Genomic DNA, 57,246 nt, shown 5'->3' with positions numbered 1-57,246 from the left:
CTTCTGCGACCGCAACCGGCTCAACCTCCGCTTCCGCGAGGGCTACAACCTCATCCGGGTCGTCGACACCACGACCGGCGCCGACCGGCTGCACGCGGTGGCGCCGCATGTCTCGGTCTCCGACCGCTACGACTCCGGCCCCGTCTGGTCGCCCGACGGGCGCTGGATGGCGGTGATCGTCGAGTCCGCGCTCTGCCTGCTGCCCGTCGCCCCCGACGGCACCCCGCAGGGCCCGCCCCGCACCCTGACCAGCGAACCGGCCGACCACCCCTCCTGGTCGGGCGACTCGAAGACGCTGCTGTATCTGTCCGGCGACCGGCTGCGGCTCGTCGACGTCGACGGCGGTCCGGCCCGTACCGTCCGCGTACCCCTGGAGCGCCGGCGGCCCGCGCCCGCCGACACCGTGGTGCACGCCGGACGGCTGTGGGACGGCACGGGCGAGAGCGTCCGCGACGACGTGGACATCGTCGTGCGGGACGGGCGCATCGCGTCCGTCGAGCCGCACCGCAGGCGGGCGGCGCAGCGGCGGATCGACGCCTCCGGGCGTACGGTCGTGCCGGGTCTGTGGGACACGCACACGCACCCGTGGCAGAGCACCTACGGCGGGCGGCAGACCGTCGGGCAGCTGACGTACGGCATCACCACCGCCGTCTCGCTGGGCGGGTTCGCCTATGAACAGGCCCGCATCCGCGAGGCGGTGGCGGCCGGAGAGCTCGCCGGGCCCCGGCTGCTCACCACCGGCGAACTGCTCGACGGCTCCCGGGTCGCCTACAGCATGGGGCGGGCCCACCGCACCGAGGAGGGGCTGCGGCGCTCGCTGGAACGCGGGGCCGCGCTCGACTGGGACTTCGTCAAGACCTATGTACGGGCGCCCAGTTGGGTCATGGAGGAGGCCGCCCGGTTCGCGCACGAGCGCCTGGGGGTGCGCTCCGGCAGCCATCTGCTCTCGCCGGGCGTCCAGAGCGGCCAGGATATGACGACCCATCTGCAGGCCACCCAGCGCGCCGAGTTCGGCCACGCCACCACCGCCTCGGGGCACGCCTACGGCGACGTGGTGGAGGTCTACAGCGCCCGGGGCGTCGACTTCTCGCTCATCGCCACGCCGTTCACCTCGGTACCGCTGATCGGCGCCGCGCCCGAGCTCGCCGAGGACCCCCGGGTCACCGTGGTGATGCCGCCGTGGGACGTGGCGGTGGTCAAGCAGTCGGCGTCCGTGGCGCCGACCGCGGCCCAACTGGCCACCCTGCGCACCGAGACCGACGTCTACCGCCGGGTCCTGGCGGCCGGCGGCATCGTCGCGCTCGGCACGGACGCGCCGCTCGTCCCGGTCGGCCTCTCCCTCCACATGGGCCTGCGCGCGCTGCACCGGGGCGGACTGTCCCCGGCGGCGGCCCTGCGCACGGCGACCGTGCTCCCGGCCCGGCTCTTCGGCGTCGACCGGGACCTGGGCACGCTGGAGGAGGGCAAGATCGCGGACCTGGCGGTGGTGGACGGCGACCCGTTCACCGACTTCGACTCGCTCGTACGGACGGTGGCGGTGCTCAGGGGCGGAGTGCCCTATGTGACCGAGGAGTTGGTGGCCGCCTTCGCGCACCCGGGCGTGGCTCCGCGACGCGCGGCCGCCGAGGGCGACTGGCTGGCGGTGGGGCGGCTGATGCGGCGGGACGGGTGCTGCGACATGGAGTCCGCGTTGCCGTAGCGCTGACGGCCGGGGCCCGGGGCGGCACGCGTCCCGGGCCCGCCGCCCGGCGTCAGGTGAGCCGCACCAGTGCCTCGGGCGTGAGGTCGGCGAGCGTGGGGTAGCCGTCGACCGCCATCAGCAGATCGGCCTCGGCGAGAAGCGAGCGCAGGACGTGGACGAGGCCGTCCGTACCGCCGACGGCGAGACCGTAGGCGTACGGGCGGCCGACGCCCACGGCCGTGGCGCCCAGGGCGACGGCCTTGACCACGTCGGTGCCGCTGCGGACGCCGGAGTCGAACAGGACCGGCAGCCCGTCCGCGGCCTCGACGACGCCGGGCAGCGCGTCGAGGGCGGGCAGCCCGCCGTTGGCCTGGCGGCCGCCGTGGTTGGAGCAGTAGATGCCGTCCACGCCGCCGTCCCTGGCGCGGCGCACGTCCTCGGGGTGGCACAGGCCCTTCACGATCAGCGGCAGTGAGGTGAGCGAGCGCAGCCACGGGAGATCGTCCCAGGTCAGCGGGTTGCCGAAGAGCTGCGCCCAGTGCAGGGCGGCGCCTCGGGGGTCCTCCTCCGGGGTGCGCTCCAGGCGTGCGCGGAAGACCGGGTCGGAGGTGTAGTTGGCCAGGCAGTGGCCGCGCAGCTGAGGGAAGTTGCCGATGCTCAGATCGCGGGGGCGCCAGCCGGTCACCCAGGTGTCCAGGGTGACCACGATGGCCTTGAACCCGGCCTTCTCGGCCCGGTGCACCAGGCTCTGGGCCAGGTCCCGGTCGGTGGGGGTGTAGAGCTGGAAGAACCCCGGCGTCGGGCCGAACTCGGCGGCGACCGCCTCCAACGGGTCGACGGTCAGCGTCGAGGCGACCATCGGGACACCGGTGCGCGCCGCCGCCCGGGCCGTGGCCAGATCGCCGTGCCCGTCCTGCGCGCACAGGCCGATGACCCCGATCGGCGCCATGAACAGCGGCGACGGCAGCGTCATGCCGAACAGCTCGACGGACAGATCCCGCCGGTCGGCCCCGACGAACATCCTCGGGTACAGCCCCCAGCGCTCGAAGGCCGTCACATTGACCCGCTGGGTGCGCTCGTCCCCCGCGCCGCCCGCCACGTACGACCAGAGGGCGGGCGCGAGGGCGGCCTTGGCTCTGGACTCCAGCTCGTCGTGGGTGAGCGGGAAGCGCGGCACCACGCCGCCCAGGCCCTCGAAGTAGATCTCGTTCTGGTAGAAGCCGAACGACTGACTCATCAAGCAGCCCTTCCCCTCGCGACCCGCTACGCCACGGGCGCCCCGTACGGTACGCCGATCGGCGTCCGGTGGAGGCTCCTACCCCGTCATCCGGGCGCCGCCACGCTCCTTTACGGGCACCGTAAGTGGCATGGTGGAGAGTGAGAGCAGAGCTCTGGGCCCCTGGGAGACATCATGATCGACACGATTTGTCGTCGGCTGCTCGGCACGCTCGTCCGAGCCCGCACGGCCCTCGCCGTGGACCACGACGCCCCGATCGAGGAATGACGGCCATGCGCAGCCGCTTCCAGCCCGACCGGCAGCTGACCGCCCGCATGCTGGTCACGGTGTTCCTGCTGGGACTGCTGTACGTGGCGTTCGTCGCCGCGCTGCTCGTCCTGCTCAAGTCGACGGTGCTGGTCGTCGTCATCGCCGCGGCCCTGCTCTTCTGCCAGTACTGGTTCTCCGACCGGATCGCCCTGTACGCCATGCGCGGCCGGCTCGTGACCCGCGAGGAGCAGCCCCAACTCCACGGCATCATCGACCGGTTGTGCGCCACCGCCGACATGCCCGTGCCCCGGGTCGCCGTCTCCGACATCGATCTGCCCAACGCCTTCGCCACCGGCCGCAACGCCGACAACTCCGTGGTGTGTGTGACCACCGGACTGCTGCGCCGCCTGGAGCCCGAGGAACTGGAAGGGGTCCTGGCGCACGAGCTGTCCCATGTGGCGCACCGCGATGTCGCGGTGATCACCGTCGCCTCGTTCCTGGGAGTCATCGCCGGGCTCATCGTCCGGTTCGCGTTCTACTCCCAGATGTTCGGCGGCCGCCGCCGGGGCGACCAGAACACCTTCGCCATCCTGATGGCCGTCATGGTGGTCTCGGCGCTGGTGTACGCGCTGAGCTTCCTGCTGATCCGGGCGCTCTCGCGGTACCGGGAGCTGGCCGCCGACCGGGCCGCCGCCCTGCTCACCGGCCGGCCCTCAGCGCTCGCCTCGGCGCTGACCAAGCTGGACGGCGACATCGCCCGCATCCCCAGCAAGGACCTGCGCACGGCCAGCGCGTTCAACGCCTTCTACTTCGCCCCCGCCCTCGGCGCCGGCGCCTCGCTCTCCCGCCTCTTCTCCACCCACCCCACCTTGGAAGTGCGGCTCGACCGGCTGGCCAGGATCTCCGCCGAGCTGGGCCGCCCGGCGTGAACGGCAGGGCGGCCCCGGTACGCACGACCCGACCCGTCCCGGGGCGCACGACCCGACCCGCGTCCCGGGGCGCACCCGGCACAGGACGGAGCCACTGATCCACATGGGCTTTCTGGACATCCTGCTCGGGCGTACCAAACCCGTCGCCCCCGACCTCGACCAGCTCTTCGCGGTGCCGTCGACGGCCCTGACCCTGGAGGCGGCGGCCGGGTTCACACCGACCGGGCGGGGCTCGGTCTGCTTCACCACGGTCGAGGGCGGGGCCTTCACCCAGATCCGCCAGGACGTCGAGGCACTGCTGAACGCGGACACCGAACGGGACGGCACGCCCGTGGAGTTCAGCCGCGACGAGTACGGCTACACCTGGCTGCTGTCCCGCCGGACCCCCGCCGAACTGCCCGAGCTCGTCGGTGATCTGCACGCCGTGAACTCCGCGCTCCAGGACAGCGGCTTCGGCCCGCAGCTGCTGTGCTCCCTGGTCGGCTTCCGGGACGCCGAGGGACAGGCCTTCGCGCTGGTCTACCTCTACAAGCGCGGCACCTTCTATCCGTTCGCCCCGCTCGCCGGCTCCGGCGAGAAGCGTGACAGCGCGCTGGAGCTGCGCATCAAGGCCGTGATCGCGGACGACCTGCGGATCGAGCAGGACCTGGCCCGCTGGTTCCCGGTGTGGGGCGCGCCGGGCCTGGACGTCTGAGCGCGGTCTATGCGTGTACGGCGGCCGGATAGCCGCGCTCGTCCACGACGTCCCGGGTGAGGCGGTCGAAGGCGCGCGCGGCCGCGCTCTGATAGGCGCTCTCGCGCCGCAGCAGGGTGACGGTCCGGGCGGGCAGCGGGGGTTCGAGGGCGACGGGCCGCAGCCGGGGGTGGTCATGGGTGACCGCGTCCGGCAGGACGGTGGCCAGCGGGGTGCGCCGGACGATCTCGGTGAGCGCCTGGATCGAGTTGGCCTCGACCGCGATGTGCGGCCGCACCCCCTGGGCGGCGAGGTAGCCGTCGATGTGCGTACGGGTGGCGAAGTCGCCGCTGAGCAGGGCGAGTCGGCGATCGGCGAGGTCCCGTGCGGGCAGCGGACCGGACGGGCCGCCGTCGGGTTCGTAGTCGGCCGCGACGACCAGGCTCAGCGTCTCGGTGAACAGGGGCGTCGCGGCGATCCCGGACGCGTGGGCGCCATGGAAGGCGATGCCGAGGTCGAGCTCGTCGGCCAGCAGCGCGGATTCGATGCGGTCCTGTGTCATCTCCCGCACGTCCAGGGTGATCCCGGGGTGGCGGCGGTGGAACTCGGCGACGAGCGGACCGGTGAGATACGCGGTGAACGTCGGTGTCACCGCCAGGCGCAGGCCGCCGTGCGAGAGGTCGGCCACGTCCAGGACGGCACGCTCGGCGGCGGCCAGATCCCGCAGGGCGCGGCGGGCGTAGTGGACATAGGTCCCGCCCGCGTCGGTGAGCCGTACGGCCCGGCCCGTGCGGTCGAGGAGCTGCGTCCCCACGGTCTTTTCGAGCTGCTTGACCTGCTGGGAGAGCGTGGGCTGCGAGATGTGCAGCTCCTCGGCGGCGCGGGTGAAGCTGCCGTGCTCGGCGACGGCGAGCAGATAGCGCAGATGACGGAGTTCCAGAGCCATGAGAACAACTATAGATGTCATCGATAGGCGTCATGGATTTTGCGTCTTGGACACTATAGGTCCAGGTCATGCATGGTGGATCTCGTCAGCCCCACGGGGCGGACAGCCACTGAAGGGAGTGACCATGCAGGACCTCACCGAGGGCGTCGCGCGGTTTCGCCGGGACGTCTTCCCGGCCAAGGCGGAGCTCTTCGCCCACCTGGCCGACACCCACCGGCCCACGACGCTGTTCATCAGCTGTTCCGACGCCCGTGTGGTGCCGGAGCTGATCACCCAGGGCGAGCCGGGCGAGCTCTTCGTCGTCCGCGCCGTCGGCAACCTCGTCCCCGCCTACACCCCGGGCCCCGGCCCGCACGGTGTCGCGGCCGGTATCGAGTACGCGGTCGCCGTGCTCGGGGTGTCCGACATCGTGGTGTGCGGGCACTCCGCCTGCGGCGCGATGACCGCCCTGGCCGAGGGGCACGACCTGAGCGGCGCGCCGACGGTCGACGCCTGGCTGCGGCACGCGGACGCCGCACGGGCCCGCGCCACCACGGTCGACGCGGGTGCGCACCCGGTGGACGCGCTGGTGCGCCAGAACGTGCTCGCCCAGCTGGCGAACCTGGCCACCCACCCCTCGGTCGCCCGCGCACTGGCCGCGCGGACGGTCACTCTGCACGGCTGGGTCTACGACATCGGCACCGGAACCGTCGAAGAGCTCGACCCGGCGACGGGCCGAGGCACCGTACTCGCCGCCTGACCCACCCCGAAAACCCCGATCGACCTCGATCAACCCCTCGAAAGGAAGCCCTCTCATGGTGCACGCCCAGTTCGACCCCACCGCCCGTCAGACCCTCGCCGCCACCGCCGTCGAGGCCAAGACGCGCAAGGACCTCACCTGGCAGCAGATAGCCGACGTCACCGGTCTGTCGGTCGCCTTCGTCACCGCCGCCGTGCTCGGCCAGCACGCCCTTCCGGCCGACGCCGCCACCGCCGTCGCCGAGCTCCTGGGCCTGGACGACGACGCCGCGATGCTCCTCGCGACCATCCCGACCCGGGGTTCCATCCCCGGCGGTATCCCCACCGACCCGACGATCTACCGCTTCTACGAGATGCTCCAGGTCTACGGCACCACGCTCAAGGCCCTGGTCCACGAGGAGTTCGGCGACGGCATCATCAGCGCGATCAACTTCAAGCTCGATGTGAAGAAGGTCGCCGACCCCGAGGGCGGCGAGCGCGCGGTGATCACCCTGGACGGCAAGTACCTGCCGACCAAGCCGTTCTGATCCGATACGGCCAGCGGCGGCGGGTCGTCCCCCACGACGACCCGCCGCCCACCCACCACCTCTGACCTACGCCGCGTGCAGGGCCAGCGTCGGGGAGAGCCGGGCCGCCCGTACCGCCGGATACAGACCGGCGATCGTGCCGATCACCAGGGTCGCGCCGAAGCCGCCCACGACCGCCCACGGGGGAACCACCCAGGGCAGCCCGCCCGAGTAGGCGTACACCCCGGTGGCCGCCGCGCCGAGAGCGACGCCCGCGATGCCGCCGAGGCCCGAGAGCATGAGGGACTCGGCGACGAACTGGACGCGGATCTGGCCCCGGGTCGCACCCAGCGAGCGGCGCAGACCGATCTCGTGGCGGCGTTCGAGCACCGAGATGATCATGGTGTTGGCGACGCCGACCCCGCCCACGAGCAGCGCGATGCCGCCGAGTCCGAGCAGCAGAGTGGAGAGCGCGCCCTCGGTCGCCGCCTTGGCCTGCAACGCGGCCGAGGGATCGCTGACCGCCACGTTCTGCGGGTTCTGCGGATCGACCGTCGCGGCGAGCAGCTTGTGCACCGAGCGCACGGAGGCGTCCGTCGACCGCTCGTACACCGCCGTCGGGTGTCCGTCGAAGCCGAGCAGCCGCTGCGCGGCCTCCCAGCCGACCAGCGCCGAGCGTTCGATCTCGGGAGCGAGCGGCATCGGGTCGAGGACGCCGACGACCGTGAAGTACCGGTCGCCGATCCACACTTGCTGCCCGGGCCCGGTGATGCCGAGCCGGTCGGCGGCGACATGGCCGAGGACCACGGACGGGTAGCGCCCGTTGGCGGCGTTCAGCCAGGTGCCGGAGCCCATCGTCCCGCGCAGGACGTCGATCAGCCGCTCACCGGCCGCCTTGACGGCGATGCCGCCGGTCTCGTCCTTGGGGATCTTCTCGGTGCGGCGGACGGACTGCTTGAGGTCACCGCTCGCCCCGACCTCCTGGACCCCGGCGATCCGGCCCACCATGCCCGGCGCGTCCTTGGGCAGTTTGACCTGCTGCCCGCTGAACATGCCCTCGCCCGGCTTCGCCACCAGCATGTTGGTGCCGAGCGCGTCGAGCTGGCGCATCAACTGGGCCTGGCTGGAGGCCGAGATGCCGACCACGGCGATCATCGTGGCGATGCCGATGGCGATCCCGAGCGCCGAGAGCACCACCCGCACCGGACGGCTGCGCAACCCGGCCGAGCCGACGTGCAGAACGTCCCGGGGGCCGAGTCGGGCCGCCTTCAGCCGGGTGCGTGAAGTGCCTGTCGTATGACGGGAGGTGTCGGTTTCCGCAGTGCCGGGAGCCTTCACGCCGCGACCTTTCCCCGGGCCGTGTCCGCGACGATCCGGCCGTCGCGGATGCGCACCTGGCGGGGGAGCCCGGCGGCGATCTCCGTGTCATGGGTGATGACGGCGATGGTCGCGCCCTCCCCGTTCAGATCGTGGAGCAGTTCCATCACCGCTTTCCCGGATGCCGAGTCGAGCGCGCCGGTCGGTTCGTCGGCGAGCAGCAGGGCGGGCTCTCCCACCACCGCCCGGGCGATGGCGACACGCTGTTTCTGGCCGCCGGACAGCTCGTGCGGGCGGTGCCGCATGCGGTCGGCGAGGCCGACGCGGGCGAGCGCGTCGGCGGCCAGCGCGCGGCGCCGGGCGCGGGGCAGCCCCGAGTAGAGCAGCCCCTCGGCCACGTTGTCCCGTGCGCTGACGCCCGGGACCAGGTGGAACGCCTGGAAGACGAAGCCGATGTGCTGGGAGCGCAGTGCGGAGAGCCTGCGGTCGGTGAGCGCGGCCACATCGTGGCCCGCTATCTCCACCGTGCCGGCGGTGGGCCCGTCGAGGGTGCCGACGATGTGCAGCAGTGTGGACTTGCCGGAGCCGGACGGGCCCGCGATGGCCAGCAACTCGCCCTGTGCGATGGTGAGATCGACCCCGTCGAGGGCCCGGACGCCGCCCGCGTACTCCTTGGTGACGCCCTTCAGTCGGACGACCGTGCTCATACGGACGGCACCCCGACCTTCATTCCCTCGCGCAGCCCGGCACCGGTGATCTCCACACGGCCCTGTCCGAACATGCCGAGCTCGACCGCGACCTCGCGGGTGGCGCCGTTCTCCACCACCTGCACCCCGAAGCCGCCGCCCGCCAGGGCGAGCAGTGCGTTGACGGGGACGGACAGGACGTCGCTGCGCGTCTCACCGGTGAGCTCGACCGTGACGGGTGCCTGGTCGAAGCCGGTCACCTTCTCCGGGCTGTCGAAGGACACCGTGATGTCGATCTTCGGTGTCCTGTCCTGCGCGTCGTCGCCTGCCTTCGCGCTCTTGCCGACCCCGGTCACCTTGCCGGACGCCCGGGTGCCGTCCGGCAGCTGGACGGTGACCTTGGTGCCGCTCTTCGCGGACTTCGCGTCCGCCACCGGCACTTTGAACCGTACGACCCGCTCCGAACCGGTCACCGTGAGCACCGGCTTGCCCGGCGCCACCGGGTCGCCCGCCGCCGCGCCCGCCTCCTTGATCCGCACGGCGCTGCCCGCGAACGCGATCTGGTCGGGGCCGATCTCGCCCGTCTGCTGCAGGCCGTGCGACTTCTGCCAGCGCTTGACCGCGGTGGCGGTGGCGGTGCTGTACGCGTCGTCGACGGTGAACCCGGTGTAGCCGAGCGCCGCCAGGTTCTCCTCGACCTGCCGTACGTCCTTGCCCTTGTCGCCGCTCTTCAGGGTGCGGTACATCGGCTCGGCGCCGTACCACAGCCGTACCGGCCTGCCGTCGACCTCGTACAGCCGGTCGTCACGCTTCACGGTGGCACCGGCGCCCGCGATCCAGTTGAGCGTGCCGGTGGCGCCCGCGTTGATCCGGCGCTCGCCGAGATAGCCGAGCGTGCCGTCCTGCTGGGTGCTGTCGCTGAGGTCGCCCCGGGTGATCGGGGCCGTGGCGGGCGGGAGCCCCGAGCGGTCCTCGGACTTCTTGTGGTCGGGGGCGCCGAGGGCGGTGACGGCGACGCCGCCGCCCGCGACCAGGACGATCGTGCCGAGCGCCACGGCGAACCTGCGCCGGGTCATCGGCCGACGCTCTCGCACGCCTTGTTCGCCTTGTCGAACTTCTCCTTCTCGGCGCCCTCGGGGATCCGCTGCGCCGACGTCATCCCGCCGTCGAACTTCGGGTCGGGCATGTTGAAGCCGTTCTTGCGCATGCACTGCGCGTACTTGACCATCTTGTCCTTGTCGGCCTGGGTGGGGCCGCTGCCACCGCCCGAGCCGCCCTTGCCGGCGCATGCCTTGAGCGCCTTCTCCATCTTCTCCTTCGACATGTCGCCGCCGTCGATGCTCAGTGCCCGGTCGTCCTGCCCGGGCTTGGGCTCGGACACCTTCAGCCCCTGCTCGCGCAGGCACTTGCGGTGCTCCAGGGCCTGATCGGCCTTCTTGCCCTCGTCGCTCACGCTGTCGCCGCTGCCGCCCGAGCCCTTGCCGCCCGAGCAGGCGGTGGTCAGGAGCGCCAGGGAGGCCAGGGCCGTGGCGGCCAGGGTCCTGCTGAGGTGTCGCCGGTAAGTCGTCATGGCGGGAGCGTGCCGCGAGGGGGTGTTTCGTTTCCCTCAGCGGAAGTGTTAACAACGGCGAAAGGTCACTTTCGGCTACACAGGGGCCATGCGTGTACTGGTGGTGGAGGACGAGGAATTCCTCGCGGAGATGATCGCCGAGGGGCTGCGCCGCGACGCGCTCGCCGTCGACGTCGCGGCGGACGGCCTGGAGGCGCTGGACAAGCTGCGGTTCGGCGCGTACGACGTGATCGTCCTCGACCGCGATCTGCCGGGCCTGCACGGCGACGACGTGTGCCGGCACGTCGTCGAGCGGCGGCTGCTGACCCGGGTGCTGATGCTGACGGCCGCCACGACGGTACGGGACCGGGTCGACGGGCTCGGGCTCGGCGCCGACGACTATCTCGCCAAGCCCTTCGCGTACGACGAACTCCTCGCGCGCGTGCTCGCGCTCGGCCGCCGGGCCCGGCCCGCCCTGCCGCCCGTCCTGGAGCGCGCCGGGATCGTCCTGGACACCGCGCGCCGCCAGGCCAGCCGCGACGGACGCCATCTGCATCTGTCGCGCAAGGAGTTCGCGGTGCTCGAAGCGCTGCTGCGGGCCGAGGGCGCGGTGGTCAGCGGCGAGGACCTGATCGAGCAGGTGTGGGAGGAGCACACCAGCTACCGCACCAACGCCGTACGGGTCACGCTCAGCAAGCTCCGCGCCAAGCTGGGCGAGCCGCCGGTGGTGGAGACCGTGCCGGGCGCGGGCTACCGGATCGTGGCATGAAGTCCGAACGCGCGCGGCTCACCGCCCTGTACGGCGGACTCCTCGTCCTCGCGGGCGTCCTGCTGACAGCCGTCGTCTACCTCCTGGTCCGCCAGGGTCTGTACGCGTCGATCAGTACGGCGGTGACGACGGCCGTACCGGCCAAGCAGCTCAAGGACCTGCCGACCACCGGCGAGTGGGCGAGCGCCGCACCGGCGACGCCCGTACCGCTGCCACCAGGGGTGGTCCGGGGGATGGCGGTCACCCGCACGCTCAGCGACGCGGCCGAGCACGCCGCGCTGCGGCGCCTGCTCGCGGTCTCGGTCATCGTGCTGTGCGCCTACGCCGTGCTCTCCATCGCGCTCGCCTGGTGGATGGCGGGCCGGGTGCTGCGCCCGGTCGCCGTGATCACCGAGACCGCGCGGCGGCTGTCCGGCCAGAACCTGCACGAGCGGATCACGCTGGAGGGGCCGCCGGGGGAGCTGAAGCAGCTCGCGGACACCTTCGACGGGATGCTCGGGCGGATGGAGCAGCTGGTGTCGGCGCAGCAGAGATTCGCCGCGAACGCCGCCCACGAGCTGCGCACCCCGGTCGCGGTGCAGCGCGCGGCGGCCGAGATCGGGCTCGCGGGGGAGCCGGACGCGGACAAGGTCGCGCGGATCCGGGCCAAGCTCATCGACGTCGCGGACGACAGCGAGCGGATCATCGACGGGCTGCTGTTGCTCGCCGCCTCCGAGCAGGGCCTGGAGCGGCGCGAGCCGGTGGCGGTGCACGAGCTCGCGCGGAAGGCGGCGGGCGCGCTGGCGCGGGAGGCCGAGGAGCGCGGCGTGGCCGTGGTGCTCCGCACCGGGCCGCTGACCGTCCCGGGGGACGCGGTGCTCCTCGATCGGCTGCTCCACAATCTGCTCGCCAACGGCATCCGCCACAACGTGCCGCACGGCCGGGTGGAGCTGCACACCGGCCCCGACGGCATCACGGTGACCAACACCGGCCCGGAGATCCCCAGGGAGACGGTGCACCTGCTCTTCGAACCGTTCCGGCGCCTTGAACAGCGCCATCGCCATGCCCCGGGCGAGGGCGCGGGCCTCGGCATGTCGATCGTGGCGTCGATCGCCCGCGCCCATGACGCCAGGGCGACGGCCTACGCGAACGAGGTGGGCGGTGGCCTCACCGTACGGGTGGTCTTCGCGGCCGGGGACGAGCCGCCGTCGCACGGGTGACGCGGACGCCGGGGCTCAGCCGCTGTCGACCAGCCGCTGTCGACCAGCGGCCGTCGATCAGTCGCCGTCGATCAGCCGCTGGAGCCCGGGGGAGTACAGCTCCACCAGACGCTCGGGCTTCGCGCTGTTGCCCGCGCCCGGCCGGTGCAGGCTCAGGGTCGCACCGAGCCCCAGCAGCTGACCCGCGATCAGCTCGGCGCGCAACTCCCGGTCACGGCCCGGGAGTTGGTCGGCGAGGCGGGCCGTGACCTGCTCGCGGAAGCGCTCGCGCAGCAGCGCGCGCTCGTCGTCGTTGCCGAGCGCGAAGACCACGCGCAGGAGCGGGTCGCCCCGGAACTCGTCGCGCAGCCGCAGCATCGTGACGACCAGATGCCGCCCGAGGTCGGCGGGCGCGGCCGCGAACAGTTCGTCGGCGGCGGGCCGGAAGTCGGCGACCGTGGTGAACAGCTGCTCCTTGCTGCCGAAGCGCTTGACGATCAGGGACGCGCTCACCCCCGCGTCGGCGGCGATGCCCCGCATGGTCACCTCGGCGTACGGACGCAGGGCGAACGCGCGGCGCGCCGCGCGCAGGATGGCGTCGCGGCCGGTGCCGTGCTCGGGGGCCGGGCTCTCACCCCGGTCGGCGGCGGCGTGCTCGGCGGTGGTCATCTGCCCTCCAGGGCCGCGGGCGTCGGGCTCGTCCCGTCGACCGTACCGGGGACGGGCGCCGAGGGGCGTGGTGCCCGCCCGGAGGGCAGGAACAGCGTCGCCACCAGAGCGGCCAGGGCAGCTCCGGCCGCGACGAGGAAGACCAGCAGATAGGCGTGCAGCGTGGGAGCCGTACGCCCCGCCGCGACGAAGGTGACATGCGAGAGGACGGCGGTCACCACCGCGCTGCAGCAGGCCTGGCCGACCGAGCGCATCAGGGTGTTGAGGCCGTTGGCGGCGCCGGTCTCGCTCACCGGGACGGCCCGCATGACGAGCGCCGGGAGCGCCGAGTACGCGATGGCCGTACCGGCCGAGACGACGGTGGCGCCGGCCACGATCAGCCAGAGGCTGTGGCTGGTGAAGAACCGTATGACATAGCCGACCGCCATGACGCAGGCGGCGATGGCGAGCGCGGTCTTCGGGCCGTACGCCGCCGATATCTTCGCGGAGACGGGTGAGAGCGCCACCATCGACAGACCGCCGGGCAGCAGACACAGACCGCTGACGACGATCGAGGCGCCGAGACCGTAGCCGGTCGCCTTGGGTTCCTGGACCATCTGCGCGGTCACCAACGAGTTGGCGTAGAAGGCGAACCCGATCAAAAGGGCTGCGATGTTGGTGAGCAGTACCGCAGGGCGCGCCGAGACGCGCAGGTCGACCATCGGGGACGCGGTGCGCAGTTCGTAGCGGCCCCAGAACAGGGCGATGACCACGGCCCCGGCGAGCAGGCCGAGGGTGCGTGCGGAGGTCCAGCCCCAGTCGGCGCCCTGGGTGATCGCGAGCAGCAGGCCGACCAGCGCGGCGGTCAGCCCCAGGGTGCCGAGCACGTCGAAGCGGCCCGGGGTGCGCACGGGCGACTCCGGGACGATCCACAGCACGAGGACGAGGTCGAGGAGCCCGAGCGCGGCCGACGCCCAGAACATGGTGTGCCAGTCGAAGTTCTCGACCACCATGGCGGCGACCGGAAGTCCGACGGCGGCGCCGATGCCGAGTGTGGAGCTCATGAGGGCGATGGACGGCAGCACGCGCTCGGGCGGCAGCTCGTCGCGGATGATGCTGATGCCGAGCGGGATGACCGCGAGGGCCGCGCCCTGCAGCGCCCGGCCCGCGATCAGCACCCCGATGTCGGAGGTGGCGGCGCACAGCACGGATCCGGCGGTCAGCACCCACAGCGAGGCGAGCAGGACGCGCCGTTTGCCGTACATGTCGCCGACCCGGCCGAGGACCGGCGTGAAGACCGCGCCGGTGAGCAGGGTGATGGTGACCAGCCAGCCCGCCGCTCCCGGGGTGCTTGCGGTGAGGGCCGGGACATGGGGCAGCAGCGGTACGACGAGGGTCTGCATCACGGCGACGACCACGCCGCAGAACGCCAGGACGGGGACGACGAACCGCGCGCGCGAAGGGCGGGCGCCGGTGGGGGTCGGTGCGGCTGTCGCCGGGGTCATGCTGCTCCAGGGTTGGTCCACAAAGGGGTGCACAAGCGTTTACCCCGCCTAGGGTAAACGCTTGTGCACCCCCGTGTCCCGCCCTTCGGCGCGGTGCTACGGCCGCGGCGACGCCAGCCGCTTCAGGGTGTCGATCACCGCCACCGACGCCTTCGAGCCCGGTTCGATCAGGGTGTAGTGGCCGATGCCGGGCAGGGTGACGAGCTCGGCGTCGTGGTGGACGGCGGCGTAGTCGGAGAACTGGCCGAGCGGCACCTCCTCGTCGACCTCCCCGTGCAGCACCACCGTCCGTACGCCCGTGGAGCCCTTCTCGCGCAGGATCGTCAGCGGGTCGACCAGCGGGAGCCTCGCCTCGACCTGGTCGGCGCCGCCGAGCAGTTGCAGGGCCGCGCCGTCGCTGAGGTCGTCGCGGATGGTGGCCCGCAGATCCGTGAGCGGAGCCAGTCCCAGGACCGCCGAGGGCAGTCGGGTGGTGTGCCAGGGCGAGCTCTCGGGCAGCAGGGCGCGGGCGCCCGCCCACAGGGCGAGATGGCCGCCGGAGCAGTGGCCCGCCAGGACGAACGGGCGTCCGTCCGGGATCGTGTCCACGGCGAGCGCGATGTCGTCGAAGGTGGCGGGATAGCCGCCCGCGCCGCCCGAGCGGCGGAATCCCGGCAGGATCGTGGTGAGCCCGTGCTCGGCCAGATGCGCCGCGAAGGGCGTCAGGTGCATCCGGTCGTAGCGCCAGTAGCCGCCGTGCAGCAGCATCACCACCGGGGCCTCGGGGTCCTCGGCCGGCCACAGGTCGTACACCTGGTGGGGATGCGAGCCGTACTTGCGGTGGACGGGGGCCAGCACCGGCCGGATGCTCAGGACCCGGCGCTCCTCCTCGGCCGCGAACGCGGAAGGGGTTCTAGACATAGCCACGCGCCGTCCACAGCTCGGGGAACACGGACCGGTTGGCGCGCTTCTCCAGCCACGCCACGCCCGGCGAGCCGCCGCTGCCCGCCTTGGCGCCCATCGCCCGGCGGGTGGCGAGGAGATGGTCGCTGCGCCAGCGCAGCACCAGCTCGGCCACCTCGGTCAGCGCCTCGCCGAGCCGCACCAGCGGGTCGTTCTGCGGCCCCGCGTAGATCTGCCGCCAGACCTCCTCGACCCAGCCGTCCGGCTGGTACGGCTCGGTCACGTCCCGCTCCAGTACGTGCTCGGGGACGGGCAGCCCGCGCCGGTAGAGATAGCGCAGCACCTCGTCGTAGAGCGACGGCTGGGCCAGCGCCTCCTCCAGGTCCGCGTACACCGCCGGGTGGCCCCGGTGTGCCTGCACCATGGAGCGGGACTTGTCGGCGAGCAGGAACTCCATGTGGCGGTACATCGCCGACTGGAACCCCGACGCCTCGCCGAACGCCGCCCGGAACCCGTTGAACTGAGCGGGCGTCAGCGCGGCGAGCGGCTGCCAGGAGTGGTTGAGCGCCTGGTGGGAGCGTTGGCTGCGGCGTAACGCGTCCAGGGCCAGTTCGAGGTCGTCCTTGAGCAGCGCGTCCCGGGCGGCCCGCCACTCGTACACGATGAGGGTGAACCACAGCTCCATGACCTGGGTGGTGACGATGAACGCCATCTCACCGGGGTCGTTGGAGAGCGGTCGCTGGAGGGAGGACAGCACCGAGGCGTGGATGTAGTCCTCGTACGGTGTCGTGCCCTCGAACCGCAGCTGGGGCGCTCCGTCGGGGGCTGAGGACGTGGCAAGGGCCGTGGTGTGCTCGGTCATGGGTCTCCGTAGGTCGGGAAAGGGCCGGGTGGTCAGGCCGGCATTCCGATGTGCGCGCCCCCGGTCGCGTCCAGGCACTGGCCGGTGACCCAGCGGGCGTCGTCGCTCGCCACGAACGCCACCACGTCGGCGATGTCCGACGGCTGGCCGATCCGGTTGAAGACGGAGGCGGCGGCGTAGGCGTCGAGCACGCTCTGCACCTTGAGCGTCGGGTTGATCTCCGTGAACGTGAACCCGGGGGCCACCGAGTTGACGGTGATGCCGCGCGGGCCCAGGTCCTGGGCCAGGGTGCGGGTCAGGGTGTCGAGGGCGCCCTTGGTCATCGAATACGCGGCGATGTGGGGCACGGCGATCCGGGTGACGGCGGACGAGATGTTGATGATCCGGCCGCCGTCGCGCAGTCGGCCGAGCCCCTGCCGGATCACGAAGAACGGGGCCTTCACGTTGACCGCGAAGAGCCGGTCGTACTCCTCCTCGCCGGTGTCCGCGAGCCGCTTGGGCAGGGTGATCCCGGCGTTGTTGACGAGGACGTCCAGGCCCGGCCGGGCGCCGTACGCGTCGAGCGCCCGGTCGAACGCGGTCCACAGCGCCCCGGCGTCGCCCGGCACACCGAGCTCGGCCCGCAGCGCGAACGCCCGCCCGCCCGCCGCCTCGATCTCGGCGACGGTCTTCTCGGCGGCCTCGGTGCGGGTTCCGTAGTGGACCGCCACCAGCGCGCCCTCGGCGGCGAGGCGGAGCGAGATCGCCCGGCCGATTCCCCGGCTGCCGCCGGTCACCAGCGCCGTCCGGTCGCTCAGCCTGCCCGCGTTCGTCATGGTCACTGCGCTCCTGTGGTGTCTGGACGGGGTGGTGAGGGGGGGTGTTCGTAGGTGTGCGTGACTGCTCAGGCGTCGAAGTCGAGCGCGATCTCGTCGGACTCGGGCCGGGCCCGGCAGGGGAGGGTGTAACCGGCGGCCAACTCGGCTGCCCCGAGCGCGTACTGACGGTCCATCACCGCGCTGCCCCGGGTCACCTTGGCCCGGCAGCTGCCGCACAGGCCGTCGCGACAGGAGTACGGCGTCTCGGGCCGGGCGCGCAGCACCGCGTCCAGCACCACCCGGTCCTCGGGCCGCATCACGGTCTCGGTGGTGCGCCCGGCGAGGCGGGCCGAGATGAGGCCGGTGCGGCCCAGCGGCTCGGGAGGCGGCGCTGGGGGCAGCCCGCCGCCGGTGGAGAAGAGCTCGAAGCGCACCCGGTCCGGGTCGGCGCCCCACCGGGTGAGCGCTTCGCGCACGGTCTCCACCAGGCCCCACGGGCCGCAGAGGTAGAAGTGCGCGCTGTCGTCCGGCTCCGCGCCGAGCAGCGCGAGCAGCCTCGGCAGCCGTGCGCCGTCGATCCGGCCGGAGAGCAGTTCGCTCTCGCGCGTCTCGCGGGACAGTACGTGCAGGACGAAGAACCGCTCGACGTAGGCGTCCTTGAGGTCGGTCAGCTCGTCGGCGAGCAGCACCGACTGCGCGGACCGGTTGGCGTAGATCAGCGAGACCCGGCAGTCGGGGTCGTCGCGCAGCGCCGCCGCCGCCATGCTCAGCAGCGGGGTGATGCCGCTGCCTCCGGCGACCAGGACATGGTGGGCGCCGGGCGTCGGCGCGAGCCGGAAGTCACCGGTGGGCGGCCCGAGTTCGAGGGTGTCGCCCGCGACCAGCTCCGTCGTGGCGTACTCGGCGAAGCCGTCGGCGCCCAGGCGTTTGACCACCAGGCGCAGGCCCGACGGGTCGTGCGGCGGCAGACAGACCGAGTAGCTGCGGCGCAGCTCCCGCCCCTCGGGCCGGTGCCGTACGACCACGTGCTGGCCGGCGCGGTGGGCGAAGACGTCCGCGAGGCGGGCGGGCACGGCGAGGCTGATCGCCACGGACTCGTCGCCGACCGGCTGCACCCCGGTGACCGGCAGCCGGTGCCAGCCGGTGGCGCGCCGCGCCGGGGTGACACTCACGGAGTCGACGTCCGGTGTCGTCGATGTCGTCATGATGGTGCGTCACATCGCCTTCAGATGCGCGAAGGTCTCCTGGCACGCGGTGCAGACCAGGACGGCTTGGCAGCGGGTCGCCCCGAACGGGCTCTGCGGACGGGTCGCCACGGAGCCGCAGTTGGGGCAGGGGACACCCAGACCGACCCGGACCGACAGCGGCGCCTTGGCGGGGCCGGGCGGCACGATGCCGTGGTCGGCCAGCTTGCGGCGGCCCTCGGCGCTGATCCAGTCGGTGGTCCAGGCGGGCGAGAGTACCTGGCGCACCCGTCCGTCGGGGTGACCGCTCTCGGCGAGCACGTCCCGGATCCCGGCCTCGATCGCGGGCATCGCCGGGCAGCCGAGGAACGTCGGCGTGATGACGACTTCCAGGGCGCCGTCGGCGGCCGTCTCCACCGCGCGGATGACGCCGAGGTCGGCCAGCGAGACCATGGGCAGCTCGGGGTCCGGGACGGTGTTCACGCGCTCGCGCACCTCGTCGGCGGGGAGCGGGGCCGTGGCGCTCACCAGGTGCCTCCCGGGTACTGGAGCCGCACGGACCGGAACTCGGCCATCAGCGGGCCGAACGCCTCGGTGTGCAGCCCCGAGCGGCCACCGGTCGCCTGCCACGAGGACGTCGGAACGGTGAGGCGGGCGTCGTCGATCACGGCGCCGACCTCCCGCTCCCACTCCGTACGCAGCCGCGCCGGGGCGACGGCCCTGCCCTCGGCGTCCAGCCGCTGCGCCAGGTCGTCGGGCTCGAACAGCTCGGCCGCGTAGGGCCAGATGTGATCGAGCGCCGCCTGCATCCGGCGGCGGCTCTCCTGGGTGCCGCGGCCCAGTCGTACGGTCCACTGGGAGGCGTGCATCTGGTGGTACTCGCCCTCGCGGGCCGCCCGGGCCGCGAAGGCGGCCAGCGTCTCGTCCGAGGACTTCTCCAGCGCGCCCCAGAGGAGCCGGCTGTAGTGCGCGTACACCAGCTGCCGGGCGATCGTCACCGCGAAGTCCGCGGGCGCCAGCTCCATCAGCAGCGCGTTGCGGAACTCGCGCTCGGTGCGGTGGTAGGCGAGCTCGTCGTCGCTGCGCGCGGTGCCGTCCAACTGGCCGCTGTAGGTGAGCAGAAGCCGGGCGTGGCCGAGCAGGTCGAGGGCGATGTTGGCGAGCGCCAGGTCCTCCTCGATGGTGGGCGCCCGGGTCACCAGGGCGCACAGCCGCTGGCTGAGGACCAGCGCGTCGTCGCCGAGCCGCAGCGCGTACGCGGCGAGATCGGGGTCCGGTGTTCCGGTCTGACTAGCCGTCATGGCCGCTTTCCTCGTTCAACGGGACGTAGTGCTCGGGGTATCGGTACGGCTTGTGGGAGGCGTTGCTGAAGAACGGGTCCTTCTCGCTCGGCGAGGCGGCGTGCACCGCCTCCGAGCGCACCACCCACACCGAGACGGTCTCGCCCCGACGGGTGTACAGATCACGGGCGTTGGCCAGCGCCATGTCGGCGTCGGCCCCGTGGACCGAGCCCACATGCTGGTGCGCCAGGCCCCGGCGCGGCCGGATGAACACCTCCCACGGCGTCTGCACCCGCGCGGACCGCTCGCTCATGACACATGCCTCTCGTCGTCCAGACCCGCCGCGTACGCGTCGACCGCCGCACGCACCCAGGCACCGTCGTCGTGCGCGGCCACCCGGTGGGCGAGCCGCTGGCGGCTGCACTGCGAGCCGTCCCCGAGCGCGCCGCGGAACATCTGCCAGTCGATCGGGCTGAAGTCGTAGTGCCCGCGCTCCTCGTTCCAGCGGATCGCCGGGTCGGGCAGGGTCACCCCCAACCGCTCCGCCTGCGGTACGCAGTTGTCGACGAACCGCTGGCGCAGCTCGTCGTTGGTGTGCCGCTTGATGCCCCACGCCATCGAGCGCTGCGACACCGCCGCGCCCATCGCCGCCGTACGGTCGTCCGCGCCGCCCGCCACCGTGTCGGGCGGGCCGAACATCAGCGCCACCGCCGGCAGCCACCAGCGGTTGACGGCGTCCTGCGCCATCTCCCGCTGCCCGTCCGTGCCCCGGCACAGCGACCACAGCACGTCGTAGCCCTGGCGGACGTGGAACGCCTCCTCCTGGCAGACCCGGCGCATCGCCCGGGCGTACGGCCCGTACGAGGTGTGGCACAGCGGCGCCTGGTTCACCACCGCCGCGCCGTCCGTGAGCCAGGCGATGGCGCCGGTGTCGGCCCAGGTCAGGGCGGGGTGGTTGAAGGTGGCCGCGTAGCGCTGATGGCCGCTGTGCAGGGAGTCGAGGAGGTCGGCGCGGTCCACCCCGAGGGTTTCGGCCGCCGAGTAGAGATACAGCCCGTGACCGGCCTCGTCCTGCACCTTGGCGAGCAGGCTCGCCTTGCGGTGCAGCGAGGGGGCCCGGGTGAGCCAGCCGCCCTCGGGCTGCATACCGATGATCTCGGAGTGCGCGTGCTGGGAGATCTGGCGGATCAGCATCCGCCGGTAGCCGTCGGGCATCCAGTCCCTCGGCTCGATCTGCTCCCCGGCCGCGAGCAGCGCCTCGAAGTGCGCGTTGAGCTGCTCCACGCCGTCGACCACTCTTCACCCCTTCGTCCCGGAACCGCCGTGGTGGTGGTGCCTTCACAGATAAAGAGGTCTGACCTGGGGCGTTCAATCCCTGGGTGCGCCCGGTGCGGCCGTGACGAAGGTCACGCCGGGGCCGGGGAGTGTGCGCGGCCGGGCGTGCCTCTCTCTTCGGTAGTCAGTGAAACGAGAAGGGGAACACTCATGAGCACCATCAGGACGATGCTGGTCGAGCTGACCGGAACGCCCGAGTTCGCCGAGGCCGTCGGTGACGACGAGGACCTCAGCGCCAGCGGGATCGACTCCGGCGACCTGGTGCGGCTCATCCTGCTCATCGAGCAGCGCACCGGCGTCGAGGTCACCGCCGAGGACATGGAGGGCCTGACCACCATCGCCGACTACGAGCGCTTCCTCGCCGAGCGCGGCACCGCCACCGAGCAGCCGGGCGCCGCCTGATGTGGCTGACCCAGCTGGCCGAGCGCAACCGCCAGTGCTTCCCGGACCGGATCGCCCTGGTGGACGAGCAACGCTCGGTCACCTGGGCCGAGTTCCACGACCGGGGCGTCACTCTCGCCCGGGGGCTCGCCGGTCTGGGCATCCGGCGCGGGGACCGCGTCGCGGTGCTCTCGCTCGACCGGATCGAGGTGCTGGAGTCCTACTTCGCGCTGGCCCGCATCGGGGCGCTGTTCGTGCCGCTCAACCACAGCCTGACACCCGCCGAGGTGACCGGCATCGTGGAGCGCACCGGCGCGGTCGCGGTGATCGGCGAGAGCGCCCTGCTCGCCCGCCACCCCGACCTTCCGGTCCACACCCGGATCCCGCTGGACGACGAGGAGTTCGCCAAGCTGGGGGCCGACGGCGGCCCGGCGCTCGCGGACATCCCGGACGACGCTCCCGCCGCGATCCTGCACACCTCGGCGACCACCGGCCAGGCCAAGGGCGTCACCGTCGACCACGCCTCGTTCCGGGCCATCGCGCTCGGCTGGCTGGCCGTGGCGCGGCCCGCCGACGACATGGTGCTGGTCAACTGCTGCCCGCTCTACCACGGCAGCATGGTCGTCTCCCTCACGTACATGGCGGCGGGCGCGACCGTGGTGCTGATGCCCGGTTTCAAGCCGCAGACGGCCCTGGCCGCGATCGAGACGCACCGTGCCACCCACATCTGGCTGGTCCCGCAGATGCTGCGCTTCGTGCTGCGGGCCAAGTCCGCGCAGAGCACCGACCTCTCGACCCTGCGCGAGATCCTGTACGGCGCCGCGCCCATGCCGCTCGACATCTACGCCGAGGCCGTCGAACGGCTCGGCTGCGGATTCCGGCAGGTGTACGGAATGACCGAGGTGGGCGGGCCGTTCGTCACCCTGGGCCCCGACGAGCACCCGGCGCCCGACGCCGTGCCCGAGGTGATTCCGGCCGGGCGGGTCATCCCCGGGATGTCGGCGCGCGCCCTGGACCCGCAGGACAACGAGGTCGAGCCCGGCGCCATCGGGGAGATCGTCGTCCGCGGCCCCGGCCTCATGCGCGGCTACTGGGGCAACGACGCCGCCACCGCCGAGATCACCGTCGACGGCTGGATCCGCACCGGCGACCTCGGTTTCATCGACCGCGACGGACTCATCCGGCTGATCGACCGCAGCAAGGACCTGATCATCCGGGCCGGCCAGAACGTCTACCCCTCGGAGATCGAGCGCGCGCTCCAGGCCCACCCGGCGGTGCGCGACGCGGCCGTGGTCGGCATCCCCGACGAGGACTTCGGTGAGGTCCCGCTGGCGTATGTGGTGGCCGAAGAGGGCACCGGCACCGTCGAGTTGCAGAAGTACCTGGCCCAGCACCTCGCCGCGTACAAGCGCCCCCGGCGCATCGAGTTCATCGACCAGGTGCCGCGCAACCCGGCCGGAAAGATCATCAAGAAGCTGCTGCGTGCCTGAACCCGGAGCGGCGCACCGCTTCGACGCCCGGCCCGAGGACGCCTCGGGCCGGGCGTCGGCGCGACGGGCGCTGTTGATGCTGGAACCTGTCCTGCGCGAACAGGGCCTCCGCCTCGGTCTGGCGTACGCGCAGGACGCCTCGGCGTACCCCGCCGGGCCCGGTGAGTGGGAACTCGCGGCCGCCATGGGGCCGGTCCGCCGCCGCGACTTCCTCGCCGGACGCCAGGCGGCCCGCCGGGCGCTGGCCGAGACGGGCGGGCCCGAGGAGGAGATCCTGCGGGACGGCAGACGGCCGAGGTTCCCCGTCGGCCGCGTCGGCTCGATCAGCCACTCCGGCGGCCTCGCCGTCGCCCTGGCCGCGCCCGCCGCGCGCTTCGACGCCGTGGGATGCGACCTCGAACTGCGCGAACTCCCGCTGAACACCGCGCACATCGTGCTCGGCCCCGACGAGCGGACCTGGCCGGACGGCACCCCGGACGCGTCGGCGGTGCGCCGACTGCTCGCCGCGTTCTCGGCCAAGGAAGCGGCCTTCAAGGCGTTCGGCGCCCTGCTCCCGCAGTCGCAGGCGCCCGCCACCCTGCTCGCCATCGGGACGCGTCCGGTGCCCGGCGGCTTCCTGGCCTGGCCGAAGCGACTGCCCGGGCAGGTCCTCGACGTACAGGTGCGCCCGGCCGGTCCCGGGGTGTTCAGTTGGGCCGCCGCCCCCGTGGTGCGGCGGCCCAACGGTCCTGCTACGCCTGAGCGTTGACCAGTACGGCCATGTTCCCGGCGGGGTGCTCGTTGTCGTGGATCAGCTGGTGCGCCTTGCCGATCTCGTCGAAGCCGAGCGTGAGGGAGAGACACGGGTCGATCAGACCCTGGTCGATGAGCCGGGTCACCTCGCGCGCCTCGCGGGCGTTGGAGACATGGGAGCCCTGAAGGCGCTTCTGGCGCATCCACAGGAACCGCAGGTCCACATCGCCGTTGTAGCCGGTGGTGCCGCCGCAGATGACGACCATGCCCGCGTTGTCGCAGAGATACATCGAGGTCGGGATGGTGTCGGCGCCCGAGTGCTCCAGGACGATCCTGGGTGCCCGGCGCTCGCCCAGCACCTCCCAGAAGCGCCGCCCGAAGGCGCGGGCGCCCTTGAGCCACTTGGCCATGGCCTCGTCGTCCGAGGTGTGCGGCAGCCGCCCCCAGTGGTCGAACTCGCGCCGGTTGATATAGCCCTTGGCGCCCAGGCTCACGCAGTACTCACCGCGCTCGTCGCTGGAGACGACCGCGACGGGGATGCCGCCGTACTGCCGTACCAGCTGGATCGCCATACAGCCCAGACCGCCCGCACCGCCCCAGATCAGGACCGGGTCGCCGGGGCGCACGGTGTGCGGCTCCCAGCCGAGGAGCTGGCGGTAGGCGGTGGCGGCGGTGGCCATGTAGCAGGCGGCCTCCGCCCACGACAGACGCTTCGGCTTGGGGTGGCACTGGTACTCGTCGACCACCGCGAACTGGGCGAACGAGCCGAAGTTCTCCTCGTACCCCCACACCCGCTGCGACGCCGAGGTGCTGGGGTCGGCGCCGAGCCGGATGTCCTCGGCGCTCTCGTCCCACACCGAGGCGAGCAGCACGATCTCGTCGCCGGGCTTGAGCCGTACGCCCTCGCCCACCGCCCAGACGATGCCGGAGGCGTCGGAGCCGCCGATGTGGAAGTCCTCGACGGCGCCCAGCTTCTGCCGGGCGGCTATCACGTCGACCGGGTCGCCGAGCGAGGCCCAGACGTTGTTGTAGTTGACGCCGGCCGCCATCACCTTGATGAGGACCTGGCCGGGCCCCACCGGGGGCACGTCCACGACCTCGGTGCGGAAGGCGTCGATCGGCTGGCCGTAGCGTTCGGGCCGGATGAGGGAGGCGTACATGCGCTTGGGCGCTTCGCCCAGCGGGGGCGCGTCGCCGAGTTCATAGAGGTCCTGGGTCACAGGTGGCTCCTGACGGTGCGGGTGCGGGTGTGCGGGTGTGGGTGATCGGGGCTCATCCGGTGGACGGGCGCAGCGCGGCCGCCAGGGCCGCGCCGATCTGTGCCGTCGGCTCCGGCTCGGTCATCTCGTAGTGGCCGCAGGGCACGGCGTGGTCGGTGAAGACGCCGTCGACATACGGACGCCAGGAGTCGGCCTTGCCCGTGGCGAGGGACAGGTCGGCCGGGTCCGCCGGGACGTCGGCGTCCTCGGCGGCGCTGAAGAACAGCACGTCGCCGTGGAACTTCTCGGGGCTGAACTGATGGGCGATGGTGAGGTTGTTGCGCATCACGTGGGCGATCGCCACCGCCTCCTCCTGGGTGATCGGCGCGGGCCCGGAGCTCTCGCCGATCAGGCGGATCACCTCGTCGACGTCGTGCGCGCCGCCGTCGGGCATGTCGAGACCCGCGACCCGCACGAGCAGGGACGCCACCTGGCGGTCGGTCGCCGCCGGGTCGGCGGGCGCGTCCTGGGTGAGGGGGGCGTCCAGCATGGCCAGCAACTCGACCTGCTCGCCCTGGCGTTGCAGGGCCACGGCCATCGCGTGGGCGACGAAACCGCCGTAGGACCAGCCGAGCAGGCGGTACGGGCCCTCGGGCTGCACCTCGCGCAGATGCGCCAGATAGCCCTCGACCATCTCCTTCGCGTCGGCGGCCGGTGCCCGGGTGCCGTCGAGGCCGTGCGCCTGGAGCCCGTACACCGGCTGCCGGGCGCCGAGATGGGGCAGCAGACCGGTGTAGCGCCAGGCGACGCCCGCGCCCGGGTGGACGCAGAACAGCGGGCGCTGATCCCCGTCGGCGCGTAGCGGCAGCAGCGGGGCGAACGCGTCCCGGCCGCTCGCACCGCCCCGCCCGGCGAGGGCGACGAGCCCGGCGACGGTGGGCGCCGAAAGGAACGCGGCGGCCGGTACGTCAAGCACCCTGTCCCCGCGCATCCGGCCCGCGAGCAGCACGGCGCGCATCGAGTCGCCGCCCAGGTCGAAGTAGTTGTCGTGGATCCCGATGCCGTCGATGCCGAGCGCTTCCTCCCAGTACCCGGCCACGGTCCGCTCCAGGTCGGTGCGGGGCTCGGCGTACTCGGTCGTCAGATAAGGGCGGGGCGCGCGGCTCGTCCGTCCTTGCGACTCCTCCGCCTCGTCCTCGGCGCGCGGCTTGGCACCCGGCGCGTCGATCCAGTGCCGCCGGCGGTCGAAGGCGTACCCCGGCAGCGGTACCCGGCGCGGCGCCTCCTCGGCGTCCCCGCCCGTGATGTCGACGGCCACGCCCGCGCTCCACAGCCGACCCAGAGCCTCCGCGAACACCTGCCCGTCGGGGGTCTCGGCCTTGGCATGGCGCATGGTGGGGACGGTGGTGAGGGGCGCGTCCGCGAGCCGGGCCCGGGCCAGCTTGGTGAGGCCGTCGCCGGGGCCGATCTCGACGAGGACGGGGTTGCCCCGCTGCCACAGGGCGGCGATGCCGTCGGTGAACCGGACGGTGTGCCGGGTGTGGTCGAGCCAGTGCGCCACACTCGTGGCCTGCTCGTCGGTGATCCAGGTGCCCGTCACATTGGTGACGTACGGGATGCGCGGCGGCCGCAGGGTCACCGTCCGCAGGACGTCCCCGAAGGCGCCGAGGATCGGATCCAGGACGTGGGAGTGCGCGGCCGCCGGCATCCGCAGCCGCCGGAACGCGACCGAGTCGGCGAGCAGCCGGGCCTCCAGGGCCGCGACCGCCTCCTCCCGGCCCCCGACCGTGCACGCCGCCGGGCCGTTGACGGCGGCGAGCGACAGCTCGTCGGTGAGGTAGCCGCGCAGGGCCTCCTCGCCGAGCGCGACCGAGACGGTCGCGCCGCCTGCCGACGAGATCAGCCGGATCCGCTCGGCGACCAGCGGCAGCATCTCCTCCAGGGACATCACCCCGGCCAGACAGGCCGCGGTGTACTCGCCGAGCGAGTGGCCGATGAACGCGGCGGGCCGTACCCCGTGCTCCATCAGCGCGGTGGCCAGGGCGTATTCGGTGACGACCAGGGCCAGGAAGGCGTCGACGCCGCCGGGTTCGGTGTGCTCGTACAGCGCCGTGCGCACATCGCGGCCGGTGGCCCGGAGCAGGATCTCGGCGCACCGGTCGACGGCGTCGCGGTAGACCGGGAGTTCGCGGTAGAGGTCGGCGCCCATGCCGATGTACTGGGTGCCGCCGCCGGGCAGCAGGAACGCGACCGGGGGCGCCTCCTCGCCGGGTACTTCGGCCGGTGCCTGGAGCGGGTGGAGCAGGATCCGCGCGGCCTGGCCGGTGTCGCGCGCGGCGACGGCGGCGCGATGGGGCATCGCGGGGCGGTCGGTGCGCAGGGAGTGGGCGACGTCGGCGAGGTCCAGATCGGGATGGCGGGTGAGGTGGCGGCCCAGGTTCTCGGCCTGTCCGCGCAGCGCGGCGGGCGTGCGGGCGGACAGCGGCAGGATGTGCCACCGGTCCGTCCGCCGCTGCCGGGAGGCCGCGGCAGGCGCGGGCGGGGCGGGCGGGGCCTCTTCCACGATCATGTGCGCGTTGGTGCCGCCCACCCCGAAGGCGCTGATGGCGGCCCGGCGCGGGGTCGCGCCGGACTCCCACTCCTCCAGCGAGGTGGGCACCCGGAAGGGGCCCGTGGCGAAGTCGATCAGCGGGTTGGGGCGGGTGAAGTGCAGCGTGGGCGGGATCTGCCGGTGCTCCAGGGCCAGTACGGCCTTGATGAAGCTCGCTATGCCGGCGGCGGCGCCGAGGTGGCCGATGTTGGACTTCACCGACCCCAGGGCGCAGTACCGCTCCCGGTCGCTGCTCTCGCGGAACGCCTTGGTCAGGGCGGCCACTTCGATGGGGTCGCCGATGCGGGTGGCGGTGCCGTGGGCCTCCACATAGCCGATCGAGTCCGCGTCGACACCCGCGGCGACCTGGGCCGCCAGGATCGCCTCGGTCTGGCCCTCGGTGCTGGGGGCGGTGAAACCGACCTTGCGGCGACCGTCGTTGTTGATGGCGGAGCCCCGGATCACGGCCCGGATACGGTCGCCGTCGGCGAGGGCGTCCTCCAGGCGCTTGAGGACGACCATGCCCACGCCGTCGCCCGACGAGGTGCCCGCCGCGTCGGCCGCGAAGGCCCGGCAGCGTCCGTCGGGTGAGAACGGCCCGTCGGGCACGTGCCGGTAGCCGAGCAGCGCCGCCGGGTTGAGGGAGACGGCCCCGGCGAGCGCGAGGTCGCACCGGTAGTCGATCAGGTCCTGGCACGCGGTGTGGATGGCGACGAGCGCGGTCGAACAGGCCGTCTGGAGGGACAGGCTGGGCCCGGTCAGCCCGAGCTCGTAACTGATCCGGGTGGCCAGGGTGCCCAGCGAGTTGCTGGTGGCCGCGTGGACCAGGGCGACCGACGCGCTCTGCCCGGCGAAGCGGGGGTGGACATGGGCCGGGTAGTACCGGCTGTCGCCCGCGCCCGCGTAGACGCCGACCTGCGCGTCGCCGTGCCCGCCCGCGTATCCGGCCTGCTCCAGTGCGTGGTAGGCGCACTCCAGGAGCAGCCGCTGCTGCGGGTCGACGACCTCGGCCTCCGCCGGGTTGTAGCCGAAGAAGGCGGAGTCGAAGCGGTCGATGCCCTCGATGACCGAGGCCATCCGCACCACGTCCGGGTCGGTCAGCGCGGCCGGGTCGCCGCCCGCCGCCAGGAACTCCTCGTCGGTGATGGGCCGGATCGACTCGCGCCCGGCGGCGAGGTTGTCCCAGAACTCCTCCACCGTGTCGGCGCCCGGGAAGCGGGCCGCCATCGCGACCACCGCGACGGCGGTGTCGTACCCGTCCTGCGGGGGTGCTGCCTCAGCCATCGTCGCGGGGCCCTTCGTGCTCGGTGTGCGGGGTGTGGGGGGAGGGGCGGCGGGACGCCCGCGCGGCGCGCTGGCGTTCGGCCCGCTGGCGGGCGCGGTCGAGCCCGGACGGCGGGGCACTGTCGGCAGGTGTGGCCTCTACGGGGTCGGTCTCGCCGGGGACGGCGCCGGTCTCGGTGAGGTGGCGGGCCAGGGCCCGTACGCTCGGGTGGCTGAACAGGTCCACCACGCTCACCTCGCAGCCCAGTTCCTCGTTGACCGCGCCCTGCGCGCGGACCAGCAGCAGTGAGTGGCCGCCGAGGTCGAAGAAGTTCTCCTCGACGCCCACCTGGTCGCGCTCCAGGACCCGGCACCAGATGGCGCTCAGGATCTTCTCCAGGCGGCGTGTCCCCTCGGCGGCGACGTCCTCGGACGGCCCGGAGGCGTCGGCCGTCGACGAACCGGCCGCCCGCAGCACCCAGTTGCCGCCCGCCCCGGCCGCCTCCGCCGACGCGAGGGCGGCGGTGTGCAGGGCGCCGAGGTCCGCCCCGTCGTCGAGGACGACGCGTCCGGCGAGCCGGTGCACCGGGCGAGCCGGTGCCTGGACGTGGCCGCGCACCCAGGGCTTGGCGCGGTCGGTGCCGATGAGCACATGGGGTGCGTCCAGGGTGCGCGCCAGATCGAAGGAGCGCAGCGCGGACGCGGTGTCCAGGACGCGGTAACCACGCGCCTCGGTCAGCGACTTGAGGCCGTACCCCTCGCTCATGCCCAGCTCGTCCCACATGCTCCAGGCCAGGCTCCGCGCGTCGAGGCCGCCGCCGCGCTGATGCGTGGCCAGGGCGTCGAGGAACGCGTTCGCGGCGGCGTAGGAGGCGCTCATCGAGCCGCCGAAGTAGCCGTTGACGGAGGAGAACGAGAGGAACGAGGCGGCCGCGTACTCCTGGGCGAGCCGGTGCAGCACCCAGCCGCCGGTGACCTTCGCGGCCAGCGCCGCACGCCACTCGTCGAGGCCCAGGTCGGCCACGGCCCGCTGCTCGAAGCGGCCCGCTAGGTGGATCACCGAGGCGAGCGGCGCGGACCAGTGGGCGGATGCCTCGTCGAGCACCGCGCGCAGCCGCTCGGCGTCGGTGATGTCGGCGCTCGCGTACCGCACCTCGCCCAGCTCGCGCAGTCGGCGGTACGTCGCGATCCGGTGGGCCAGGGCGCCGCCCTCGGCGAGGTGCTTGTCCCAGCTGTCCTCGTCGGGCAGTCGGGTGCGCCCGACCAGCAGCAGCCGGGTGCCGGGTGTCTTGAGCAGATGCTCGGCGAGCGGCCCGGCCACTCCGCCGAGGCCGCCGCTGACCAGGTGGAACCCGTCGGCCGCGGGCATCGGGGTGCGCGGCAGCGGATCGGGCAGCGGGGCGAGGCGGCGGATCCGGCGTTCACCGTCGCGGAAGGCCACCTCGGCGTCGGCGGCCGGGGCCGCCAGCTCGCCGAGCAGCTGCCCGGCGGCCTCGTCGGGGGTGCCGTCGGGGGCGAGGTCCACATGGACCGTGCGCAGCCAGGGCAGTTCCTCGCGCAGGCTCTTCAGGAGGCCGCCCGCGGCGCCGTGCGCGTACGAGGGCTGTTCGCCGTCGGTCACCGCCTGGCTCGCCGCGCTGACGAAGTGGAGAGCGATCCGTCGGCCCGCTGTCTGACGGGTTGTCAGCGCCTGGGTGAGGCAGAGCAGGGAGTCGGCGCCGTCGCGCTGGGCGTCCAGGAGCTCCGCGACGCTGCCCGGCTCGCCGGACGGTGCGCCGAGCGCGCCCAGATGGAGAACGGTGTCCACGGGCCGGTCGTCCGCCGCGAGGCGGTCGAGCAACCGGCCGTAGTCGTCGGCCGCGTCGATGCGCAGGGTGTAGCGGGCCGCGTCGGCGCGGGTGAACTCGCTACCCGCCGTGACGACCGTGCAGCGGGCGCCGTCCGTACGCAGCCGGGCCGCGACGGCGTCGGCGACCTCGGCGGCCCGGGCGTGCCGCCCGGCCAGGACCAGGGTGTGCCCGGCGGGTGCGGCCGGGCGGTGGACCGGCTCGGCGCGCTGCCACACGGGGCGCAGGAACCAGTCCGGCACGGTCGCGGTGCTGCCGAGCAGGATCTCCGACTCCTGCGCGATCCGGTCGAACTCGCCCGCCTCGAACCGCTTGCGCAGCTGCGTCCGCTGGATCTTGCCGATCTCCGTCTTCGGAATCGTCGCCGCCGCGACCGGCATCAGATGCGCGGGGCTGATGCCGATCTCACGGGTGACCTTGCCGCGGATCGCGCGCAGGGCCTGGGTGACGTCGGTGCCCTCGTCGAGGTGGAAGAAGAGCGCGAGCTCGTCGGTGCCCGCCGTGGGATCGGTGCGCACCGCGCAGGCGGCGGTGAAGCTCCGTACGACGAAGGGCAGTTCCTCGACGCAGGACTCGATCTCGTGGCTGTAGTGGTTGACGCCGTTGACGATGATGACGTCCTTGGCGCGGCCGGTGATGTAGAGCTCGCCCGCGCGCAGGAAGGCGAGGTCGCCGGTCTCGAACCAGCCCTCGGGCGTGAACGACTCGGCGTTCGCCTTCGCGTTGTCGTGGTAGCCGTGGGTCACCGTGGTGCCGCGCACCTGGAGCCGGCCCGCCGTGCCCTCGGCGACGATACGGTCCTGGTCGTCCACGATCCGCATGGCGAAGCCGGGATAGGGCAGCCCGCAGCTGACGAACGTCTCCTCGCCGGGCTGCGGCTCGGCCGCGAGCACGGTGTCGGTGACGACCGAGGAGGTCTCCGACATCCCCCAGCACGGGTGCATGACGTCCTGCGGCAGCCCGAAGGGCTTGAGCACATCGAGGAAGCGCCGGGCGGTCGCGGCGACGACCACCTCGCCCGCGTTCATCACCAGGCGCACCGTGGACAGGTCCCAGGCGCGCCCGGCCATCCGGTGCGCGTGCTCGCTCACCAGGCCGAAGGCGAAGTTGGGCGCCCAGGTGACACTGGCCCGGTGCCGGTGCACCAGCTCCGTCCAGCGCAGCGGGTCCTCCAGGATCCAGGAGGTCGGCGCGTGCACCTGCCGGCAGCCCAGATACACGTCCCGCAGATGGAACATCACCACACCGGTGACATGGTCCAGCGGGATCCAGTTGACCGAGACGTCGTGCTCGGTGAGGGAGTTGAGGGACGCGGTCGCCGCCGCCCGGGTCAGGACGTTGCGGTGGGTGAGCCGGACCGCCTTGGGGAGGCCGGTGCTGCCCGAGGTCAGCAGCATCAGCACCACGTCGTCGGGCTGTGCGGGGTGCCAGTCGCCGTCCTCGGGGCCGGCCCGCAGCGCGTCCGTGGTGGTGAGCCGCAGGCCCTCCCACTCGCGGCGCGCGGCGAGGTCGCGCAGCCCCGCCTCGCCGGACGCGGAGGTGATGATCCAGGGGCGGTGCAGCATCTGCCACACGCCCTCCAGCTTGGCCACCGGCGCCGACGCGGTCGCGTACGAGACGGGGACGGTGAGCGGGACGGTCACGAAGCCGCCCAGCATGCAGCCCCAGAGCGTGGCGAGGAAGTCCTCGGTGTCCTCGCACTGGAGGATCACCTGGTCGCCGGGGCGCAGCCCCAGCGCGCGCAGCCCGCCCAGGACCCGCGAGGCCTCCTCGACGAGCGAGGCGTAGCTGCGGCGGGTCTCGGTGCCGTCGGCGCGCACATGGACGACCTCGGCGTGCGGCCCGCCCTCGGCGGCCCGGCGCAGCGCCTGCGCCCAGTCGCCGACGGTCGGTTCGGGCAGCGGCGGCCCTTCGCTGAGCGCCGGGACGGCGTCGGCGGTCGCGGCGCCGCCGCTGTGCGCGGGCGCGTCGGTACGCGAGGACGACGAGCCGATGTAGAGCCGGCCCGTCGCTTCGACGACCTCCTCCAGGCTCACCGTCGCGGAACGCACCCCGGCGATCCCCGCCAGGCCCCGCTCCCACCGCTCGGCGGCCTCGGCGTCGATGACGGGCAGCTCGGCCAGGGCGGCGGTGTCCAGGGTGCCGTCCGGGTTCCTGGGCAGATCGGCGACGGCGGCGACGCGGGGGGCCTCGGCGGACCGCCGCAGGGCGCGCGCCGCCTGCTCGGTCGCGGCGGCCCGGGTGGGCACCGCGAACAGCGTGGGCCGCCCGTCCGGGCCGGACACCGCCACGGCGTCCCGGATGTCGCTCTGGGCGAGGAGTTCGCGCTCCAGCTCCGCCGGGTCGAAGGGGGTGTCCGCCGTGCTGTGCACCCGTGCGGTGGTGTCCGGGGCGGGCAGCTCGCCGAGCCGCACAGCGGAGTCGGCGGCCACGGCGGTGAGCAGGTCGTGCAGAGCCCGGGCCGCCCGCTCGACGGTGTCCCGGTCGAACAGGTCGGCGCTGTACTCGATGTGGCAGGCGAGACCGTCCGCGCCGCCGTCGGCGTCGCGGTTCTCCACCACGTCGACGAAGAGGTCGAACTTGGCGGTGCCGGTGGCGCTGGGCCGCAGCGGCGCCCGGTTGTCGCCGAGTCGCAGCACGGCCTCGGTGTTGTTCTGCAGGGCGAGCATCACCTGGAAGAGCGGGTGCCGGGCCGGGGTCCGGGCCGGGTTGAGCTCCTCCACCAACCGGTCGAAGGGCAGGTCCTGGTGGTCGTAGGCGGCCAGGTCGAACGACCGCACCCGGGCGAGCAGTTCGCGGAACTCCGGGTCGCCCGAGGTGTCGGTGCGCAGGACGAGGGAGGTGGCCATCAGCCCCACCAGGTCGTCCAGGGCTTCGTCGGCCCGCCCGGCCACCGGGGTGCCGATCGGAATGTCGGTGCCCGCGCCCCACCGGGTGAGCAGGGCGGCGAGCGCGCTCTGCAACACCATGAACAGGCTGGCGCCGTTCGCGTCCCCGAGGTCGAGGAGCGCGCGGTGCAGCGCGGGGGCGACGTCGAGGGTGAGGTGGGCGCCGCGCCGGGCGGGTGCCTGGGGACGCGGCCGGTCGGCGGGCAGCGGGATCTCCACCGGCAGCGCGGCCAGCGCCTCCTTCCAGAAGGTGAGCTGACGGTCCATCAGACCGTCGGGCCGGTCGAACAGGGTGCGCTGCCACAGCGCGTAATCGGCGTACTGGACCGGCAGTTCCTCCCACGCCGGGGCGTCGCCCGCGAGGCGGGCCGCGTACGCCGTGGAGAGGTCGTCGGCCAGCGGGCGCAGCGACCAGCCGTCGGCCGCGCTGTGGTGCAGCACGACCACCAGCGTCCGTGCGGCGCCGGTCCCGTACAGACCGGCCCACAGCGGCTGGTCCCGGGTCAGGTCGAAGCGGTGGCGGCGCGCCGCGTCGACATGCGCCGCGACCTCCTCGGCCGGGCAGTCGACCACGTGCAGCACGGGCCGCAGCGTGCCCGGCGTACGTATCTCCTGGCGGGGCACGCCGCCGGACTCCGGCAGCAGGGTGCGCAGGGTCTCGTGCCGGTCGGCGACATCGGCGAGCGCCGCCCGCAGCGCGTCCACGTCGAGGTCGCGGTCCACCGGGACGACCAGCGGGATGTTGTACGTCGCGGCCGCCCCGTCCAGCTGGTTGAGGAACCACATGCTCTGCTGGGTGAAGGAGAGCGGCACCGGGTCGGGGCGCTCGGCGCGCACCAGCGGCGGCCGGGCGGGGCCCGGGCCGGCCTGGCCGGGTGCGAGGTGGGTGGCGATGGCCGCCGGGGTGGGCAGCGCGAAGAACGTCGCCATCGAGACCTCGGCGCCGGTGGCCGTGCGCAGCCGGGTCATCAGCCGGGTGGCGAGCAGCGAATGCCCGCCGAGGTCGAAGAAGTTGTCGTCGGCGCCGACCGAGCCCTCCGGAAGCCGCAGCAGCTCCTCGTAGAGCCCGCACACCAGCGCCTGCGCCTCGGTGGCCGGTGCGCCCCCGCTCGCGGCGGCGCTGAAGTCGGGGTCGGGCAGGGCCTTGGTGTCGAGCTTGCCGTTGGCGGTCAGCGGCAGCGCGTCGAGCAGGACGCACGCGCTGGGCACCATGTGCTCGGGCAGCGACGCGGCCAGATGGGCGCGGAGTTCGGCCGGCTCCGGGCGGGTGCCCGGCGCGGGGACGGCGTAGGCGACCAGGATCCGGTCGGCGGCGCCGGCCGTCTGACGGGTCACCACGGCCGCGCGGGAGACGCCGGGGTGGGCGAGGAGCGCGGCCTCGATCTCGCCGGGCTCGATGCGGAAACCGCGGATCTTCACCTGCTGGTCGCAGCGGCCCGCGTACTCCAGGGTGCCGTCGGCCGAGCGCCGGGCCAGGTCGCCGGTGCGGTACATCCGCTCACCGGCCGGGCCGAAGGGATCGTCGACGAAGCGCTCGGCGGTGAGCTCGGGGCGGTGGAGATACCCCCGGGCGAGTCCGGGTCCCGCCACATACATCTCGCCCACCCGGCCGGGCGGAACCGGCTGGAGGCAGTGGTCCAGGACGTACACCCGAAGATCCGGCAGCGCGGTCCCGATGACACTGCGCGCGTCCGGGTCCTCGACGAGGGCGCGGGTCATGCGCTGATGGGTGACGTGCACGGTGGTCTCGGTGATGCCGTACATGTTGATCAGGGCGGGCGCCGCGTCGCCGTGCCGCCCGATCCACCCGCGCAGCTGCGCGGGCTCCAGCGCCTCGCCGCCGAACACGATGTAGCGCAGCGCGAGCGGGCGGCCGCCGTCGGGTGTCTCCTCGTCCGCCTGGGCGAGCTGCTGGAACGCGGAGGGCGTCTGGTTGAGGACGGTGACGCCTTCCGCGCGCAGCAGCTCCAGGAACTCGCGCGGCGAGCGGCTGGTCTCGTACGGCACGACGACGAGCCGCCCGCCGTGCAGCAGCGGCCCCCAGATCTCCCAGACGGAGAAGTCGAAGGCGTACGAGTGGAAGAGCGTCCACACGTCGTCGGCGCCGAAGTCGAAGTGGGCGGCGGACGTCTCGAAGAGCCGGACGACGTTGGAGTGCGGGATCACCACACCCTTGGGACGGCCGGTGGAGCCCGAGGTGTGGATGATGTACGCGGCGTCCTGCGGGGTGAGCGGCGTCGGGCGGTCGGCGTCGCCGAGGTCGGTGTCCGGCCGCGCGGCCAGGTCGCGCTCGACGGACGGGTCACCCAGGACGACCGGGGCCGCGCCGGTGTCCGGCAGCCCGGGCGCCGTCGGCGCGTCGGTCACGAGCAGCGCGGGCGCGGCGTCCTCGGCGACCGCGCGGATGCGCTCGGCCGGGTAGCCCGGGTCCAGCGGCAGATAGGCCGCACCGGACTTGAGTACCGCGAGCAGACCGACGACGAGCTCGGCCGAGCGGGGCAGCGCCAGGGCCACGATGTGCCCGGGGCCCGCGCCGCGCTCGACCAGGAGGCGGGCCAACCGGTTGGCGCGCGCGTTCAGCTCCGCGTACGTCAGGTGGGTGCCCTGGTGAGTGACGGCGACCGCGTCCGGGGTGCGGGCCGCCTGGGCCTCGAACCGGGTGGACAGCACGGCGTCGGGCGCGGTGTGCGCGCTCTCGGCGCTGCCGTACGACGGGTGCTCGTCGGGGTGCAGCAGGCTGGTGCGGGCGATCGGCAACTCGTCGTCGGCGTCGATGAGTTGGTCGAGCAGAAGCAGCAGGCGCCGCTGGTGGTCGGTGAGGTCGGCCTCGGTGTAGAGCGCCGGGTTGGCGTCGAAGGCGAGCCACAGCCCCTCACCGCCCGCCCCGGGCCGCACGCTGATCTGGAGGTCCTCGACCGCGCCGCCGGACAGATGGTGGGAGGTCGTGCGGTGGCCGCCGAAGGGCGGCTCCTCGTCGAACGGGACGAGGTTGACGACCGGACCGTACAACCGCCGGTCGCCGCCGATGAGTTTGAGGTCGCGGCGCAGATCCTCGGCCCGGTACTGCTGGTGGCGGCGGACGTCGCGTAATTCGGCGGCCGCCGATCGCACGAGCTCGCCGGCCGTGGTGGCGGGGGTGACGGCGAGGCGCAGCGGCAGGATGTTGGACGCGGTGCCGGGGGTGCGCAGGGCCGAGGAGCCCAGGCGGCTCATGGTGGGCAGGCCGAGCACGATGTCGCGCTGCCCGGTGACCCGGTACAGATAGGCGGCGACGGCCGCGACGAGAAGGTCGTTGCGCGCGGCGCCGAGGCGCGCGGCCGCGGCCGAGAGCCGTTCGGTGTCGGCGGCCGAGAGCAGGACGGTGCGGCGCAGGAAGGCCGGGGCGGGCGGCGCGCCGCCCTCGGTGAGGCCGACCGCGCCGGGGGCGTCGGCGAACCGGCCGGTCCAGTAGGCGCGATCGCGGGTGAAGCGCTGCGAACCGCGGTACGCCGTCTCCTCGTCGAGGAGCCGGCTCAGCGGGGCGAACGGGGTCGGGGGCACGTCCTGGCCGGCCGCGAGGGCCGCGTACACCTCGGACAGGCGCCGGGCGACGAGCTTGTAGCTGTAGCCGTCGAGCAGGATGTGGTGGGCCCGCAGGAACCAGAAGTAGCGGTCGGGCGCCACGGTGAACAGGGCGTGGGTGAACAGCGGCCCCTCGGCGAGGTCGGCCGCGGTGGCCATGTCGGCGCGAATCCATGCCTCGGCGGCGGCCCGCGGGTCCGGCTCACCGCTGACGTCCACGAGCCGCAGAGGCCAGTCGTCGCCCGCCGTCGGCGCACAACGGGGCCCGTCCGGGGTGTCGGTGAAGCGCAGGGCGAACGTCTGCGCCTCGCCGACGGTGCGCCGCAGCGCGGTCTCGAAGAGCGCGGTGTCGACGGCGCCGTGGATCTCCACGTACTCGGCGGTGTTGTAGGCGGCGTTCGCGGGGTCGAGCCGCTGGGCGAACCAGAGGCCCTGCTGGGCTCCGGACAGCGGGCTACTGGTGTCCTCCTGGACAGACATGGCACCAACCCTCATTAGGCGTAGGTAAATTCTCGGCACACGCGAAGTTCCCGTGGGCCGACGCGCGGGAAGCCGTCGGGCAGGCGTGCGCGGTCCGCTCACTGCGTCAGCGGAATTCCGATGTACAAGGACGGCACCGAAATGCGTCACCGAAATGCCGCTGTACAGGCGGGACGTCGGTGAGGCGGCATGGTGCCGTGGTGAGGTCAACCTTTCTCAGGCCAGTAACCCTGCATGAGGAGAACTCGGGTGGTCAAGGGGAGGATCTCCCGCGTGTGTCGTGGTCCGACGGCCTCAATCCCCTCTGATTACGGGGTTCATCGTGCCCGATGGCATGGGCGCGGCCGTATGAATCCGGCCAGCTTCGGACGTTCAGAGGGTGTTCACGAATCGGTCATGGCCGATTGACAATCGTGCTCCTGGCACGTGCCAGCCCATCAAAACCCCTGCGTACGGTGGGTGCTCAGGGCTGCACGGGCGACCATGTTCAGCCAAATGCGGTTGCGCGACGGAGATGATCGGCCCCGGCCGGTTAGCGCAGGGGTGGTCATGGGTATTGCCTCAGCGGCGGATGCGGAACGCGCCCAGTCGGTTCTGAGGGATAGGTCACTCGCAGAGGTGCCCTTTGGCCTCTTGCGACGGGACCGAATTCCCGCTTCACTGAAGCCGATTCGGGATCCCGGGCGTAGGCCAATACGGCCGTGCGGTAATGTGCCCAGGGTTTCCGGGTTTTCGCGTACCCGCTCCGCCGTGCCGCGTGAGCAGCCCTCGCCGGGCGGGAAAGACGCGGACGGGCGCGATGTGTGCCGCGCGGATGTAAAAGTTGAAAGGTATTCACATGCAGCGCAAGTTATGCCCGGTGGAAGCGATCTACGTGGCGCAGCGCAGCCGAGCCGTGCTCTCCTGCACGGTCCGGGGCGACGTCGACGAGAAGCTGCTCGCCGCCGCGTTCGCGGCCAAGGTCGCCGAGCATCCCTCGCTGCGCTGCCGGATCGCCGTCGAGGGCGGCACGGCCGTGCTGGAGCCGCTGGCCGAGGCCGATGTGCCGGCCCTGCTGGTACGGGACGGCGGGCCCGGCGCCGTCGTCGAGGAGTTCAATACCCCGCTGCCGGTGGGCGGTCCGCTGGTCCGCGCGGCGCTGCTGCGGGGTGCGGACGAGCACACCGTGATGCTGAGCGTGGACCACACCATCGCTGACGGACACAGCGGCATCGCCCTGCAGAACGCGCTGTGGGAGACGTATACGGCCCTCGCCGCGGGCACCTCCGCCGACACGGTGACCTCCGACGACTGGCCGGCCCCCGTCTCCGAGCTCCTCGCGCCCGCCTCCGAGCAGGAGACCGAGGACTACCTCGCGCGCCGCGTCGAGCGGGCCCGCAGCCACCCGGTGACCTCCCTGCCGTACGACGCGGCGGGCACGGAACCCGACCCCGGATCCCTTGAACTGGCCGTGGAGCGCGTGCTGTTGGGCCCCGGAGAGACCGAGCGGCTGCTGCGCTCCGCCAAGGCCGAGGGTGTGTCGGTGCACGGTTTCGTGGGCGCCGCGATGCTCAAGGCGGTGCGCCACCGGCTCGGCGGCGACCCCGGCCCGCGTTGGCTCGGCTGTATGTCACCGGTGGATCTGCGCTCCCGGATCACACCGCCGCTGGCCCGCGAGGTGATGGTCCCCGCGGTCACGTCCTGCCTGGACGTGCTGGAGGTGAGCCACGACGCCGATCCGCTGGCGCTGGCCCGGCAGATCACCGAGAACCTGCACACCTCCCTCGACCGGGGCGACTTCCTGCACGAGATGCGGCTCCTTCCCCGGGTGCCCGAGCACCCGGCGCTGCTCGCCACCAGCGTCATCGTCACCAACATGGGCCGCGTCGCGGGCCCGGTGACCCCGCCCGGCCTCGATGTCGTCGACGTACGGCTGGTCCCGGCGCGCGAGAACTACTTCCCGCAGGCCGGACGCGGCCCGCTGATGGGCTGCGTGACCAGCTTCGACGGCCGCCTCTGCGTCGAACTCCCGTACAGCAGGGCCTGTTTCACCCCCCGTCAGATGAGCGAGGTGCGCGACAGCCTGCACGCCACGCTGCTCGGCTTCTCGGCCCACCGCGGCGACGCCGAGGGCGCGGTGGCGGTCCCGGCGTGAGGCGGGCGTCCACCGACGCCCTCCCACGCGGTACGCACCATCCACGCACCCTGTATCAGCAGGCTGAGTCCAGGAGTAGTCCTGCGGTGATAACGACGAACGATTCGCGGGTCCCTGTCACCACCGCCCTGCTGCCCCGCGCACAGGCCGGGGACGACCGCGCCATGAACGAGATCCTTCTGCACATCTCGCCCTTCGTCGGCCGGCTCTGTCTGCCGATCGCGCGAAGCCACAGCTCGGACGCCGCGCAGGAGGCGCTGCTCGCCATCTTCCGGGGCATCCGGGGGCTGCGCGAGCCCGAGGCCTTCTACGGGTGGGTCCGCGCGGTGACCGTACGCGAGGCGGTGCGCACCTCGAAGAGGCTGAGCCAGGGGCCCACCGACGACCTGACCGACCGGGCTCTGGACGGCAACCCGCTGGACACCGTGCACATCACCGACGCGATGGACCGGTTGCCCGACCAGCACCGCCAGGTGCTCATGCTGCGGGCCGTGTACGGCATGAACGAGGAGGAGATGGCCGCCACCCTGGCGCTCCCGGTCGGCACCGTCCGCTCCCGGCTGCACCGGGCCCGGCGCAACTTCCAGGACGCCTGGCACCAGCAGGCGTCCTGACGACGGGGTGCGCCCGGTGATGTGAGCGGGTTCAGCCGACCGGGCGTCGGTCGACGGGGGTGACCGGCGTACGGATGGCCACGGAGGTGCGGCGCGGGCCGGACCAGGGGGCGGGCACGGCGTCGATGTCCCGCGCGAGCCAGTACGCCAACTGCTCGTAGTTGACCCGCCAGCCACGGAAGTGCGGCCACGCCTCCTGGGGCGTGCGCTCCATCGGATACCCCTGGTCGGCCATGCGCGCCACACCGTGCAGGAAGTCCTCGTAGGTGAGCTGGACGGGGTCGTCCGGATGCGGGTCGCGGTCGTACGGGATGCCGCGCATATCGGCGATGTCGCGCAGGCACACGAACCCGGCCCGCAGGGCCATCCGCACCTCGGGCTGCGGCTGCGAGGGGTTGAAGGCCAGGCGCAGCGCCGCCGCGTCCATCACCGACAGCAGGGCGATCAGCCAGTTGCGGCTCGCCTTGGGGGAGCGGAAGTGCAGCAGGACCGGGTAGGTGGTGTGGCTCTCGCTCACCTCGGCGCTCCACCGCTCCCAGTTGCGGAACAGCTCGGTGAGGCTGTGCAGCATCTCCACCTGGGCGTAGCGGGCCAGGATCTCCGGGCCCCACGGCGGGCTGCCCGCGCGGGCCTGAAGGAGCGTCACCTCGGTCTCGCGGCGCTGGTAGGCGCCGTAGAGGGTGGGCAGATACCCCACCTGGAGGCCGATCACCACGGGGCCGGTGGCGGCGGCGCAGAAGTCGATGACATTGAGCGTGACGCGGGTGCCGCTGGCGAAGCCGAGGGTGAAGAGCGAGGAGCCGGACTCGACCATCGCGTCCCTGACGGGAAGGTCGCTGACCGCCGCCTCAAGGAGCGCGTAACCCACCATGAAGCAGGCGAGCCAGCCCATCAGCGTCACGACGATGGACAGCGGCGCCACCGGGGCCAGTATGCGGTCCTTCGCCTCGGCATACGGCAGCCGGTCGGCGACGAGCTGGAACGGCCGGTGGACCAGGCGCTGCACGATGTGGGTGAAGCCGGAACGCGTCGGCCGGGGGATGACCAGCGTCCGCAGCACCGAGGAGAAGATACCCAGGACGATGACGGCACCCGTGATGCCCTGTAGTACACGCACCGCAGTTCTGTTCCTTCCCGGGGACTCGACGAGATCATTCAAGCGCACCGCCCGCCCGGGGACGGACACCGCGCGACAGCGCCGTAGCACGGGTGTTCAATGAAAGGTATGCATGCCGTACCGCGCATGCGACCGCGTCGCAGCCGTGCGCTCACCGTCTGCGCCCTGGCGGCCCTGCTGGCCGGGGCGAGCGGAACGGGCGCGGGCGCCGCGGGCCCCTCCGCGTCCGGCCCGCCGCCACCGGCTCCGCAGCTCACCGACGACGAGGTGAACAAGGCCGTCGGACAGCTCGACTCGGTCGTGTCAGCCGTCATGAAACGTACGGGAGTGCCGGGCGTCGCCGTCGCTGTGGTCCACAAGGACCGGGTCGTCCACCTCAAGGGCTTCGGCGACCGGCACGTCGGTGAGCGGGGCGCGGTGGACCCCGACACCGTCTTCGAGATCGCCTCGGTGTCGAAACCCGTCGCCTCCACGGTGATCGCCGGATCGGTGGGCGCGGACGGGAACGGCAAGACCGGCTGGGACACCCCGGTCGGTGGGCTGTTGCCGGGCTTCGCGCTGAAGGACCCCTGGGTGAGTTCGCACGTCACCGTCGCGGACCTCTTCGCGCACCGCAGCGGACTGCCGGACCACGCGGGCGATCTGCTGGAGGACCTGGGCTACGACCGCGCGTACATCCTGGACCATCTGCGGTTCGAGCCGCTGACGCCGTTCCGCGCGAGTTACGCGTACACCAACTTCGGCCTCACGGCGGCCGCGGAGGCCGTCGCCCGGGCCAAGGGCGTCAGCTGGGAGAAGCTGAGCGAGGACACGCTGTACAAGCCCGCCGGTATGAAGTCCACGAGCTCGCGCTTCGCCGACTTCGAGAAGGCCAAGAACAAGGCCGTCACCCACGTCAAGAACGCCGACGGCACCTGGAGCGCCCGGTTCGTCCGGGACGCCGATGCCCAGTCGCCGGCCGGTGGCGTCAACTCCACGGCCCGCGACATGTCCCGCTGGCTGCGCCTCCAGCTGGCGAACGGCAAGCTCGACGGAAAGCAGATCATCGACGCGGCGGGCCTGGCCCCGACGCACCTTCCGCAGATCGTCTCGCAGCCCCCGGCCGCGCCCACCGACCGCGCCGGTTTCTACGGCCTCGGCTGGAACGTCGGCTACGACGAGAGCGGCCGGCTGCGGCTCAGCCACTCCGGCGCCTTCGAGCTCGGCGCCGCGACCAGTGTGACCATGCTCCCCGCCGAACAACTCGGCATCGTGGTGCTCACCAACGCCGCGCCCATCGGTGTGCCGGAGACCGTGGCGCAGGACTTCTTCGACATCGCGCAGTTCGGCAAGCCGACACGGGACTGGCTGCCGCTCATCGGCGGAGTGCTTCACAAGCAGCTGAGCGAGGGCCGCTCCAGCACCGATTACGCCCATCCGCCGGCCGACGCGAAGCCCGCACGCACCGCCGGCGCGTACACCGGCGCCTATGACAACGCGTACTACGGCCGCCTCACCGTCACCGAGTCGGCCTCGGGCCTGGTCGCCGAACTCGGGCCGCGGCACATGCGGTTCCCGCTGACCCACTACAGCGGTGACGTCTTCAGCTTCGAGACCACCGGCGAGAACGCGGTGGGGCGCACCGGGGTCACCTTCAAGGACAACACGGTCCGGGTGGAATACCTCGACCGCACCGGCCTGGGCACTTTCACCAGGTCCGGCTAGGTGGCGGATCCGGGAGCGGTGCCCGCCGGTGAACTTCAGGAGCCATGGCAGCCGTTGGCGAAGTGATCAAGTGCCCGTAGAGGTCTGATAAATTTCATTTGGCCGCCATCTGAGTTGCGGCACGGTTCACCATCTTTTCGGGGGAGTTACCTAGATGAAGCGTACTTTGGCATGCCTCGGCGCGGTCGCCGCCGTCACCGTCGGCATGATCACGGTCAGCCCGGCGGCGCAGGCCTCCACCGGTTGCAGTGCCTCGACCAAGTACTACGACACGGCCGGTTACTACACCGACGTTCCGACCGCCGGCAACCGCGGCACCAACTTCTGCTCGCTGCGCCGCGGCGCGTCCAACGACGCCGTCTACGAGCTCCAGATCACCCTCAACCAGTGCTACGGCGAGAACACCGGCGGTTTCGACGGCCAGTTCGGCCCGAGCACCGAGTCCGCGCTGCGGCGGGTGCAGGGCAAGCTCGGCCTCGACGCCGACGGTGTCTACGGCCCGAACACCCGCGACGCGCTCAAGTGGGCCTGGCGCAACATGGCGGGCAACCACCGCTGCCTGCGCCTCACGGAGGCCCCGGGCCCGCTGCGCGACCAGTGATCTCGTAGTGAGACAAGCGACCCGCTCGTCCGACGGACGAGCGGGTCGCTTGCTGTTCGTGGGGGAGCGTCCTCGCGGAGGCTCAAGCCGCCTGGAGCGACTGGCGCTTGTGGGTGCTCGCCAGGTAGCCGATGAGCAGGGCGATCGGGACGATGAGCGCCAGGGTGACCGGACCGGTGCCCCAGCCGAGGCCGTGGCGGGTGGTGGGGACGCCCATCCAGTCGGCGAACGAGGCACCGAGCGGGCGGGTCAGGACGTACGCCCACCAGAACGCGGCCACCGCGTTGAGCCCGAGGAAGCGTCCGGCGAGGGCCGGGACCGCGATGAGGGCGGCGAACAGGACGCCGGACGGGAAGTAGCCCAGGTCAAGCGTGCCGGCGGTGAGGTCGCCCACCGCCGTGCCGAGCGCGAAGGTGGTCAGGACGGTCGCCCAGTAGAACGTCTCGCGGCGGGACGTGCGGATGCTGTGGATGGACAGCGTGCCCTCGCTGACGTACCAGGCGGTCAGGATCGCGGCCAGCGCGAGCGAGAAGGCCACCGCCGACACCGCGTAGGGGATACCGGCCACGACGTGGATGACGTCGGCGGCCATGGTGCCGAACACGCTGACCATCACGATCGCCGACCAGTAGGTCCACGGCCGGTACCGCGTCGCGCGGAACTGCAGGGTGAGCAGGGCCACCAGGCCGCCGAGGCCCAGGGCGCCCGCGGGTATGGGGCCCAGTGTGCGGCCCAGGTAGTCGGACGCGGTCTCGCCCACGCCCGTGGTGAGCACCTTCACCACCCAGAACAGGGCGGTGACCTCCGGAACCTTGCTCAGAGCCGGGCCGGCGCCCGGGCCGGGCACCGCTCCCCGGTGCCGTCCTTCTCGTACCGGCCTGGTCGCCGCGCCGCCCGGCTGTGTCATGCTCGTTCCCGCCCTTCCGGCGCCGCTGCGCCGATGTCCGCAACTGTGCGTCGTCCGGGCATGGTTGAGCCCGCCCGGCCCGGGCAGGCGCGACCGACCGGGCCAACGTCTACATGACTGTAGACGATCGAGCTGTGAGCGTTGCGGCGGGCGGGCGGGGGCAGGGGCCGGGCCCCGGGGTGCGTGCCCCCGTCGGTCACTCGCCGGCGTAGAGCAGATCCATGTTCCGCTCGGCCCAGTTCCGCATCTGCGCCAGCGGCTCGGCGGCGCTCTGGCCCAGCTCGGTGAGGGCGTATTCGACGTGCGGCGGGACGGCGGGGTAGACCGTACGGGACACCAGCCCGGCCTCTTCGAGGCGCCGCAGCGTCTGCGTGAGCACCTTGGGGCTGACGCCCTCAAGGACCCGCTGGAGCGCTCCGAAGCGCACCGGGCCGTCCTCCATCGCGCCGATCGCGAGGGCGCTCCACTTGTTGGCCAACAGGTCGAGCACGTTCCGGCACGGACACAGGGCCGCGTAGACGTCGTGCTTGTCGTGGCTGCCGGTGTCGCAGGTCCTGCCCATACGGGAACATCCTCGGTCGGAGTCGGTGGCCGGTCACGGGTTCGTGAGCTGTGATGCTACCCAAAAGATAGTAGGTGCCCTTGCAGGTTACTACTATCCGGAACGTAGCTTTGCGGCACAGATCACGGCGGGGTCAGCGTCCGCCGGAGCCATCGAGGAGTCACCTGTGTCCGCCGTCACACCCACCACACCCACCATGCGCGCCGTCACCCAGCAGACCTTCGGCGGACCCGAGGTCCTGCATCTCACCGAGGTGCCGCGCCCCGTGCCGCTGCCCACCGAGGTGCTGGTCCGCGTCGTGTCCGCCGGGGTCAACCCGGTCGATGTGAAGACGCGCGGCGGCGGCGCCATGGCGGGGGTCCTCGGGGAGCCGCCGTTCGTCCTCGGGTGGGACGTCTCCGGGGTCGTCGAGGAGGTCGGCTTCGGTGTGCACACCCTGGCCGTCGGCGACGAGGTGTACGGGATGCCGTGGTTTCCCCGCGCGGCCGGCGGCTACGCCGAGTACGTCACGGCCCCGGCCCGCCAGTTCGCCCGCAAGCCCGCCACGCTGACTCACGACGAGGCCGCCGCCGTCCCGCTCGCGGCTCTCACCGCCTGGCAGATCCTGGTGGACACCGCCGACGTGCGCCCCGGCGACCGCGTCCTGGTCCACGCCGCGGCCGGTGGCGTCGGGCACTTCGCCGTCCAGATCGCCAAGCACCTCGGCGCGTACGTCATCGCCACCGCCAGCGCCGCCAAGCACGCGTGGCTGCGCGAGCTGGGGGCGGACGAGGTCGTCGACTACACCGCCACCCGCTTCGAGGAGGAGCTCTCCGGCGTGGACGTGGTGGTCGACCTCGTCGGCGACGAGATCGACGCCACCAGCACGCGCTCCCTCGCGGTGCTGCGCCCGGGAGGACTGCTGGTCGCGGTCCCGTCCGGAGTGTCGGACGACCTCGCCGAGAAGGCGGCCGCGGCGGGAGTACGGGCCCGGCCCTACCTGGTGGAGCCGGACGGCACCGCCCTGACCACGCTCGCCGGACTCGTCGACGCCGGTGCGATCAAGGTCGAGGTGGCCGACGTGCTCCCGCTGGAGCGGGCCGCCGAGGCGCACGTCCGGGTGGCCGGGGGCCGCACCCGGGGCAAGATCGTCCTGCGGGTCGCCGAGTAGTCTCACAAGTAGTCCCACAGACGACTCTCTGAGTGGTCGTCAGCACTCGTACCCCATACGCCCCGCAGACCGTCGCCGAGCGCCGGGACTGTTCTTGGCCAACGTGTCGAGCCTGCCGTTCAGCGGCTCCGAGTCTCGCTACGCTGCCGGTCCGGGAGTGGTCCCAGGAGACGAGGCGCTATGGGGTGGCCCCTGCGGTGGGTGCGTGGTGCGGTGACCGTGGTCGCCGCGGCGGGGATGGTGGTCGGTACCGGCGTGCTCGCGCCCGGGGCGGCCCAGAGCGCCCCCGCCGTGGCGTACGGCCGTACGGTGCCGATCGGCCCCGGTGTGTTCTACCGGAGCTTCACCGTCACGGCGTCCCACGGGGCGACCCACGGACACCTGGTCGTGGTCGATCTGCGCAACCCCCGGGTCAGGGTGGACCTGCTGACCCCGGGCGCGGTGGCCGCGCGGGCCCGGGTGTCCGCCATGGCCGACGCGCGGGACGCGGTCGCGGCCGTCAACGGGGACTTCTTCGACATAAGCGAGGCCCAGCATCCCGGTGTCGAGGTCACCGGCGCCTCGGTGGGTCCCGCCATCGCCTCGGGCCGCGAACTCAAGGCCGCCGTGCCCGACGGCCAGCGCTTCGGCCCCTCCCTGCCGCCCGGCACCAGCGCCCGGGACGTCCTCGGCATCACCACCGGGCGGACCGCGTACGTGGACCAGCTCCGCCTCCTGGGAAGTGTCGAGACCGACCAGGGCGAGCTGAGGCTGGACGGGTTCAACCAGTACGCCCTGCCGGTGGGCGGAGTGGGCGCCTTCACCACGAAGTGGGGATCCGCTTCCCGGGCGCGCGCCGCCTGCGGTACGGACAGCGCGCGGGGTGCGCCGTGCACCGACGACACCTACGAGGTGACCGTGCGTCGGGGCAAGGTCGTCAAGACGTCGACCACGCTGGGGCGGGGACCGATTCCGGCCGACACGTTCGTTCTGGTGGGGCGCGAGAAGGGCGCGCGTGCTCTGCGCGCGCTGGGCAGCCACGCGCGCGTGGGCCTCGCACACCAGCTGCGCGGCCGCAGAGGGCCGTTGACGTTCGCGGTGGGCGGTCTGCCGGTGCTGCGGGGGCGCAGCCCCCTGGACGGGCTCGACGACGCCACGGCCGCCACGCGCACCGGCGCGGGCATCGGCGCCCAGGGCAAACGCCTCTACCTCCTCGCCCTGAACGGCGCGGCCGAGAACGACGCGGGCCTGACCCTCGCCGAACTCGCCCGCCTCATGCGGGACATCGGCGCCGAGGACGCGGTCAACCTGGACGGCGGCGGCTCGTCCACCCTGGCCACCCGTGTTCCGGGCGGGCGGCACGTCGTCGTACGCAATCGGCCGCCGGGAAGTTTCGAGCGTTCTGTGGCCAACGGGATCGGTGTGTTCGCCCGGCCCTGAACCCCGGCTCGTCGCACGGTGGTGTCGCTCGTACGGGATCGGGGCCCGCGGACGTTGAACGGTCGGTCGATGCCCGACGTAACAACGCGGTAGGGGTCGAGGAGCAGGGAGCCGGGATCCAACGGCAGTTGATCCGAGGCGTCCCTGACCCGGTCGATCCCGATCACTTGTCGACGAGAAGGGAATCTTCTTGTGAACTGGCGAGAGCGTGCGGCCTGCAGCACGGCGGATCCGGAGTTGTTCTTCCCCACCTACAGCAGGCGGCTCGCGGAGCAGCAGCTCGCGGACGCCAAGGCGGTCTGCCGACAGTGCCCGGTCACCCGGGCCTGCCTGCACTGGGCGTTGACGAACGGCGAGAAGCGCGGGGTGTGGGGCGGGCTCAGCGAGTACGAACTGCGCAGCCTGAGAAGGCGGATGGGCGGGGTGGAGGTGGCGTGAGGCGGCAGCCGTTCCGGAATCTTTTGCAACGGCAATGAACGCAACACCCATCACATGCGTACCTAGAGGCGCACACCTTCGGTCGGTTTCGATCGGCTACGTAACTCATCCCAGGAGGCGGCGAGTTGACTCACAGGCGGATACCCAAGCGGCGGGTCGCGTTGGCGGGAGCCGGGGCCGCGGGCCTCATCGCGGCGGCCGTACTGATCCCGCACGCGAACGCGTCCCAGGCCCAGGCCGAACCCCCGCCCGACGCCGGGGCCGCGGCCGCGCCCGCATCCGGCAAGGCGACCGCCGCGTCGGCGTCGGCGCTGGTCGACGGTCTGGCCAGGCAACTCGGCGACGCCTTCGCGGGGGCGTACTTCGACGCCGGTAGGCAACAGGTCGTCGTGAACGTCGTCGGCGGCGCCGACGACCGGGCGAACGCGCAGGTGAAGAAGGCCGGAGCGATACCGCGTGCGGTCCGCAACAGCGCGGCCGACCTGCGTTCCGCGGCGCACACCCTGGCCCGCACCGCGACCATCCCGGGCACCGCGTGGGCGGTGGACCCCCGGACCAACCGCATCGTCGTCTCGGCGGACCGGACGGTCAAGGGCGGGCAGTTGACCCGACTGGAGAAGGCCGTCAGAGCGCTCGGCGGTGACATGGCGCAGATCCGCAAATCCGGTGGGCGGTTCACACCCTTCGCCGCGGGCGGGGACGCCATTTTCGGTGGCGGGGCGCGGTGTTCGCTCGGCTTCAACGTCAAGACGCAGGACGGCCGTCCCGGTTTCCTGACAGCGGGCCACTGCGGTGTCGCGGCTCGGCAGTGGTCGCTGAGCGCGAACGGCGCACCCGCCGCGACCGTCCAGAAGGCCACCTTCCCCGGCAACGCGGACTTCTCCCTGCTCACTTACGACAACCCGGCCACGAAGGCACCCAGTACGGTCAACACGGGCGGGGGACGGGCGGTGCAGATCAACCGTGCCGCCGACGCGTCGGTGGGACTGCGCGTCCTGCGCATGGGCAGCACCACCGGGCTCCACGACGGCACGGTCACCGGCCTCGACGCCACGGTCAACTACCCCGAAGGCACCGTCACCGGGCTCATCCAGACCAACGTCTGCGCCGAGCCGGGCGACAGCGGCGGCAGCCTCTTCACCGCCGACGGGAGCGCGGTCGGCCTGACGTCCGGCGGCAGCGGCGACTGCAAGGCGGGGGGTGAGACGTTCTTCCAGCCGGTCACCGCCGCGCTGGCCGCCACGGGAGCCACGATCGGCGGGGGCGGCGCGGGCGCCGGAGGCGGGGGAGGCGGCGCCGGTGACGCAGGTGGCGCGGGTGATGTAGGCGGTGGAGGCGCGGGCGACGGATCGGCCGCACCGACCTCGCCCTCGACCTCGGTCCCGGCGCCCAACGGTGGCGGCGGGCGGGGGTGAATCCGTCACCGGCGGGCGGGGTGACGGCAGTTGCGGTCGCCCCGCCCGCCGGTCGCGGTGTGTGGTGTCACGCCTCCACGGGAGCGGCCGCGGTGGTGTCGGCCTTGGCGCCGGGGGCAGGTGCCTGAGCCCGCTCGGTGACGGCGTCGCGCTGGGGCGCGGTGTAGAACACCGAACCCTGCCTGCGCTCCCGCTCCAGGTCGCCCTTGGCGACGAGCGCCTCCAGGGTGTTGCGCACGACCTGCGAGCTGGTGGTGCGGTCCGGGTGGGCCGTGGCCAGTTCGCCGACGATGTCCGCGACGGTGCGGGGCTCCTTGTGGTCCGCGAAGAGGCCGAGGACCAGCTCGCGCAGGGTGGGACCGCCGCTCTCCGCGCCGGAGCGGGCCGTGTCCTTGGCCGGCGCGGCCGTCTTCTTGACGCTCTTGGCGGCCTTGGTGCTCTTGGCCGTCTTGCCCGCCTTGGTATCCGCCTTCTGTTCCCGCGGCTTGGGCACGGCCGCCCGGGCGGGGGCGGGTGCGGCGGCCGATGCCGATGCGGCGGTGGCGGCGGCAGCCGGGGCGGGGGTGGCCGCGGTGGGCGTCTTCGCCGAGGCCTTCGCCGTCTTCGCCGGGGTCTTCGGCGCGGACTGCGCCGCCGTCTTCGCCGCACCCTGCTTACGAGGTGTCGCCGTCGTGGGTGCGGTGGTGGTGTCGCTGAGGGTGCTCCGCATGGTCTGCAGCAGACCGTGGTCCTGCTCCAGGTCCTGGAGTTGGGTCTGGAGTGTGTCGAGTTCCGCGCGGATGCGTGCCTGGTCCTGCTGGTTGGCTTCCAGGTCGGCGGCCACACGTGCCGCGTACTGGTCCTTGAGAGTGGTGGTGTCCGGCTCGTCCGCCATGAGAGTTCGCTTTCTTCGTGCTGGATGTTGCCGCCGGATGCTACCCATCTCTGCGGCAACAGCACAGGTGAGTGCGCATAAGTTTCACACGTTGGCGGGCCGATGTACCCCCGCCAACCCCCCGGACACACAACGCCGATCGTCGGTCCTGGTGTGTGCGGGACGCTGGGATGCGTACGAGGGTGTGGTGTGAACTCCGGTGAGTATGAAGGCAGTTGAGGGAATGATCGCCCCTCGCACGCCATCCCGTGTCGGTGTGCCGGAGTACTTCCTGTGCGTGTGAACCGGCCGATGCTCCTGGCGGCTTCGGTTTGCCAAGCCTCACCTTTCCGTTGGTGACTCTGGCCGGAACTGCTCCGGTGCTAAGTGCCTGGCCCGGGGGGTGTAGGCGTGGGGGCGCACGGGGCGCGCGCGTTGCCGGGGCACGCTCCGATGCGCCGCGTGCACCGGAAACGAGGGCGCGGGGCCCGTTCGTCTGAGAAGTACACCCGAATGGGGGCGGTCCGGGGAGGCCGCGGGGGGACGAGGGGGACGGCTGTGCGCATCAGGTTACGGATGAGGGGGCTGCCGGTCGTGGCGCTGGTGGTGGCGCTGCTGGTCTGTGCGTCGGGGCCGAGCCTGGCGATGGCGCCATCGCCCAGGCCACCGTCACCGGGTCCGGTACTGCCGCCGCCGCAGGCCAACCCGCACAAGTCGACCCGGCCGCCCCGCAATCCGGCGACGCCCATGCTGTCGGTGAGTCCGAAGACGGTGGAGCAGGGCAAGGACACGTATGTGACCGTTTCCGGAAGGTACTTCACCTGCTACGCCTGGGACGTGGGCACGGTCACACTGACCGGAGACGTACCCGCACCGATCTCGGTGGTGACCGACAACTCCAGCGGGTTCTCACAGCAGGTCAAGGTGGCGAAGGATGCCGCTCCGGGCGTTCACACAGTGATCGCGACCTGCAACGGGAGCCCTGACATCACCAAGGAAGCGACCTACGAGGTGGTGGCCCCGAATCCGCCACACGTGGATCCCGCCTTCGCCCTGAACCCCGACCGCGGTGAGCCGAAAACACCGGTGGGAGTGTCGGGCAAGGGATTCCTGTGCGCCGGCGCGGCCCGTGTTTCGTGGGACGGGACGACGCTGCCGGACGCCGAAGCCACTCCCGCCGCCGACGGCACGCTCACCACGTCGTTCACCGTGCCGCCCGATACGACAGCCGGGACCCACCAGGTGACGGTGAGCTGTGCGGCAGCCGCGCCGGGTACTCGTTCCGTGGCGGCGGCAGGCATCGCGGTGGCGCGGACGTTCACCGTGACCCAGCCACCCGTCGTTCCACCTCCCGTCTCCCCACCTCCCGTCTCCCCACCACCTGTTTCCCCACCACCTGTTTCTCCGCCGCCAGTTTCTCCACCACCCGTCTCACCGCCCCCCGTCAACCCGCCGCCCGGTGGCTCGGCGGGGTCCCCGCCGCAGGGAGGCGGCACCGGCTTCCTGCCCAACCCCTTCATCCCCGGGGTCACCGCTCCCGGGGTCATACCGACCCCGCCCGCCTTCACCAGGCCGGATCCCTCTCACCCCGCTGCGTCGGATCCCTCTCCCACCGCCTCGGACAACCATGCGATTCCGCCGCCCGGGGACCCTTCGCGCACACCCGGACCCGACAAGGGCAACGGCAAGGGCGACGGCAACGGCACCGGCGGCGGTACGAAACCGCGTCCCGATGTCCGGCACGACCGCCCGGCCGGGCTGGTGGGGAGCGTGCGGACGCCTGCCGAGATCTCCTGGGCGCTGCGGGATGTGGCGGGGTCGGTGGGCATGGCCCTGTGGTTCCTGCTGCTCGTGCTGCTGCTGGAGAAGGCGTTCCCCGCGCAGCTGGCGGAGAACGCGGTGGGCCGATGGTGGCGTCAGCGCCGGAGGCGACGCCAGGTGCGGGACAGGGCGGCCCGGTTGCCCGGCTGGGTGCGGATGGGCGCCTTCGCCGCCCTCGGCGGGGTCCTCGTCGTCTGGGCCGACGCGACGGCTCACTGGGGCGTGTCCACCCTGACCAAGGCACTGGGAGCGGCGGTGGGCACGCTGCTGATCCTCGTGACGTACGAGAAGACCAAGGACTCCCTGCTGCGGCCCGGCCGGGGCGGAGTGCCGGCCGAGCTGCGGGTGGTTCCGGCGGGCCTCGTCCTGGCGGTGCTGATGGCCGCGCTCTCCCGTGGCCTGGCGTTCCCGGTGCCGTACGTCTACGGCCTGGTGGCGGTCTACATGGTGCTCGGCGCCGTGCCGCCGGGGCACCGCCCGTACCACGCCATGCCCAAGGGGCAGGCGGTGATGATCGGCGGGATCTGCGTCCTCAGCGCGGCACTGCTCGTGTGGGCCGTGGGCGCGCCACTGATCGAGCGCGGACGCACCGCCGCGCCCGGAACCGCGCCGTACCTCCTGGCGTACACGGTCTGCCTGATAGTCGTCGGCGGTATCGAGGTCGTGGTCTTCGGGATGCTCCCGCTGGCCGGCATGGACGGACACGCGCTCAAGCGCTGGAGCAGGCCCGCCTGGTACGGCCTGTATCTGATCGCCCTGACCCTGTTCTTCCACGTCCTGCTGCACTCCGCGCACCCCGGGTTCGGCCCCGGCTTCGTGGTCTCGAACGATCTGCGCTGGTGCACCCTGGCCATCGCGACGGGGCTGTTCGTGGCGGCCTGGGCCTTCTCGCTGGGGCTGCGCGGCTATGTGGCCCGACTGGAACGCCGGACGGCGGCGGTGGGCTGAGCGGGTACGGATGCGGCCCGGGGCGGCGGCGTGCGATGCGCCGGGGCGGAGTCGATGATGGGAGGCCCGTGCCGGGTGCGCACCCGCCCGTGCCGGTCACGCATCCCAGAGACAGGACCAGACGATGCCGCAGGAACGAGCAGGTGAGCGGTCCTTCCCCGAGCCGGGCCGGGCCTGGGCGGGACACGACGGCGCCGAGGCGTTCGCGGCGGTGGACGCGGCGAGCGACTGGCTGCTCGGCTACCCGTTCGTGTTCCGTGCGGTGGCGCGGGGGAGCCGTGAGGGCGGTGTTCTGCTGGACTTCGGCTGTGGGCCGGGGCAGGTGGCCGATGAGGCGGCGCGGGCGCTCGGCATGCGCATCATCGGTGTGGACGCCTCCCCGGACATGCTCATCCTGGCCCGCGATCAGGGCACGCCCGACGCCGAGTACCACCTGGTGGCCGACGGCCGGGTGGGTGAGCTGCCGGACGCGTGCGCGGACGCGGCGATGTGCAACCACGTGCTGGCGTCGCTGCCCGACGAGGCGACCCTCCTGGAGGTGTTCGGCGAGATCCACCGGCTGCTGCGCCCCGGGGCCCCGCTCGCGCTGCTCTCCACCGACCCGTCCTGCGCCGGCATCGAGTACGCCTCGTTGAAGGTGGGGGAGCCGGGCGTCACCTACCGGCCGGGCGAGCCGCTGACCGTGCGGCTGCGCCGCACCGACGGGACCTGGCAGTCCGTACGCAACTACGCGTGGCCCGTCGGGGTGTTCCCGCCGCTCCTCGAACGGGTCGGCTTCACCGAGGTGGGGCAGCACCACCCGACGCCCGACGAGGCGGTGGGCGTGGCCGATCCCGGCCATGTGCGCAGCCGTGACTGGGCCGCCGAGCGGTCGCGGCCGCCGCTGGTGGTGACCACGGCAGTCAAGGCGTGACACCGTTCAAGGCGTGACACGTTCGATGCGTGACGCGTTGCGCTGTCGCCGGGGTCGCGTCGTTACAGAAGGTCCGTCGCGGTGCGGGCCGCTCGGGGAGCCCGAGGGCCGTGTTTTCCGTACGGAAGGTGCATCTTCAGGTTGATTCCCGGCATAAGCAAGAGTTACGGAAATGTCCTGAATCTGTAAAGCGGGTCGGTTCAACGCCGTCGACGGCTCGGCGGCGGGCGAGAGTGTGGTCCTCGGCACCAGCCGGGAACCTGGCCCGCCCCATCACCCGGCCCGAACAGGGTCGTTGGGGGCTTGTCCTTGAGAAGGCACGCACATGTCTGTTTCGCGCACCAGCCGCCGCATCATCGCCACCCTCGTCGCCTCCGGCACCCTGGTCGGGGCCGCGGCGCTGCCGGCCGTCGCCGCCGGCCCCCACCGGCACGCCCCGCGCTCGGCCGTGGTGATCGGCAAGGTGCAGTACAACAGCCCCGGCCGTGACGACCGTTCCAACCGGAGCCTCAACGGCGAGTGGGTGGAGGTGAAGAACACCGGCCACCGCGCGGTCCAGCTGCGCGGCTTCACGCTCACCGCGAGCGACGGCACCCGCTACCGCTTCCACGGTCTGCTCCTCCAGGGCCACTCCGCCGTCAAGGTCCACAGCGGCGTCGGCCGCGACTCGCGTCACGACGTCTACCAGGACCGTCACCACTACGTCTGGGGCAACAACCACGACACCGCCACCCTGCGCAACGACCGCGGCCGGATCCTGGACACCGCGTCCTGGAACCTCGGTGGCCACCACCTGCGTCACCACCACCGCTGATCCCGCCCGGCGTGCCCGCGGCCCACAGAGGCCGCGGGCACGCCGCGTTTCCTGCAACTCGCAGACCACTCAACGGTGGTGCGCGGTGTGACGGTGGTGGTGGATCCGACGGTGAGCGACGCGGTGCCCGCGCCCGGGCTCAGCGCAGTCGTTCGATCGCCACCATCGCCGCGTCGTCGCCGAGTCTGCGGCCCGCCGCATGGGCGATCAGGTCGTCGCGGAGGTGGCGCAGCAGCGACGCGGGGCTCGTGCCCGACCAGGCGGCAAGGCGCTCCGGCAGGGGGTAGAACGCGCCGGTCCCGTCCCGCGCCTCGATGACGCCGTCGGTGTAGAGGAGCATGATGTCGCCCGGCTCGAAGGCGAACCTCTCCGCGACGAGGGCGGGTTCCGCCAGGCCCGCGAGGCCCAGCGGTGGCGCCGGCTGGGTCACGTCCAAGGAGATGACGCGGCCGTCGCGCAGGAGCAGCGGCGGGGGATGGCCGCAGTTGATGAGGCGGAGTACCGGTTCGCGATCGGGGATGTCGAGCACGGCGGCGGTGATGAACGCCTCGGCCCGGTCGTCGACTTCGTCGCCGTGCGGGCCGGTGTCGGCCAGGTCCGGGCAGACGGCGCCCTCCAGATAGGAGACCAGGCCGGACAGCTCCGCTTCTTGATGGGCGGCGGCCCGGAACGTGCCGAGCACGACGGCGGCGTCCCCCACGGCCTCCATCCCCTTGCCGCGTACGTCGCCGATGATCAGCCGGGTGCTCAGCGTCGTACGCGCGGCGGCGTACAGATCGCCGCCGATCTGCGCCTCCGCCTCGGCGGACAGATACATGGACGCCATGCGCAACGGGCCGATCCGTTCGCGCAGCGGGCGCAGCACCACCTGCTGTGCCGCCTCGGCCACGTAACGCAGCTGGATCATCTGCCGCTCGTGCACCTCGCGCAGATGGGCGAAGAGCGTCACGAAGACCGAGATCAGGATCAGCGAGACGATCTGGATCGAGTGGTTGAGATCGGTGACGCTGCCGCGCGCCATCGCGACCACCACCTGGGCCAGGACGGCGACCGCACCGACGAGGCCGGTGGTGCGGGGACCGGCGAACGACGCGGTGATGGCCGGGGCGGTCGCCAGGAACGGCCCCAGATGGACATCGGGCGGCGCGAGGACGTCCACCACCGATACCAGAGCGATCAACGCGAACGGTGCCACCAGCAACGCATGGCGCAGCGGGTGGTAAGGGTGCTGATCCGTGCGCACTGCCCGAAGATCCATGACTCCTGGATACACCGCACTCCGGTCCGGAGCCCCCACGCCCGGCCGACGGACACACGAAGTCCCCTGCCGACCGGGCCGGCGCACGGGTCCCGGCGCACGGACGCCGCGCGTGGCGGCACCGCCCGCCGCCTCGCCCCTCAGTTCCCCGCCAGCACCTGCCGCAGCACCTCGGCGAACTCCTTCGGCCGGCCGACGAAGCCCCCGTGGTCGCCGGGAAACTCGACCGGCGGCGTGCCGATGAGCTCGGCCAGCGCGATGGAGGTCCGATACGTGACCAGGGCACGGGAGTCGGCGCCGATGCCGACGACGACCCGGGCCGGGCCCGCGGTCAGCGCGGCGATGTCCGGCAGATGGCGGGTGGTGCCGCGCAGTTCATGGGCGAAGAAGTGGGCGCCGTTGGCGATGTCCTGCGGCGTGGGCTCGAACGGGGGTGTGGCGGGGGCGCCGTCGTCTCCGGTGACATCTCCGCCGGAGTCGAATCCCGCACTGGCCATGAACCGCATCCACGCCGCCGCCTGCCCCTCACGGTGGAAGGTCGCCACGATGTCGTCGGTCTCGGCGCGCCGCACAGCGGCGTCGGGCAGCAGTTCGAGCAGGGGAGGCTCGTGTGCGACGAGGGTGCGGACCCGTCCGGGATGCCGGGCGACGAGCGCGAGGCCCGTCACCGCGCCGCCGCTGCTGCCGAACACATCGGCGCTCTCGGCGCCGAGAGCGTCCAGGAGGGCTGCGACGTCGTCGGCCCGCAGCTCGGGCGTGGAGTCCTGCTCGGGATCGGTGAGGGTGCTGCCCGAGATGCCCCGGGGGTCGTGGGTGACGACCATGTGGTCGTCCGCGAGCGCCTCGGCCAGCGGCGCGAACGCCGCCGCGTCCATCGGCGCCCCCATGACCAGCAGCAGCGGTCCCGAGCCGCGCACTTCGTAGTGCAGGCGTGCGCCGGGCACGTCTATGCGATGGGTGGTCCTGCCCGTGGTGCTCATTCCCGGGGGTCCTTCCGTAGCCGGTCGTCCGCGATCGCGGTCACGAAGGAAGGACTTCGCCCGGTGCGAAAACTCATCGCTGCGGCGGGGGGCCGGGGGGGGGGGGAGCCCCCCCCGCCCCCCCCCGGGGCCCCCGGGGGGGGGGGGGGCCCGCGGGCCCGGGGGGGGGGGGCCGCCGGGGGGGGGGGGCCCCCCGGGCGGGGCGGCCCCCGGCGG

At 72.6% G+C, this 57,246-nt stretch carries 46 protein-coding genes (1 of these 46 only partly in view); 21 read left to right on the top strand and 25 right to left on the bottom strand.

What is annotated here, in order from left to right; translation table 11 throughout:
* Positions 1–1,699, top strand: partial view of an amidohydrolase family protein gene (locus tag ACGFRG_RS03335; protein ID WP_393260913.1) — the 3' portion only. Its footprint begins 1,499 nt before the window's first position; 1,699 of the gene's 3,198 nt are visible here — the last part of the coding sequence; its start codon lies off the left edge, out of view; the stop codon is at positions 1,697–1,699.
* Positions 1,700–1,751: 52 nt separating this feature from the next.
* On the opposite strand, the gene ACGFRG_RS03330 is transcribed toward ACGFRG_RS03335, so the two are convergent.
* Positions 1,752–2,918, bottom strand: coding sequence for an alpha-hydroxy-acid oxidizing protein (locus ACGFRG_RS03330; RefSeq protein ID WP_393260910.1), 1,167 nt, complete (start codon positions 2,916–2,918; stop codon positions 1,752–1,754).
* A gap of 272 nt (positions 2,919–3,190) precedes the next feature.
* Between ACGFRG_RS03330 and htpX the strand changes: the two genes are divergently transcribed.
* Positions 3,191–4,096, top strand: coding sequence for a zinc metalloprotease HtpX (gene htpX / locus ACGFRG_RS03325; protein ID WP_361417893.1), 906 nt, complete (start codon positions 3,191–3,193; stop codon positions 4,094–4,096).
* A 103-nt stretch (positions 4,097–4,199) separates the two neighbouring features.
* Positions 4,200–4,790, top strand: a complete 591-nt coding sequence (locus tag ACGFRG_RS03320) for a hypothetical protein (RefSeq protein ID WP_393260907.1) — start codon at positions 4,200–4,202, stop codon at positions 4,788–4,790.
* Between the two features lie 7 nt (positions 4,791–4,797).
* Here the strand turns inward: ACGFRG_RS03320 and cynR are convergent, their stop codons facing one another.
* On the bottom strand, positions 4,798–5,715 hold the full coding sequence (gene cynR / locus ACGFRG_RS03315; RefSeq protein WP_393260904.1) for a transcriptional regulator CynR: 918 nt from the start codon (positions 5,713–5,715) through the stop codon (positions 4,798–4,800).
* Between the two features lie 124 nt (positions 5,716–5,839).
* On the opposite strand from cynR, the gene ACGFRG_RS03310 reads away from it, so the two are divergent.
* On the top strand, positions 5,840–6,454 hold the full coding sequence (locus ACGFRG_RS03310; RefSeq protein ID WP_361417884.1) for a carbonic anhydrase: 615 nt from the start codon (positions 5,840–5,842) through the stop codon (positions 6,452–6,454).
* Positions 6,455–6,509: 55 nt separating this feature from the next.
* Positions 6,510–6,980: a cyanase gene (cynS, locus tag ACGFRG_RS03305; RefSeq protein WP_361417881.1), complete on the top strand. Its 471-nt coding sequence runs from the start codon at positions 6,510–6,512 to the stop codon at positions 6,978–6,980.
* 66 nt (positions 6,981–7,046) lie between these two features.
* Here cynS and ACGFRG_RS03300 read toward each other — a convergent pair whose 3' ends face one another.
* The 4 genes from ACGFRG_RS03300 to ACGFRG_RS03285 form a co-directional block, all read right to left on the bottom strand.
* Positions 7,047–8,231 carry an ABC transporter permease gene (locus tag ACGFRG_RS03300; RefSeq protein WP_393261801.1) on the bottom strand — a complete coding sequence of 395 codons (1,185 nt, stop codon included), beginning with the start codon at positions 8,229–8,231 and terminating at the stop codon, positions 7,047–7,049.
* 62 nt (positions 8,232–8,293) lie between these two features.
* Positions 8,294–8,983: an ABC transporter ATP-binding protein gene (locus ACGFRG_RS03295; protein WP_361417878.1), complete on the bottom strand. Its 690-nt coding sequence runs from the start codon at positions 8,981–8,983 to the stop codon at positions 8,294–8,296.
* Positions 8,980–10,038 (bottom strand): peptidoglycan-binding protein, encoded by a 1,059-nt coding sequence (locus tag ACGFRG_RS03290; RefSeq protein ID WP_393260900.1) that lies wholly within the window; start codon positions 10,036–10,038, stop codon positions 8,980–8,982. The genes ACGFRG_RS03295 and ACGFRG_RS03290 overlap by 4 nt, the downstream gene beginning before the upstream one ends.
* A complete protein-coding gene (locus ACGFRG_RS03285) occupies positions 10,035–10,532 on the bottom strand; it encodes a hypothetical protein (protein WP_393260897.1) in 498 nt (165 codons plus the stop codon). Before ACGFRG_RS03285 ends, ACGFRG_RS03290 begins: the two co-directional genes overlap by 4 nt.
* An 88-nt stretch (positions 10,533–10,620) precedes the next feature.
* Here ACGFRG_RS03285 and ACGFRG_RS03280 point away from each other — a divergent pair, with 88 nt between their 5' ends.
* Together ACGFRG_RS03280 and ACGFRG_RS03275 are read left to right on the top strand one after the other, a co-directional pair.
* Complete coding sequence (locus ACGFRG_RS03280; RefSeq protein WP_361417869.1) at positions 10,621–11,280, top strand: response regulator transcription factor; 660 nt, start codon at positions 10,621–10,623, stop codon at positions 11,278–11,280.
* Positions 11,277–12,479 (top strand): ATP-binding protein, encoded by a 1,203-nt coding sequence (locus ACGFRG_RS03275; protein WP_393260894.1) that lies wholly within the window; start codon positions 11,277–11,279, stop codon positions 12,477–12,479. The genes ACGFRG_RS03280 and ACGFRG_RS03275 overlap by 4 nt, the downstream gene beginning before the upstream one ends.
* A gap of 57 nt (positions 12,480–12,536) precedes the next feature.
* Here ACGFRG_RS03275 and ACGFRG_RS03270 read toward each other — a convergent pair whose 3' ends face one another.
* From ACGFRG_RS03270 to paaA, 10 genes are all read right to left on the bottom strand, one after another.
* Entirely contained in the window at positions 12,537–13,127 is a 591-nt protein-coding gene (locus tag ACGFRG_RS03270) for a TetR family transcriptional regulator (RefSeq protein WP_361417863.1), read from the bottom strand.
* Positions 13,124–14,611 (bottom strand): MFS transporter, encoded by a 1,488-nt coding sequence (locus ACGFRG_RS03265; RefSeq protein WP_361417860.1) that lies wholly within the window; start codon positions 14,609–14,611, stop codon positions 13,124–13,126. The genes ACGFRG_RS03270 and ACGFRG_RS03265 overlap by 4 nt, the downstream gene beginning before the upstream one ends.
* Before the next feature lie 96 nt (positions 14,612–14,707).
* Positions 14,708–15,511, bottom strand: coding sequence for an alpha/beta hydrolase (locus tag ACGFRG_RS03260; RefSeq protein WP_361417857.1), 804 nt, complete (start codon positions 15,509–15,511; stop codon positions 14,708–14,710).
* Positions 15,504–16,355, bottom strand: coding sequence for a tryptophan 2,3-dioxygenase family protein (locus ACGFRG_RS03255; protein ID WP_361417854.1), 852 nt, complete (start codon positions 16,353–16,355; stop codon positions 15,504–15,506). Before ACGFRG_RS03255 ends, ACGFRG_RS03260 begins: the two co-directional genes overlap by 8 nt.
* Before the next feature lie 32 nt (positions 16,356–16,387).
* On the bottom strand, positions 16,388–17,170 hold the full coding sequence (locus ACGFRG_RS03250) for an SDR family oxidoreductase (RefSeq protein WP_361418335.1): 783 nt from the start codon (positions 17,168–17,170) through the stop codon (positions 16,388–16,390).
* A gap of 68 nt (positions 17,171–17,238) precedes the next feature.
* Positions 17,239–18,357 carry a 2Fe-2S iron-sulfur cluster-binding protein gene (locus ACGFRG_RS03245; RefSeq protein ID WP_361417851.1) on the bottom strand — a complete coding sequence of 373 codons (1,119 nt, stop codon included), beginning with the start codon at positions 18,355–18,357 and terminating at the stop codon, positions 17,239–17,241.
* A gap of 9 nt (positions 18,358–18,366) precedes the next feature.
* Complete coding sequence (gene paaD / locus ACGFRG_RS03240; RefSeq protein WP_361417848.1) at positions 18,367–18,864, bottom strand: 1,2-phenylacetyl-CoA epoxidase subunit PaaD; 498 nt, start codon at positions 18,862–18,864, stop codon at positions 18,367–18,369.
* The gene (gene paaC, locus ACGFRG_RS03235) at positions 18,861–19,637 is read right to left on the bottom strand and encodes a 1,2-phenylacetyl-CoA epoxidase subunit PaaC (protein WP_361417845.1); all 777 of its coding nucleotides are present in this window, start codon (positions 19,635–19,637) and stop codon (positions 18,861–18,863) included. Before paaC ends, paaD begins: the two co-directional genes overlap by 4 nt.
* The gene (gene paaB / locus ACGFRG_RS03230) at positions 19,627–19,929 is read right to left on the bottom strand and encodes a 1,2-phenylacetyl-CoA epoxidase subunit PaaB (RefSeq protein ID WP_361417842.1); all 303 of its coding nucleotides are present in this window, start codon (positions 19,927–19,929) and stop codon (positions 19,627–19,629) included. Before paaB ends, paaC begins: the two co-directional genes overlap by 11 nt.
* Positions 19,926–20,912 (bottom strand): 1,2-phenylacetyl-CoA epoxidase subunit PaaA, encoded by a 987-nt coding sequence (paaA, locus tag ACGFRG_RS03225; RefSeq protein WP_361417839.1) that lies wholly within the window; start codon positions 20,910–20,912, stop codon positions 19,926–19,928. Before paaA ends, paaB begins: the two co-directional genes overlap by 4 nt.
* Positions 20,913–21,101: 189 nt before the next feature.
* Here paaA and ACGFRG_RS03220 point away from each other — a divergent pair, with 189 nt between their 5' ends.
* The 3 genes from ACGFRG_RS03220 to ACGFRG_RS03210 are packed head-to-tail and all read left to right on the top strand — an operon-like array spanning position 21,102 to position 23,570.
* Positions 21,102–21,353: an acyl carrier protein gene (locus ACGFRG_RS03220; RefSeq protein ID WP_361417836.1), complete on the top strand. Its 252-nt coding sequence runs from the start codon at positions 21,102–21,104 to the stop codon at positions 21,351–21,353.
* Positions 21,353–22,822: a class I adenylate-forming enzyme family protein gene (locus ACGFRG_RS03215; protein WP_393260887.1), complete on the top strand. Its 1,470-nt coding sequence runs from the start codon at positions 21,353–21,355 to the stop codon at positions 22,820–22,822. Before ACGFRG_RS03220 ends, ACGFRG_RS03215 begins: the two co-directional genes overlap by 1 nt.
* Entirely contained in the window at positions 22,815–23,570 is a 756-nt protein-coding gene (locus ACGFRG_RS03210; protein WP_361417830.1) for a 4'-phosphopantetheinyl transferase superfamily protein, read from the top strand. Before ACGFRG_RS03215 ends, ACGFRG_RS03210 begins: the two co-directional genes overlap by 8 nt.
* Here the strand turns inward: ACGFRG_RS03210 and ccrA are convergent.
* From ccrA to ACGFRG_RS03195, 3 genes are all read right to left on the bottom strand, one after another.
* A complete protein-coding gene (gene ccrA, locus ACGFRG_RS03205; protein WP_361418332.1) occupies positions 23,554–24,714 on the bottom strand; it encodes a crotonyl-CoA carboxylase/reductase in 1,161 nt (386 codons plus the stop codon). The two genes, ACGFRG_RS03210 and ccrA, sit on opposite strands and share 17 nt — an antisense overlap.
* Before the next feature lie 112 nt (positions 24,715–24,826).
* The gene (locus tag ACGFRG_RS03200; RefSeq protein WP_393260884.1) at positions 24,827–28,627 is read right to left on the bottom strand and encodes a type I polyketide synthase; all 3,801 of its coding nucleotides are present in this window, start codon (positions 28,625–28,627) and stop codon (positions 24,827–24,829) included.
* Positions 28,620–37,382, bottom strand: a complete 8,763-nt coding sequence (locus ACGFRG_RS03195) for an amino acid adenylation domain-containing protein (protein WP_393260882.1) — start codon at positions 37,380–37,382, stop codon at positions 28,620–28,622. Before ACGFRG_RS03195 ends, ACGFRG_RS03200 begins: the two co-directional genes overlap by 8 nt.
* An 838-nt stretch (positions 37,383–38,220) precedes the next feature.
* Here ACGFRG_RS03195 and ACGFRG_RS03190 point away from each other — a divergent pair.
* The gene (locus tag ACGFRG_RS03190; protein ID WP_393260879.1) at positions 38,221–39,516 is read left to right on the top strand and encodes a condensation domain-containing protein; all 1,296 of its coding nucleotides are present in this window, start codon (positions 38,221–38,223) and stop codon (positions 39,514–39,516) included.
* An 86-nt stretch (positions 39,517–39,602) separates the two neighbouring features.
* The gene (locus ACGFRG_RS03185) at positions 39,603–40,130 is read left to right on the top strand and encodes an RNA polymerase sigma factor (RefSeq protein WP_393260877.1); all 528 of its coding nucleotides are present in this window, start codon (positions 39,603–39,605) and stop codon (positions 40,128–40,130) included.
* 31 nt (positions 40,131–40,161) lie between these two features.
* Here ACGFRG_RS03185 and ACGFRG_RS03180 read toward each other — a convergent pair whose 3' ends face one another.
* Positions 40,162–41,247, bottom strand: coding sequence for a hypothetical protein (locus tag ACGFRG_RS03180; RefSeq protein ID WP_393260874.1), 1,086 nt, complete (start codon positions 41,245–41,247; stop codon positions 40,162–40,164).
* Positions 41,248–41,373: 126 nt separating this feature from the next.
* On the opposite strand from ACGFRG_RS03180, the gene ACGFRG_RS03175 reads away from it, so the two are divergent.
* Both ACGFRG_RS03175 and ACGFRG_RS03170 read left to right on the top strand, forming a co-directional pair.
* Positions 41,374–42,951, top strand: coding sequence for a serine hydrolase (locus ACGFRG_RS03175; RefSeq protein ID WP_393260871.1), 1,578 nt, complete (start codon positions 41,374–41,376; stop codon positions 42,949–42,951).
* A gap of 154 nt (positions 42,952–43,105) precedes the next feature.
* Positions 43,106–43,552: a peptidoglycan-binding protein gene (locus ACGFRG_RS03170; protein WP_393260869.1), complete on the top strand. Its 447-nt coding sequence runs from the start codon at positions 43,106–43,108 to the stop codon at positions 43,550–43,552.
* Positions 43,553–43,634: 82 nt separating this feature from the next.
* Here ACGFRG_RS03170 and ACGFRG_RS03165 read toward each other — a convergent pair whose 3' ends face one another.
* Both ACGFRG_RS03165 and ACGFRG_RS03160 read right to left on the bottom strand, forming a co-directional pair.
* A complete protein-coding gene (locus ACGFRG_RS03165; protein ID WP_361417809.1) occupies positions 43,635–44,459 on the bottom strand; it encodes a hypothetical protein in 825 nt (274 codons plus the stop codon).
* A gap of 196 nt (positions 44,460–44,655) precedes the next feature.
* Positions 44,656–45,021, bottom strand: coding sequence for a helix-turn-helix domain-containing protein (locus ACGFRG_RS03160; RefSeq protein WP_361417806.1), 366 nt, complete (start codon positions 45,019–45,021; stop codon positions 44,656–44,658).
* A gap of 196 nt (positions 45,022–45,217) precedes the next feature.
* Here ACGFRG_RS03160 and ACGFRG_RS03155 point away from each other — a divergent pair, with 196 nt between their 5' ends.
* The 4 genes from ACGFRG_RS03155 (at position 45,218) to ACGFRG_RS03140 (ending at position 49,443) form a co-directional block, all read left to right on the top strand.
* Positions 45,218–46,171, top strand: a complete 954-nt coding sequence (locus tag ACGFRG_RS03155) for an NADP-dependent oxidoreductase (RefSeq protein WP_393261798.1) — start codon at positions 45,218–45,220, stop codon at positions 46,169–46,171.
* A gap of 180 nt (positions 46,172–46,351) precedes the next feature.
* Positions 46,352–47,590, top strand: a complete 1,239-nt coding sequence (locus ACGFRG_RS03150; protein ID WP_393260865.1) for a phosphodiester glycosidase family protein — start codon at positions 46,352–46,354, stop codon at positions 47,588–47,590.
* Positions 47,591–47,782: 192 nt separating this feature from the next.
* Positions 47,783–48,028, top strand: coding sequence for a WhiB family transcriptional regulator (locus ACGFRG_RS03145; RefSeq protein WP_361417800.1), 246 nt, complete (start codon positions 47,783–47,785; stop codon positions 48,026–48,028).
* A gap of 125 nt (positions 48,029–48,153) precedes the next feature.
* Positions 48,154–49,443 (top strand): S1 family peptidase, encoded by a 1,290-nt coding sequence (locus tag ACGFRG_RS03140; protein WP_393260862.1) that lies wholly within the window; start codon positions 48,154–48,156, stop codon positions 49,441–49,443.
* A gap of 67 nt (positions 49,444–49,510) precedes the next feature.
* Here the strand turns inward: ACGFRG_RS03140 and ACGFRG_RS03135 are convergent, their stop codons facing one another.
* Entirely contained in the window at positions 49,511–50,317 is an 807-nt protein-coding gene (locus tag ACGFRG_RS03135; RefSeq protein ID WP_393260860.1) for a hypothetical protein, read from the bottom strand.
* A gap of 537 nt (positions 50,318–50,854) precedes the next feature.
* On the opposite strand from ACGFRG_RS03135, the gene ACGFRG_RS03130 reads away from it, so the two are divergent.
* The 3 genes from ACGFRG_RS03130 to ACGFRG_RS03120 all read left to right on the top strand — a co-directional run bounded on the left by ACGFRG_RS03130 (position 50,855) and on the right by ACGFRG_RS03120 (position 54,792).
* Positions 50,855–53,065 carry an FGLLP motif-containing membrane protein gene (locus tag ACGFRG_RS03130; protein ID WP_393260857.1) on the top strand — a complete coding sequence of 737 codons (2,211 nt, stop codon included), beginning with the start codon at positions 50,855–50,857 and terminating at the stop codon, positions 53,063–53,065.
* Positions 53,066–53,189: 124 nt separating this feature from the next.
* Entirely contained in the window at positions 53,190–53,978 is a 789-nt protein-coding gene (locus ACGFRG_RS03125; RefSeq protein ID WP_393260854.1) for a class I SAM-dependent methyltransferase, read from the top strand.
* 325 nt (positions 53,979–54,303) lie between these two features.
* Entirely contained in the window at positions 54,304–54,792 is a 489-nt protein-coding gene (locus ACGFRG_RS03120; RefSeq protein WP_393260851.1) for a lamin tail domain-containing protein, read from the top strand.
* Between the two features lie 139 nt (positions 54,793–54,931).
* Here the strand turns inward: ACGFRG_RS03120 and ACGFRG_RS03115 are convergent, their stop codons facing one another.
* Together ACGFRG_RS03115 and ACGFRG_RS03110 are read right to left on the bottom strand one after the other, a co-directional pair.
* Positions 54,932–56,050, bottom strand: a complete 1,119-nt coding sequence (locus ACGFRG_RS03115) for a PP2C family protein-serine/threonine phosphatase (protein ID WP_361417782.1) — start codon at positions 56,048–56,050, stop codon at positions 54,932–54,934.
* A 140-nt stretch (positions 56,051–56,190) separates the two neighbouring features.
* A complete protein-coding gene (locus ACGFRG_RS03110; RefSeq protein ID WP_361417779.1) occupies positions 56,191–57,030 on the bottom strand; it encodes an alpha/beta hydrolase in 840 nt (279 codons plus the stop codon).
* Between the last annotated feature and the right edge of the window lie 216 nt (positions 57,031–57,246).

It is taken from the genome of Streptomyces sp. NPDC048696, assembly GCF_043198895.1.
GTDB lineage: Bacteria > Actinomycetota > Actinomycetes > Streptomycetales > Streptomycetaceae > Streptomyces.
This window is presented reverse-complemented; position numbering and strand designations above follow the sequence as displayed.

Bases quoted from the DNA above. Each gene is read 5' to 3' on its own strand.
- ACGFRG_RS03330 (WP_393260910.1), bottom strand. From the start codon at position 2,918: ATGAGTCAGTCGTTCGGCTTCTACCAGAACGAGATCTACTTCGAGGGC.
- htpX (WP_361417893.1), top strand. From the start codon at position 3,191: ATGCGCAGCCGCTTCCAGCCCGACCGGCAGCTGACCGCCCGCATGCTG.
- ACGFRG_RS03320 (WP_393260907.1), top strand. From the start codon at position 4,200: ATGGGCTTTCTGGACATCCTGCTCGGGCGTACCAAACCCGTCGCCCCC.
- cynR (WP_393260904.1), bottom strand. From the start codon at position 5,715: ATGGCTCTGGAACTCCGTCATCTGCGCTATCTGCTCGCCGTCGCCGAG.
- ACGFRG_RS03310 (WP_361417884.1), top strand. From the start codon at position 5,840: ATGCAGGACCTCACCGAGGGCGTCGCGCGGTTTCGCCGGGACGTCTTC.
- cynS (WP_361417881.1), top strand. From the start codon at position 6,510: ATGGTGCACGCCCAGTTCGACCCCACCGCCCGTCAGACCCTCGCCGCC.
- ACGFRG_RS03295 (WP_361417878.1), bottom strand. From the start codon at position 8,983: ATGAGCACGGTCGTCCGACTGAAGGGCGTCACCAAGGAGTACGCGGGC.
- ACGFRG_RS03290 (WP_393260900.1), bottom strand. From the start codon at position 10,038: ATGACCCGGCGCAGGTTCGCCGTGGCGCTCGGCACGATCGTCCTGGTC.
- ACGFRG_RS03285 (WP_393260897.1), bottom strand. From the start codon at position 10,532: ATGACGACTTACCGGCGACACCTCAGCAGGACCCTGGCCGCCACGGCC.
- ACGFRG_RS03280 (WP_361417869.1), top strand. From the start codon at position 10,621: ATGCGTGTACTGGTGGTGGAGGACGAGGAATTCCTCGCGGAGATGATC.
- ACGFRG_RS03275 (WP_393260894.1), top strand. From the start codon at position 11,277: ATGAAGTCCGAACGCGCGCGGCTCACCGCCCTGTACGGCGGACTCCTC.
- ACGFRG_RS03270 (WP_361417863.1), bottom strand. From the start codon at position 13,127: ATGACCACCGCCGAGCACGCCGCCGCCGACCGGGGTGAGAGCCCGGCC.
- ACGFRG_RS03265 (WP_361417860.1), bottom strand. From the start codon at position 14,611: ATGACCCCGGCGACAGCCGCACCGACCCCCACCGGCGCCCGCCCTTCG.
- ACGFRG_RS03260 (WP_361417857.1), bottom strand. From the start codon at position 15,511: ATGTCTAGAACCCCTTCCGCGTTCGCGGCCGAGGAGGAGCGCCGGGTC.
- ACGFRG_RS03255 (WP_361417854.1), bottom strand. From the start codon at position 16,355: ATGACCGAGCACACCACGGCCCTTGCCACGTCCTCAGCCCCCGACGGA.
- ACGFRG_RS03250 (WP_361418335.1), bottom strand. From the start codon at position 17,170: ATGACGAACGCGGGCAGGCTGAGCGACCGGACGGCGCTGGTGACCGGC.
- ACGFRG_RS03245 (WP_361417851.1), bottom strand. From the start codon at position 18,357: ATGACGACATCGACGACACCGGACGTCGACTCCGTGAGTGTCACCCCG.
- paaC (WP_361417845.1), bottom strand. From the start codon at position 19,637: ATGACGGCTAGTCAGACCGGAACACCGGACCCCGATCTCGCCGCGTAC.
- paaB (WP_361417842.1), bottom strand. From the start codon at position 19,929: ATGAGCGAGCGGTCCGCGCGGGTGCAGACGCCGTGGGAGGTGTTCATC.
- ACGFRG_RS03220 (WP_361417836.1), top strand. From the start codon at position 21,102: ATGAGCACCATCAGGACGATGCTGGTCGAGCTGACCGGAACGCCCGAG.
- ACGFRG_RS03215 (WP_393260887.1), top strand. From the start codon at position 21,353: ATGTGGCTGACCCAGCTGGCCGAGCGCAACCGCCAGTGCTTCCCGGAC.
- ccrA (WP_361418332.1), bottom strand. From the start codon at position 24,714: ATGTACGCCTCCCTCATCCGGCCCGAACGCTACGGCCAGCCGATCGAC.
- ACGFRG_RS03200 (WP_393260884.1), bottom strand. From the start codon at position 28,627: ATGGCTGAGGCAGCACCCCCGCAGGACGGGTACGACACCGCCGTCGCG.
- ACGFRG_RS03195 (WP_393260882.1), bottom strand. From the start codon at position 37,382: ATGTCTGTCCAGGAGGACACCAGTAGCCCGCTGTCCGGAGCCCAGCAG.
- ACGFRG_RS03190 (WP_393260879.1), top strand. From the start codon at position 38,221: ATGCAGCGCAAGTTATGCCCGGTGGAAGCGATCTACGTGGCGCAGCGC.
- ACGFRG_RS03175 (WP_393260871.1), top strand. From the start codon at position 41,374: ATGCGACCGCGTCGCAGCCGTGCGCTCACCGTCTGCGCCCTGGCGGCC.
- ACGFRG_RS03170 (WP_393260869.1), top strand. From the start codon at position 43,106: ATGAAGCGTACTTTGGCATGCCTCGGCGCGGTCGCCGCCGTCACCGTC.
- ACGFRG_RS03165 (WP_361417809.1), bottom strand. From the start codon at position 44,459: ATGACACAGCCGGGCGGCGCGGCGACCAGGCCGGTACGAGAAGGACGG.
- ACGFRG_RS03160 (WP_361417806.1), bottom strand. From the start codon at position 45,021: ATGGGCAGGACCTGCGACACCGGCAGCCACGACAAGCACGACGTCTAC.
- ACGFRG_RS03155 (WP_393261798.1), top strand. From the start codon at position 45,218: ATGCGCGCCGTCACCCAGCAGACCTTCGGCGGACCCGAGGTCCTGCAT.
- ACGFRG_RS03150 (WP_393260865.1), top strand. From the start codon at position 46,352: ATGGGGTGGCCCCTGCGGTGGGTGCGTGGTGCGGTGACCGTGGTCGCC.
- ACGFRG_RS03135 (WP_393260860.1), bottom strand. From the start codon at position 50,317: ATGGCGGACGAGCCGGACACCACCACTCTCAAGGACCAGTACGCGGCA.
- ACGFRG_RS03125 (WP_393260854.1), top strand. From the start codon at position 53,190: ATGCCGCAGGAACGAGCAGGTGAGCGGTCCTTCCCCGAGCCGGGCCGG.
- ACGFRG_RS03120 (WP_393260851.1), top strand. From the start codon at position 54,304: ATGTCTGTTTCGCGCACCAGCCGCCGCATCATCGCCACCCTCGTCGCC.
- ACGFRG_RS03115 (WP_361417782.1), bottom strand. From the start codon at position 56,050: ATGGATCTTCGGGCAGTGCGCACGGATCAGCACCCTTACCACCCGCTG.
- ACGFRG_RS03110 (WP_361417779.1), bottom strand. From the start codon at position 57,030: ATGAGCACCACGGGCAGGACCACCCATCGCATAGACGTGCCCGGCGCA.